The sequence below is a fragment of the Methylobacterium sp. NFXW15 genome, from assembly GCF_049887755.1.
Classification (GTDB): domain Bacteria; phylum Pseudomonadota; class Alphaproteobacteria; order Rhizobiales; family Beijerinckiaceae; genus Methylobacterium.
The window spans coordinates 170,145-226,272 of the sequence record NZ_JAGEKG010000002.1 but is presented as its reverse complement, the minus strand read 5'-3'; the positions used below and the strand labels follow the sequence as shown (position 1 = coordinate 226,272).

Below are 56,128 nucleotides of genomic sequence, written 5' to 3'. Positions count from 1 at the left end.
CGGCCGCATGGCGGGACGAAGAGAGCGGCGGGCTCGCGCTCGCGGGCGCCGACCTTACCCGTGCGCGAATGGACGATGCGAACCTCAGCGGAGCGAATCTGCGCCGGGCTCGGCTCGCCGGATCGGTCGGGCGCTCGGTGCGCCTCGCGGGGGCGATCCTCGAGGAAGCCGACTTCTCGGACAGCGACCTTTCCGGCGCTGATTTCAGCGATGTCGTGGCCGGTCAGGTCAGCCTGTCGAGGGCCATGCTGGAGGATGCCCGGTTCTGCGGCGCCGCGATGCGCTTCGCGAACCTGTCGGAAGGCCTTCTCGACGGGGCCGACTTCAGCCGCGCCGACCTGTGGGGCACCGATTTCACCGGAGCGGATGCCGACGACACGACATTCCGTGACGCCCGGCTCGACGAAGCGAAGCTCGGCGACGCCAACCTGACCCAGGCGGATTTCGAGGGCGCGAGCCTGACGAAAGCCGTTCTGGCGGGCTCGCGCCTGCGCGGGGCGAGCTTCACGGGGGCGAAGCTCGACGGCGCCGATTTCTCCGGTGCCGACCTCTCCGACACGAACCTCGTGCGGCTCAACCTCGCGACGTGCCGCCTGCGCCATGCGCGCTTCTCCGGCGCATGGCTCAACGGTACGCGGATGCATGTCGAGCAATTGGGCGGGGCCGTCGGCGAAGAGGCAGCAGGCGATTTCGCCGCCGCTCAGTCGAGCTACCTCGCCCTCGAGCAGAACTGGAAAAGCATCGGCGATCAGGACGGGGCGAGCTGGGCCTACAAGCGCGGGCGGCGGATGGGCCGCCATCATGCCGGCGCCCAGGCGCGGGCCGCTTGGCGCGCACGCGACGCACGGGGCCTCACCCGGCATGGCTACCGCTGGGTCGCGGATCGCTTCGTGGAATGGCTGTGCGATTACGGTGAGAGCCTGTCGCGCATCGCCCGCGCCTTCACGCTGCTGATCGGCGTCTTCGCCGTGCTCTACGGCCTGACGGGCGGCCTGATCATCCTCGAAGGGCCCGAAGCGGGGCCGACCTACAACCCCCTCGATCTGCTGAGCTACAGCGCGCTCAACATGATGACCGCCAACCCGCCGGAGATCGGCCTGAAGCCCACGGGCCGGGTCACCAACCTTCTAGTCGGCATCGAGGGCGCCGTGGGCATCATCCTGATGGGGCTGTTCGGCTTCGTCCTCGGCAACCGCCTGAGACGGTGAGGCTCACTCGGCCGCGCCGAGCCGGTCGATCACGAGGCTGAGGTCCCGGCGCAGGCTGCGGATCTCCGGCTCGGTCATTTCGAGCTGGCACATCACCGTCTCGCGCACCGCGACGGCCTCGTTCTTCAGTTCGCGTCCCTGCGCCGTGAGGCCGATCTCGACCTCCCGCTCGTCGCTGGCGCGCCGGGTGCGGCGAAGGAAGCCCGCCGCCTCCAGACGCTTCAGAACGGGGGTCAGCGTCCCGGAATCGAGCCGCAGGCGACGGCCGATCTCGGACACTGTGACCCCGTCCTGCTCCCAAAGGACGAGCAGCACGAGATATTGCGGATAGGTGAGGCCTAAGCGCTCCAGCAGCGGCCGGTAGGACTTGGTCATGCGGTGGGCCGCAGCATAAAGCGCGTAGCAGAGCTGGTTATCGAGACGCAGCGGATCCGAGACAGGCGAAAGGTCGATCGTCTTTGCCGCGTCCGCCATCGTGACCGCTCGTCCAATACTCTACGTCGCCTCGCCCGCCCGGCTCCGAGGCGGCCCGCGCAACAGCCTTAGCATATTGCCAGAAAATCACATGCGGGATGTCATCGCATGCGAGTTCTCGCAACGCGTCAACCTCTCGAAAGCCGATGCTATAAGGCTACAAAACCGAGAGGCTGTCGAGGAAGCCCTGCTCATCCTCCAGGGTGCGCAGGTCGAGCAGGATCGCGTCATCCTTGATTCGGCCTATGACCGGCATCGGAAGCCCCCGAAGGCTCTCGGCGAGACGGCGACAACGCCCGCCCGCGCTGCGGGAGCGGCCCTCGGCCATCGGCCTCAGGACGAGGGCGGCGCTCGGCAGGGTCTCCACGGGCAGGGCCCCCGAGCCGATCTGGCTCATCGTCTCCATGACGGAAACCTCGGCCCGGCCCTTCAACCGTTCCGCGACGGCGGGCGCGAGGCGGCTCGCCTGTGCGGCGATGTCCGACCGTTCGCGGGTGAGCAGACGGAGCGTTGGCAGTTCGTCCCGGAGCCGCTCGGGGTGGAGATAAAGACGAAGCACCGCTTCGAGCGCGGCGTAGGTCATCTTGTCGACGCGCAGCGCACGCTTGAGCGGGCTCTTCCGGATCCTCGCGAGGAGATCCTTACGCCCCGCGACGATACCGCACTGAACCCCGCCGAGGAGCTTATCGCCGCTGAAGGTCACGACATCGGCCCGCGACAGGGCCGCGGTCACGGTCGGCTCGGGCGGCAGGCCGTAGGCTGCGAGGTCGATCAGGCTTCCGCTGCCGAGATCCTCGGCCAAGGGCACGCCGCGCTCGCGGCAAAGCGCGTACAACGCATCCGGGTCGGGCTGGGCCGTAAAGCCGGTGATGGCGTAATTGCTCGGATGGACCTTCATCGCGAGGCCGGTGGCCGGGCCGAAGGCCTCCGCGAAGTCGCGCAGGTGGGTGCGGTTGGTGGTGCCGACCTCGCGCAGGCGGCATCCGGCCCGCACCATCACGTCCGGCACCCGGAACGAGCCGCCGATCTCCACGAGTTCACCGCGCGAGACCACCACCTCCTTGCGCATGGCGAGCGCGTTCAAAACAAGCAGTACGGCGGCGGCGTTGTTGTTGACGACGATGGCCGCCTCCGCGCCGGTCAGGCGGCAGATCAGCCTCTCGACATGATCGTCGCGCTCGCCGCGGTTGCCGGTGGCGAGGTCGAATTCGAGGTTCGTTGCCTGCACCATCACGGCTTCGACGGCCCGCGCCGCCGAGCGCGGCAGCAAGGCCCGGCCGAGATTCGTATGCAGCACCGTGCCGGTCAGGTTGAAGACCGGCCGCAGCGACGGCTGGCGATCGGTTGCAAGGGCTTCGCCGCACCGGGCCAGGATTTCGGCCTCGTCACCCGCCGGAGCATCGCCGGCGCGAATCCGGGCGAGATCGTCGCGGATCGCGCCGGTCAGGGCACTGCGCCCGAACTGCTCGGCGAGGGAGAGGCCCATGGCATGGGCGAGCAGCCGCTCGACCGAGGGAATCCGGCGCATGGCGGGCGGGGCGTCGAGGCGGACTTGCGTCATGGCGGCATGACATAACAATCCTGTCCGGCATCGCCAGTGAGGCGCGCCCATCGGCCACCTTTTCCCCGATCCGATTTCCGACCAGATCGCCCGGCAAAGACGCGGCCGACTGAACCCGGAGGAACCGTCCCTTGAAGAAGACCGCCCTCGCGCTCGCCCTCGCCGGTATCGGCTGGGGCTCCATGGCTCAGGCCGACACGATCACCAAGAGCCGTTTCGGCTGCCACGCGAAGGCGGTGACCGAGCGCCTGTTCCAGCTCGTCCAGGCTGGCGACGAGGCCGGTTTTGGCCAGCTTCTGCAAGCGAACCTCGCCTCCGGCGAGTGCAAGAGCTGGAAGCCGGGGGACGAGGTCGTTCCCCAGTCCAAGACGCTCGGCTACATCTGCCTGACGCCCAAGGATGGCGGCACGTGCTACTGGACGCCCATCAGCGCCGTCGAAGCGGACAAGTGAGCCGTCCCATCGCCTGACATCTCGTTGAGGTGACAGGCCGCCTCGTGCCCGCGCCCCACGGACAAGAGCTTCGGCACCTCCGTGCGGCAACGGTCGAAGGCATGCGGGCAGCGGGTGTGGAAGCGGCATCCGGGCGGCGGGGCGATCGGACTCGGCACGTCGCCCTTCAGCACGATGCGGGTGCGCGCCGCACCCGGCTCCGGCACGGGAACCGCCGACAGCAGCGCCTGCGTATAGGGGTGCTTCGGAGCGGTGAAGAGTTCCCGGCGCGGGCCGATCTCCACGATCCTGCCGAGATACATCACGGCGACCCGGTGGGTCATGTGCTCCACGATAGCGAGATCGTGTGAGATGAACAGCATGGCGAGGTGCAGCTCGCGCTGAAGGTCGCAGAGCAGATTGACGATCTGCGCCTTCACCGAGACGTCGAGCGCGGAGACCGCCTCGTCACAGATGATCAGATCCGGCTCGGCGGCGAGCGCGCGGGCAATGCCGATGCGCTGCCGCTGCCCGCCCGAGAATTCGTGCGGAAACCGCCCCAGCGCATCGCGCGGCAGCCCGACCCGCTCCATCAGGGCGCCGAGACGCGCCTCCATGTCGGCTCTGCCCTTGGCGAGGCCGAAATTGCGGATCGGCTCGGCCAGGATCGCCCGCACCCGCATACGCGGGTTGAGGGACGAGAACGGATCCTGGAATACCATCTGGATCCGGCGGCGCATCGGGCGGAGCGCCCCGTCCGACAATTCGTCGATGCGCGTGCCGCCGAGGACGACCTGACCGGCCGTCGGACGGTAAAGGCGCATCAACGCCTTGGCGACGGTGGACTTTCCGCAACCGGACTCACCGACGAGGGACAGGGTCTCGCCCCGCGCCACGGTGAAGGACAGGCCGTCCACCGCCTTGAGCACCTTGGCGTCGCGGCCGAGCAGGCCGCCGCCGAGGGCGAAGTGCTTCTTGAGATCGTTGACTTCGAGGAGGGTCTGATCGGGGCCGCTCATGCCGCGAGGGCGTCCTTCGGCGCGAAATGGCAGGCCGCGAGGTGCGACGGCCCCTTCTCCTCAAGGGCGGGAGCCGCCTTGCGGCAGATCTCCGCGACCTGCGGGCAACGGCCGGCGAAGACACAGCCCTCGATCCGCTGCTTCAGGCTCGGCACCATGCCGGGGATCTCGGCGAGCCGCCCTGTCTCGCCGTGCTCGGCGGCGCCGAGGCGGGGCACCGCCCCCATCAGGCCGCGCGTATAGGGATGGCGCGGGTTGCGGAACAGGTCGACGACCGACGCCTCCTCCACCTTCCGGCCCGCATACATGACGACCACGCGGTCCGCGACTTCGGCCACTACGCCGAGATCGTGGGTGATGAGCATAATCGCCGCGCCGACGCGCCGTTTCAGATCGCGCATCAGGTCGAGGATCTGCGCCTGGATCGTCACGTCGAGGGCCGTGGTCGGCTCGTCGGCGATGAGCAGCTTCGGCGAGCAGGCGAGCGCGATGGCGATCATCACCCGCTGTCGCATGCCACCCGAGAGTTGGTGAGGATATTCGCGCACCCGCCGTTTCGGCTCGGGAATGCCGACGAGTGTCAGCATCTCGACCGCGCGCTCTTCGGCCTGTGCCCGGCTGAGGCCCTGATGCAGACGCAGCGTCTCGCCGATCTGGCGGCCCACGGTCAGCACCGGGTTCAGGCTGGTCATCGGCTCCTGAAAGATCACGCTGATGTCGTTGCCGCGGATCTTGCGCATCTCCCGGTCGGAGAGATCGAGCAGGTTGGTCCCCTGAAAACGAATCTTCCCCGCGATCGCCGCCGGGGGCTCCGGCAGGAGCCGCAGGATCGACATCGACGTCACCGACTTCCCGCAGCCGGATTCGCCCACGATGGCCAGCGTCTCGCCCGCGCCGATGGCGAAGGATACGCCGTCCACCGCACGGTTGACCCCCTCGGGGGTGCGGAAATGGACCTGAAGACTCTCGATGGAGAGGAGCGGTGCCTCGTTCATGCGCTGCACCTCACACTTCCTTGGCCATGCGGGGGTCGAGGGCATCGCGCAGCCCGTCGCCGACGAGGTTCACCGCGAGCACGGTGAGGGAGAGGGCGATGGCCGGGAACAGGATGATGTAGAACTTCACCTGCCAGAGGGCCCTTCCCTCGGCCATGATGTTCCCCCAGGTCGGCACCGAGGGCGGCACGCCCGCGCCGATGAAGGACAGGATCGCCTCGGTGATCATGGCGGAGGCGCAGATATAGGTCGCCTGCACCGTCATCGGCGCGAGGGTATTGGGCAGGATGTGCCGCCAGATGATCGCGGGCATCCGCGTGCCGGTCGTCACCGCCGCCTCGACATAGGGCTGCTCGCGCAGGGACAGCACCACCCCGCGCACGAGGCGGGCGACGCGCGGGATCTCCGCGATGGTGATGGCGATGATGACGTTCTGCACCGACCCCCGCGTCAGGGCCATCAGAGCGATGGCGAGCAGGATCGGCGGGATCGACATCATGCCGTCAACGACGCGCATGACGATGCCGTCGAGCCAGCGCACCATGCCCGAGACGAGGCCGATGGCGAGCCCGCCGATGGAGGCCAGCACCGCCACCGAGAAGCCGACGAGCAGCGAAACCTGCGCCCCGTAGATCACGCGGCTGTAGATGTCGCGACCGAGCATGTCGGTGCCGAACCAGTATTGCGCCGAGGGCGGACGCGTGCGCTTGGCCGGAGCCAGGGCGGTGGGATCGACGGTCCAGAGCCACGGGGCCAGCAGGGCCGCGAGCAGGATCAGGGTGAGGATGACGCCGCCCGCCACAACGGTCGGATAGCGCCGGATGAAGCGCCAGACCGGCCCGCGCGCCTTGCGCGGGGGAATGACGTCGGGGAGCGGGGCCGCCACCGCCGGAGCGGCGGCGTCCATCTGTGGAACGGTCGTCGCGCTCAATAGCGAATCCTCGGATCAAGTATCGTGTAGAAGAGGTCGATGGCGAGATTGACCAGCACGTAGGTGAAGCTGAACAGCAGCACGACGCCCTGAATGACCGGGTAGTCCCGGCGCAGGATCGCATCCACCGTCAGCCGCCCGAGACCGGGGATGGCGAACACCGTCTCCGTCACCACCGCGCCGCCGATCAGCAGCGCGATGCCGATGCCGATGACCGTGACGATGGGCACCGCCGCGTTCTTCAGGGCATGGACGAACAGGATGTTACGCTGGGCGAGACCCTTGGCGCGGGCGGTGCGCACGTAATCCTGGCTCAGCACGTCGAGCATGGTGGCACGCGTCACCCGCGCGATCAGCGCGATGTAGACGAGGCCGAGGGTCACGGAGGGCAGGATCAGGTTCGACAGCCAGGGCCAGAGTCCCTGGGACAGGGGGGTGTAGCCCTGCACCGGCAGCCAATTGAGCTGCAACGCGAAGATGTAGGCCAGCACGTAGCCCACCACGAAGACGGGCACGGAGAAGCCCGTCACCGCGACGCCCATCACCAACCGGTCGATCAGGCTGCCCGCCTTCCACGCCGCCACGACGCCCAGCGGCACCGCGACGACGATGGCGAAGACGAGCGTGACGAGCATGAGCGACACGGTCGGCTCGACCCGCTGCGAGATCAGGGTCGTCACCGGCAGGTTGGTGAAGATCGAGATGCCGAGATCGCCGTGCAGGATCCGCCACGCCCATTCGCCGAAGCGGACGAGGAAGGGGCGGTCCAGGCCGAGCGAGGCGCGAATGCGCTCGATATCGGCCGGGGTCGCCTGATCGCCCGCGATGATCGCGGCGGGGTCGCCGGGCGAGAGGTAGAGGAGGCTGAAGACGAACAGCCCCACCACCGCCATCACCGGAATCGTGGCGAGGATCCGCCGCGCGATATAGCCGAGCATCGGAGCCTCAGGTCTTGGACACGCCCCAGGCGAAGGGAAGCGGTCCCTTCACGATGCCCGTCACGTTCGAGCGCCACGCCTGATAGCCGAGGAAGAAGCCGGTCGGCGCGAAGACCACGCCGTCCAGGGCGGCGGCATTGGTCTTGTCGATCGCCGCCTTCTCGGTCTTGTCGTCCGACGCGTCGAACCATTCCGCGATCCCGGACTCGACCGCAGGCACGTTCGGCCAGCCGAACCACGCCTTGTCGCCGTTCGCGCGCACCGCCGGATAGCCCGCCGGATTGATGGCGTCCGCCCCTGCGTGCCACGTGTGGAACATGTTCCACCCGCCCTGCGCGACCGGCGCCTTGGAGGCCCGGCGGGTGCCGACCGTGCCCCAATCGGTGGCGACGAAATCGACGTTGAAGCCCATCTGCTTCAGCAGGTCGGCGGTGATGTCGCCCTGGGCCTTGGTGATCGGCTGATCCTGCGCGACGAGGCAGACGACCTTCTCGCCCTTGTAGCCCGCCTCCTTGAGCATCTTCTTGGCGGTCTCGATGTCGCCTTTGCCGACCTTGGCGCCACCCGCCTCGCTGTAGAGCGCGGTGCCGGGGGTGAAGAAGCCGGGCAGCGGCTTCCAGAGAGCATCGTCGTCACCGACGATGGCACGCATGTAATCCTCTTGGTTCATGCCCACGAGGACGGCTTGCCGGATCTTCGGGTTGTCGAAGGGCGGGTGAAGGTGGTTCATCCGGAACGAGCCGACATTGCCCAGCGGGTCGGCGATATCGACCTTGATATCCTTGTTCTTGCGCAGGAGCGGGACGAGGTCGGGGATCGGGTTCTCCCACCAATCGACCTCGCCGTTCTGCAGCGCCGCCGAGGCAGTGGCGGCGTCGGGCATGATCACCCACTCGACCCGGTCGACCAGCATCCGCTTTCCGCCCGCGAGCCAGGAGGCGGGCTCGTCGCGGGGCACGTAATCCTTGAAGGTCTCGAAGGCGGCGCGCGCGCCGGGTACCCATTCGTTTTTCAAAAACTTCATCGGCCCGGAGCCGACATATTCGGTGATCTGCGTGAACGGGTCCGTCTTGGCGATCCGCTCCGGCATGATGAACGCGCCGGGGACGTTGGTCTTGCCCAGGGCGAACAGCAGCTTCGGGAAGGGCTTGCGCAAACGCCAGCGGAAGGTGGTGTCATCGACGGCCGCCAGCTCGTCCTGGATGCCCTTGATCATGCCGCCGATCGGGTCGCGGCCCATCCATCGGTTGAGGCTCGCCACCACGTCCTTGGCGAGGACCGGCTCGCCATCGTGGAATTTCAGGCCGGGGCGGAGCTTGAACGTCCAGGTGAGGCCATCCGCGCTCACCTCTTCGGATCCGACCATCTGCCGCTGCGGCTTCAGGTTGGTATCGACCCCGTAGAGCATGTCCCACACGAGAACGCCCGCATTACGGACCACGTACTGAGTGCCCCACACAGGATCGAAGTTCGCGAGGTTCGCCTGCGGCACGAAGCGAAGGACCTTGGCCCCCTGCGCAAGGGCCGGTGTCGCGAGGCGCGGCACCGCGAGACCGGCGGCGCCCAACGCGGCGGAGCTTTTCAGGAAGGTCCTGCGGTCCATCTTCGTCTCCTGGCCGGACTGTTCAGGCCGTTGTCGTCAAGCAAGGTCAGGCCACATGCCGGGGCGGCCGTCTCAGTGGTTCGGTCGGTCGTTGAAGCCCGCGCGACACCCTTTGAGGGTGAGGCGTGCCCGCAGCGAGGGGGCACGCATCCGCGCGACGGCCGGTGAGATCCCGGCATTGCCGAGCTCGGTTGCGGTCTTGCAAGCACCGGGCCACCGTAGCCGTATTCTCCGTCGTTCGGGCGAAGGCGACGCTAACCTACGAGCTTGGCGCCCGTCGTCCAGGGGATCGGCGAACGAGTGACATTCTTCCCCCAGGAAACAACTCTGGGGAACATCCTTCCAGGGGTTCGCGCAATCCCGGCGGATCGTTCGGGATGATGCATGGCGCCTCACACGTTCCCCAGCCAACATGCGGGTGACGCGAGCCGGGCTCGCGATCTCGCTCCGGGAGCATCGATGAACGAGTTGGGAGGAGACAGCCCGGCGCCAGGGCAAGCGCGTCTCGATGTGGTCGAGGTCAGCCGACGCTTCGGCGGCAACCTCGCCCTCGACCGGGTGTCGCTCACGCTCGCGGCCGGTGAGATCCTGGCGGTTCTGGGCGATTCCGGCTGCGGGAAGAGCACGCTGCTGCGCCTCGTCGCCGGCCTCGATACGCCCGATGGCGGGACGATCCGTATCGACGGGCGCGTGGTGGCCGGGCGAGACGCCTTCGTCCCCCCGGAGGCGCGGGGCATCGGCCTGATGTTCCAAGACTATGCGCTGTTTCCTCACCTCACCGTGCTGGCCAACGTCCGGTTCGGATTGAACCGTCTGCCTAATTCGGAGGCAGAGTCGGTCGCGATGGAGCGCCTCCGCGAGGTCGGGCTGGCCGACCGTGCAGCCAGCTACCCGGCGGACCTCTCGGGCGGCGAAGCGCAGCGGGTCGCCCTGGCGCGCGCCCTGGCCCCGCGCCCGCGCGTGCTTCTTCTCGATGAGCCCTTCTCGAACCTGGATTCCGGCACGCGGGAGCGGGTCCGCGCCGACACCCTCGCCGTCCTTCGGCAGACGGGAATGAGCGCGATCCTCGTGACCCACGATGCCGCGGAGGCGGTGGAGATCGCCGATCGCATCGCGCTGATGCGCGCGGGGCGCCTCGTCCAATCCGGTACGGCCGAGGCGCTTTATCGCGCACCTGCCAGTCCTTTCGCCGCCCGTGCCCTCGGCGACATCATCGAGATCCCCGGCCAAGCCGTCGGCGGACGGATCGAGACGCCGCTCGGCCCCCTCGCCGCCCCCTCGACCATTGCCACGGGCGCGGTGCGGGTCTGCTTGCGTCCGCACGCGATCCGCCTCCTGCCCGAGGGCGAGGGCGTACCCGGCCGCGTCCTGCGGCGGGCCTTCGCGGGATCGCTTGCCCGCCTTGACCTCGCCGTCGCGGGGCTCGACGCGCCCCTGCGGCTGACCGTGCCCCAGGAGTACGACACCGCCGAGCGCGTCGGCCTCACCGTCGCGTCCGACTTCGCTCATGTCTTCGCCACCACGGAGGATGGACGCCGAGACGGAGCCTAAATCGCAAGTATAATTAGAATACTTACAAACAAAGCGCGCTTGATTAAGCTCGCGACGCTGTGTACCGCTCGGTTCCTATAATTGAACCGGGAGTTTTTAGCGTGTCTCGTCTCGGCATGATTGCCCTGCTCGCAGGGCTTGGCTCGGCTGGTGTCGCCCAGGCGGCGGAGGTCAACCTCTACACCACCCGCGAGCCGGGACTGATCAAGCCGCTGATCGAGGCCTACACGGCCAAGAGCAGCGTGAAGGTCAACACGGTCTTCGTGGACAAGGGATTGACCGAGCGCGTCGCGGCCGAGGGCGCTCGCTCCGGCGCGGATGTCGTGATGACCGTCGATATCGGCAATCTGATCGAATTGGTGGATCGCGACCTCGCGCAGCCCGTGCGTTCGCAAGCGCTCGAATCGGCGGTGCCTGCCGCCCTTCGCGATCCTGAGGGGCGCTGGTTCGGCCTCTCCATGCGCGCCCGTGTCCTCTACGCGGACAAGGATCTGAAAGATCTGACGAGCGCGACCTACGAGTCGCTCGCCGATCCGCAATGGAAGGGGAAGGTGTGCATCCGCTCGGGTCAGCACCCCTACAACACGGCTCTGGTTTCGGCCTTCCTCGTCCGGCACGGGGCGGAGAAGACCGAGGCGTGGCTGAAGGGCGTGAAGGCGAATCTCGCACGCAAGGCCGCAGGCGGTGATAGGGACGTAGCCCGCGACATCGCCGCCGACCTGTGCGAGGTCGGGCTCGGGAATTCATACTATGTCGGCCTGATGCGTTCGGGGCGCGGTGGACCGGACCAGCAGAAGTGGGGCGAGGCGATCAAGGTGATCCTGCCGACCTTCGAGGGCGGCGGTACCCACGTGAACGTGTCGGGGGCGATCGTCGCCAAGAACGCGCCGAACCGCGACGAGGCGGTCAAGTTCCTAGAGTATCTCGTTTCCGATGAGGCCCAGGCGCTCTATGCCCGCACCGATTACGAGTATCCCGTGAAGCCCGGCGCGGCGGTCGATCCGCTGCTGTCGTCCTTCGGCTCGCTCACCATCGACTCGACGCCGCTGATCGAGATCGCCCGCAACCGGAAGGCTGCGAGCCTCCTCATCGACAAGGTCGGGTTCGACAACTGACGGAACGTCTCCTTCCGTGATGCCCGCGATTCCCGTCGCCCGGCTGCTTGGCTGGGCGGCGTTCGGTGTCCTCGTCATGGCGCTTCTGGCGCCGGTTCTCTCCCTCGCCGTCGCGGCGTCGGAAGGCACGGGGGAGCTGTGGCCGCATCTCGTCGCCTACGTGCTGCCACAGGCCCTTCGCGACACCGCTCTGCTGCTCGCGGGCGTCGGGCTCATGGTGATCGGGCTCGGGGCCGGGGCGGCGTGGCTCGTCGCGGCCTTCGACTTTCCCGGCCGCCGCTTCGTCGAGGCGGCTCTCCTCCTGCCGCTGGCTGTCCCGACCTATGTGGTCGCCTATGCCTATCTCGACCTGATGCATCCACTCGGGCCAGTGCAGAGCGGCTTGCGCGCCCTGTTCGGTCTGACGAGCCCGCGCGACCTTCCCTTCCCCGATCTGCGGTCACTGCCCGGCTGCATCCTTTTGCTGGGCTTCGTTCTCTATCCTTATGTCTACCTGCCGACGCGGGCGCTGTTCCTGATGCGCGCAGGGTCGCTGCTCGAGGCTGCACGGATGCTCGGCGCCGGGCCCGCCCGCAGCTTTCTGCGTGTCGCGCTGCCCCTGGCCCGCCCGGCGGTCGCGCTCGGCACCGGACTCGCGCTGATGGAAGCGGTCAACGATGTCGGCGCGGCCGAATTCCTCGGGGTTCGCACCCTCACCGTGCAGGTCTATGCGACCTGGGTGAACCGCTCGGACTTGCCCGGCGCGGCGCAGATCGCCCTCGTCATCCTGGGCAGCATCCTGCTCTTCGTCGGGCTGGAACGCCTCGCCCGTGGCGGACGCGGCTATGCGGGAAGCGGCCGCCGCGAGCAGGCCATGGCGCGTCGGCTTCTCACCGGTTGGCGCGGCGGGCTCGCCCTCGGCCTCGGTCTCGTCCCTGTCGTCATCGGCTTCGCGGCCCCGGCGGCTTACCTTTCGGCCTCGGCCCTTCGCCGTGCGCTCAGCGTCGGGCTGCCCGCGAGCCTCGTCGCGGAGGCGGCCAACACCATCCTCTACGCCGGGCTCGCGACCGCACTGGTCGTCGGCGTCGGGCTCCTCATCGCGGCTGCGCCGACCCTCCTGAATCCCCGGGCGGGCAAGGCGCTCATCAGGATGGCGGGGCTCGGCTATGCCATGCCGGGCACCGTGCTCGCGGTCGGCCTGCTCGGGCCCCTCGCCCTGCTCGATGCCACCCTGGCGGATGGGCTGGGCCTCCGCAGCACCGGGCCGGCCCTGGTCGGGCTCGGCACGGGGGCGGCCCTGGTGATCGGCTACGGCCTGCGGTTCCTGACGATCTCCGTTGGTGCGACGGAAGCGGGCCTCGCCCGCATTCCCCGCAGCATTCCGGACGCGGCGCGGATGCTGGGGCGCGGACGGCTCGCGACGCTGATCGGCGTGCAACTCCCCCTCGTCAGGCCCGCGCTGTTGAGTGGCGCCCTTCTGGTCTTCGTGGATATCGCCAAGGAATTGCCGCTGACGCTGCTGCTGCGGCCCCTCAATGTGGAAACCTTGAGCACGCATCTCTACGGCGAAGCCGCACGCGGAACCTACGAGGATGGCGCGGCAGCCGCGCTGTTGATCGTGGCGATCGGTCTGATCCCGGTCGCGACGCTCATCGGGATCGACCGGGCCGGTGCGGACCGGAAGCCCGGAAAGGCCCCCGTCGCGCGACGGGACAGGATGGTGCGCGCCTTGGAGATTTCAGCGGAGCGGGGTGGCCGGAGCGTCGGCTGAAGGACTGACATAGAAATGCGGCCGCACCGGAGTGCGACCGCATTCTGACTGGCTGGCCAGCGCCCCGTATTAACGGAGGAGCTGGAGGATACCCTGCTGAGCCTGGTTGGCGAGCGACAGGGCGGAGATGCCCAGCGACTGACGGGTCGAGAGGGCCTGGGAGTTCGCCGCCTCGGCGTTGAGGTCGGCGTTCGTCAGGTTCGCGGAGCCCGTGTCGAGCACGTTGATCAGGTTCTTGGTGAAGTCCTGACGGTTCTGCACGACCGACAGGGCCGAGCCGAAGGTCGAGGAGCTCGACCGCAGCGAGTTCGACGCCGTGGTCAGGCTGTTCAGGGTTGTGTTGATGTCCTTGTTGAGCAGGAAGTTGCCCTGACCCACCGTGCCGGCGGCAGAGCTGCCGGTGATCGCCTTTAGGCTCAGGCCGTTCGAAGTCGCGTCGGTCGCGGTGACCGTGAGGTTCGAGTTGCCCTTGGCGTTGAAGTTGATCGTCAGGTTGTTGTTGGTGCCCTTACCGCCGATCAGGTTCGTGCCGTTGAAGCTCGCGTCACTAGCCAACTGATCGATCTGGGTCAGCAGGCTGTTGTACTGTGACGCAAGGGAGGAGCGGGCGGACACGCCCGAGACCGTGAGATCCGCGCTCTGCGCCACGGCGGTGGTGGCACCGTAGGCCGTGGTCGAGCCCGAACCGGCGGCGAAGCCGAGGTTCGTCTGGTCGGTGGTGGTGTTGAACTCGACGTCCGAGCTCGCGTTCATCACGATCTTGGTGCCGGTCGAGTCCTTCGAGAAGCTGCCCGCGCCGACCGCCGTGTTGAGGGCCGTGATGGCCTGATCGATCGTGGCGCTGGTCGGGATGGTGGCCGAGGTCGAGGTGCCGTTCACGAACAGGTTGATGGTCGTGGCGGCCGTCGTGTTGGCGCTGAACGCCGTCGAGGCCGTCCCGTTGGTGGTGATCTGGGTCGAGATCGCCTGGTTGGCGACGGACTTGGCCTGATCCACCAGCTTCTGGATGGAGGTGATGCCCTGGTTGGCCGCCTGGATCGCCTGCACGCCGTTGGAGATGCCGTCGAGGAGGCTCGACAGATCGCCCGACCGCTGGTCGAGAGCCTGCGAGGTGAAGAAGGTGACCGGGTTGTCGAGGGCCGAGGAGACCTTCTTGCCGGTGGCAAGGCGGTTCTGGGTGGTGGCCGTCAGAGACGCCGTATCCTGCAGCGACAGCAGGTTCTGACGGGTAGCAGCGGTGAGAGTAACGCCGTTCGACACTTTATCTGATCCTTACTAGATCCTAAACCCGTCGTTTTTGATGGGTGAGTGTTTCTAAACGTGTCTCTACTGCGATGAAATGAATAGATCGGATTTCGCTCAAGCATCCGTCGGCGTAGTTAATCAATCATTGTTACAGCCGAATCCAATGCGGTTATATGCTCGCCTTAATGTCAAATAGTCGCCAGTCCATCACAGGGGGCAAACGGGCCGAAGTCTTAATTCTGGTTGCGGCCGACCCGTCGGAGCGGAGCCGATGTGAGCCGGCCCCGCCGACAGCCTTTCGTTGCAGACGCGTCTCGCCGCGAGGGCTTTCGCTCCCCTCGACACATTGTGACAAGCCGGACGTGTGTCAGGCGGCGGACTACTACCGTCACGTCGCGTGAGGGGACTGACCGTTAGCGTTCGATGCGGTAACACCCGCCCTCCGAAGGGGCCGGAGACTCATGCGCCTAGAGATTGAGCGGAAGTTTTTGGTGGCGCATGACGGCTGGCGGTCTGCGGTCGCGTCGGTGCGGCACCTCAAGGACGGGCTCGTCGGCCATTTCGCACGCGGCAAGGTCCGCGTCCGCCTGGATGGCGAACGTGCCTGGCTCACGGTCAAAGGGGCCCGCGATGGCATCGCTCGCCCGGAATTCGAATATGAGATTCCGTACGACGACGGACGCTCGATGCTGGATCAGGTCTGCACCGGCCGGGTCATCGAGAAGGTACGCCACTGCGTGCCCTACGAGGGGCTGATGTGGGAGGTGGACGTCTTTCAGGGCGCTTTGTCCGGCATGGTGTTCGCCGAGGTGGAGCTCGACGACCCCGCCCAATACTACGTGCGGCCGGACTGGCTCGGGGAAGAGGTGACGGGCGACATCCGGTTTCGCCAATCCACCCTCCTGCACCTTTGCAACGCGGCTGACAGGCGCGTCACGATGGCAGACGTGCTCAACCTGTCCGCAACAGCCTGACCGCGGATCCAGAGCCGCCTTCGACCAAGTCGGCCCAAGTGCCTCCGCCTTTGCGAGCGTCAGCGAAGCAATCCACGGAGGCGCACCGTTCTGAAGCGTCCCGCTGCCCTGGATTACCTCGCTGTGCTCGCAAAGACGGCCGGGAATCCAGAAACGGCTCTAGCTGGCTTTACCATCCAACCGGAGCCCTGCGAAGGTCAGCGTCGCGGTGTAGACGATCGAACCCGTCGCGTTGCGCACCAGAACCGTGAATGCCTGCTGGTCGCCGTCCCGTGGGATTTCCCAGCGCCCGATTTCGGGCAGGGTCGCCATCGCCTGAACGCGAGCGGCTTCGAAATCGGAGCAATCGGTGCCCTCTTCGTCACGCTCGAAGCCATGGTGACGACTGCCGTTGTGCACGTCGAAGAAGTAGCGCGGCAACCTCGCCTCCGTGTCCCGGCTCCCTTGGGGTAACCCGGAACGGTGATCACAGTTCGCCGCGCATGTCAGAGACTTAACCCCTGTCCGCTCTATTCGGCTTTGTGCGGCCGAGCAGGCTTTCGAGGGCAGGGCCGAGATGGATGCTCTCCATCGGCGCGGGACGCGGGCGAGCGTAAGGCTCCCTCACGGCCGCAAGCGAAGCGCGGATGCCCGCCTCCACCGAACAGATGACGGGCACGGACACTTGCGGCTGCAACCGGGAAGCGAGACCAGCTAATGCCGCGCCACCGAGGATCACCGCCTCGGCCCGGTCCTTCTCCACACACTCACGGCAGGCCGAAGCGAGCATGGATAGGGCGCCCTCCGGGTCCTTGGCGATTTCACCGCCGGTGCGCTCCACCGTGCGGATTCCGGCAAGGCCGTCGCCGAGTCCGAACCCGGCGACGATCTCTTCCAGCATCGATTTCCACAGGGCGCCACCCGTCACGATGGCGTAGCGCCCCGCTGTCCGCTGCGCTTCGAGGCACGAGGCTTCGAGCATCCCCACGACCGGGACGGGCGAGACCTCGCGCAGGGCCAGGAGCCCCGGATCACCGAAGCAGGCGATGAAGACCGCATCGCAGCCATCCCCATGCTCGGCGAAGGCATCGAGGGCCGCGTGCCCGGCAATGGCCAGGGCCGCGCGGCTCGCGATGTAGGTCGCGCCGAACCGGGCCGTCACCGGCACGAAGGTCGCCGCGTCGCCCGCCACCGCCGCGACCCGGTCCGCCACGAGGGCCGTGACCGAAGCGCTGGTGTTCGGATTGAGCAGAAGGATGCGCATGGGGTCTCTCTCGGCTCAGGCGGGCTGCGCCGCGAGGCTGGGCCGCCGCCGCATGATGGCGGTATAGATCACGAAGCCCAGGCCGCAGCCGATGAACCACGTGAAGTTCGCCACGCTCTCGAAACCGGGCAACACCACACAGGCGACCGGAATAAGCGCCGAGGGGATGATCGCGGTGACGGCGGCGCGGTTATAGCCGTTCGTGTACCAGTAAGTCCCGGCCGGGCTCATCGTGTAGAGGTCGTCCAGGACGATCTTCTGCTTCCGCACGAGGTAGAAATCGGCGATCAGGATGCCGAAGAGCGGGCCGATGAACGCGCCGAGGACATCGAGCGTGTAGTGGATCACGGCGGGGTTGTTGTACAAATTCCACGGCGTGATGAAGATCGAGCCGACCGCCGCGATCATTCCGCCCATCCGCCAGGAAATCCGCTTCGGGGAGACGTTCGAGAAGTCGAAGGCGGGCGAGACGAAGTTCGCGACGATGTTGATGCCGATTGTCGCCGTCATGAAGGTCAACGCGCCGAGCACCACCGCGAAGGTGCTGTCGATGCGGCTCACCGTTTCCACGGGATCCGTGATGAGGTGACCGAAGACCGGGACCGTCGCCGAGGCCGTGATGACGGTGAGCAGCGAGAAGCCGAGGAAGTTCACCGGCAGGCCCCAGAAATTACCTTTCTTCACCGCCTCGAAGCTCGCCCCGTAGCGCGAGAAATCACCGAAGTTCAGCATCGGACCGGAGAAGTACGAGACCACCAGGGCGATGGCGTTGATCATGACCGGAAGAGCGTCCCAGCCCGTGTACTTCACCGCGCCGAGATTCAGGCCGATCTGATCAATGCCGGCCTTGGCGACGAGATAGACGGCGAGCGCGATCATCACGACGTAGACCGCCGGTCCTGCCCAGTCGATGAAGACGCGGATGGCTTCCATGCCCCGCCAGAAGACCAGCGCCTGTAGCACCCAGAGGGTCATGAAGGCGGACCAACCGAGGGTCGAGAGGCCTGCGAAGCCATGTTGCTTCACGTCGGCATAGGGCATCAACTCGGGGTAGAAACGGAGTGCAACGACGGTGAGCGCCGCAGAAGCGAGGTAGGTCTGGATGCCGTACCAGGCCACCGCGATGAGGCCGCGGATGATGGCCGGGATGTTCGCCCCCTTCACGCCGAACGAGGCGCGGCAAATGACCGGGTAAGGCGTGCCGGTGACTTGGCTCGGCTTGGCGACGAGATTGCAGAAGATCTGCACGATCACGATGCCGATGAGCAGGGCGATCAGGACCTGCCAGCTCACGAGGCCCAGGGAGAACAGGCTACCTGCCGTCACATAACCGCCGACGCTGTGCACGTCGGACATCCAGAAAGCGAAAATGTTGTAGGTGCCCCAGGTCTGCTTGCGCAGCGGGGCGAGGTCCTCGTTGACGAGGTTCGGGTCGTAACTTGGTTTGATGACGACGGTTTCCCGCTCATCCGACACGGCTGCGCTGGCTCCTGCCGCTTCGATGTTTGCGTACATCGCGTTTCTCCCTGTGAGATGAGGGGCCCTGTTGCCGGGCCTTGTCGTCAGCGCGGCGCCGGTACGCGGCGTCCTGCGCAAAAGCTATGCCTGACGGTTCCGTGATTGATCGCCGCCGATGAGCCTGTCGAATTTTTCGCGGAAGGCATTGCTGTCGGCTTCCGCCAAGCCGCTCGCGGCGAAGAGCCCTGCAAGCCCGGCAGCGGTATCCGCTTCCGGACCCAGGCCCTTGGCATGGACCATCTCGGCGAGCGCCCTGCCCTCTCCGGGGACAACCGCACCGAAGACCTGCGCGAAGAGCGCCCGCCCCATTTGGCTTGGGCGATAGCCACCCTCGGGCGGGTGCTCAGCGACCCAGTGGCGAGCGATGTCGAGGCGGGTGGCCACCCAGGCGTCGGGATGTCCCGCCACGTAATCGAGGAAGCGCTCCAGGGCCGCCATACGCCCTGGCCGCCCGACGAGGCGGCAATGAAGCCCCACCGACATCATGCCCGCCCGGCCCTCGCCCCCCTCGCGATAGAGGAGGTCGAAGGAATCCTTGAGGTAGGCGAAGAACTGGTCGCCGCTGTTGAAGCCTTGCGGCGTGGCGAACCGCATGTCGTTGGCATCGAGGGTGTAGGGGACGATGAGCTGCTGTCGCCCGCCGATCGTCACCCAGTAGGGCAGCTCGTCGGCATAGGAATCGGCGAGGTACAGAAAACCGCCCTCGGCCGCGCCGATGGCCAGGGTGTTGGTGGATGTCCGCCCCTGGTAGAGACCCTGCGGTCGCGTTCCCGTCTGGGCCGTCTGCATCGCGACGGCGGCATCGATGTCGGCGCGCTCATCGTCCGGTGTGTGATCGCGATAGTCGATCCACCGCAGACCGTGGGTTGCGATCTCCCAATCGGCCTCGACCATCGCCGCAACCGCCTCAGGGTTGCGCTGCATGGCGGCGGCCACACCGAAGACTGTCACCGGCATGCTGCGTCGGGTGAAGGCGCGCCAGAGACGCCAGAAGCCCGTGCGGGCGCCGTACTCGTAGATCGATTCCATGTTCGCGTGGCGCTGGCCGAGCCACGGCTGAGCGCCGACGATCTCGGACAGAAACGCCTCGGACGCCGCGTCCCCGTGCAGGATGCAGTTCTCGGCGCCTTCCTCGTAGTTCACGACGAACTGGACGGCGACGCGCTTGCCCCGGGGCCAGCGCGGATCGGGCCTGCAGCGCCCGTAACCCACCATATCGCGGGGATATTCTCGATCGAGGTCGAACATGGCGTGATCCCCCCGTTGAGACGATTGATAGACGCCTTCAGGATCCGTCGTCCAATATGTTGTTCGGCTCGATTGATAGGTTTTTCGGTTTGATCAAGCCTCGGATCGGCCCTGGAAACTCCTGGCCATGCCGGTGGCTTCTGCGCGCAACAGCGTGAGAAAGTTATCGACCACCGGTCCCTTCCGCTTGTGGTGCAGGGCATAGACATCCGCCGACAGAAAGGGCGGATCGAAGGGCAGGACGACGACGCCCGGATGGTGCAGGCGGCCGACAAATTCGGGGATGATTGCGAGGCCGAACCCGGCGGCGACGAGGCTGACGAGGGAGGAGGCTTCCCGCACCTGTTGCGAGACATCCGGCGTGAAGCCCTTGGCGACACAGGCCCGAAAGATTTCCTCCGCGAAGCGGGAGCTTTCCAGCCGAAGCGAGATCAACCGCTCATCGCGGAAGACATCGACCGAGACGCTACTGGCGGTGGCACGGGGATGACCGGCGGGAAGCGCGATGCACAGCCGCTCACGCCATGCGATCTCCCGCACGAGATCTGGATCGTCGGGGGGGCTGCGCAGGAAGCTGAGATCGGTGCGATGCGACTTGAGGGCGATGATCTGATCCCCCGGCGACATCTCGTGGATGCGCACGTCCACGCCGCGATATTGCTGTTCGAAGGAGCGGATCAGGGAGCCGAGGGGTCCGACCAGGACCGAACTCGTCATCCCGATGTTGAGGATACCCGCCGTACCGGTCCCAATGGTCCGCGCCCGATCGACGGCATCGGCGGCTTGAACCAGGATCGCGCGGGCACTCCGCAGGAAATCCTCTCCCGCTGCGGTCAAAGTCACGCGTCGGCTCGTCCGCTCGAACAGGTTCACACCGATCTCGAGTTCGAGATCACGGATCTGCTGGCTGAGGGGCGGCTGGGACACGCCCAAACTGTTCGCCGCTGCCGTGAAGCTGAGGTGCTCCGCCACGGCGGCGAAATACCGAAGATGCCGAAGCTCCATGACCCGAGCCATATGAAATTCGAATGGATCTGATCACGGCGAGTGTTTGACGTCTAGAGCCGTCTTGGACAACGTTGGCTCACGTATCTCCGTCTTTGCGAGCGTAAGCGAAGCAATCTAGGGCAGCGGGACGCTTCAGAACAATGCGCCTCCCTGGATTGCTTCGCTAACGCTCGCAATGACGGCTGAAACAATCGACGGGGGCGGCTCAACTCGCTCGATACGGCTCAAGACGAGCGTTCGAACGCGTAGTGACGACGCCTCTCGTGGACTCGGACAGAGGCCATCGCCAAAGGATACGTTGGGCTTTCAGCTTTGTCGGCGCGTCATGCGTCATGCGTCTGGCGCCGCGATCGGGTTGCGCGCACTGCGCGACAACATCTTCTTTCGCCGGAAATGTCGGATCATTGGCCTGAGGCCGCTGAATGGCCGGGGGACGTGCCGCGTCCGGGTGCTGTGAATTCGGAGGCCGCTGAGATGGGCGCTTCCTCCGATCTCAGCCGAACCGACCGAGACGCGCTGGTAACCTGCACGTCTCGCCCTGGCGCACCTGTTCAGCCGATCGAGACGCTCATCAATACGTCGGCCGCGCGCTTCACCTCGGCGGCGATCAGCTCTTCGCTCGGTCCATCGATCGGCAGGTCACCCAGGATCACGGCGACATCTCGCCTCACGTCTTCCCGTATCTCCGGGTTTTCCTCGGACAAGCGTCCGATCAAAGCGCCGAGAACGATCTCCAAGGCCGACATCTTCGCGTGCAGTCGTGTGAAGTCGTCCACCTCGCCAGGGTCGTTCTCGTTCATCAGCTGCTCCATCTTTTCCCGCACTTCCGAGGGTAGTGGGCCGGACGGGGCTGTCGAGCGCGAGCTGCGACGCCTCGTCCGAGCTTGCCCATTTCCGGCTGGCATCTCCGGTACAAGCAGTCCCATCCCCCGGATGAAGATGGCAACGAGGTCGTGACGGCGACTCTTAAGCTCGTCGTGCGAAGTCGCCAGAACGCCTAGCCTTTCGGCTGCGGCGCAGTCTGCCCAAGCCGCTTCAACGCATTATCGAACACAGCTTCAACTCCGCTCGCCCCAGCCTCGCGTGCTGCTCTGTTGGACGTCAACGCCGCTCCCCCGAGCCAATTTTTTGCACCCGGCTGATCGAGCTTGAGGTTAAGCCTTAAGCCGATATTATTCAGGACGTCATTCCCTCTGTTGCGAGGGTTTTTCATGACTGGACGCCGCGAATCTCCGATATGTTTTCGCCGCTTGTTGAACTGATGCTGCGCAGTTGCATTTTAAAATTTACTCAATCGATCGGTGGAGCGCGTCGTAGCGATCCACAACACATGACGAGGTCCGCCATCCTCGCTCGCAGGTATCCGAAACTCCGCAACAGAAAAGTCGAAGCGCTTGAGTCTCGCCTTGAAGCGGCGATCTGGAACGTCAGCCCAAACCCCAAGCACTCCTCCCGGGCGAAGGGCCATGCGGGCTTGTTCCAATCCTCGTCCATCGTAGAGGCGATCGTTTTCGCGACGTACGAACCCCTCGGGGCCATTATCGACATCGAGAAGGATGGCGTCCCAAGCCTGCGGCTCTGATCGGATCAGCTGATTGACGTCGGCCTCGTGGACTTCAACCCTCGGATCGTCGAGGCAACCATCGAAGACGTCTGCCAGAGGCCCGCGAGCCCACGCCAGGACGGAGGGGACCAGCTCGGCGACGACGACCCGTGCTTCCCTGTCGAGGGCCGAGAGCGCCGCGCGGAGGGTGAACCCCATGCCGAGGCCTCCGATCAGGACGCGCGGAGCGGGTGTGCTTGCCAGCCGCTTGCACGCCAGAGTCGCCAGAGCCTCCTCCGACCTGCCCCGCGTATTGTTCATGAGTTCAATCGTGTCGACGACGATCGAGAACTCACGCCCTCTCTGCATCAGACGAAGAGGCGTGCCGCCGCCAGGGATACTGGCGGTGTCGAGCTGGATCCAGGATATCGCCGGCTTCCTTCAAGGGGCGCCCATGCGCCTGAGGGCTGGAGCTTAGAGGGAACCAATCTACCGGTGATAAGCCTGCTTTGCAGAGGAGGCAGATGGGCTAAGCGCCGCAGAGGATGTCCTTGCAGCAACGGAGTCGATATGAGCGCACATGGCCAAGCGCAGCAAATCCACTCCGAAGCTTCAGGGCTTCGTCCTCTTCGACGTCGTTTACGAGGATGGCAGCCGGGCTTCGAACCGGCGGGTGCCTGTCGAACTCCTTGCTGGACTGGATGGTGATGCACCTGCCCGCGACCTCATCGCCGATCAAGACAAAGAGGTAGCCCAAAGATCAGGGCGGCCTGCTCGCGAGATCGCAACGCTGACACGATCGCCGATTTCGAGCACAAAGACGTTTGCCTGAGAGCAAGGCAGAGCGCCGTCGGAGAGCCCTGATGGCGCTCGATGTCCTGCCAAGCGCAACATCCTGACCGATTGAGCTCTCGAATGGCGTTTGAGGGAAGTATGCTCTGGGTCAAGGCGAGACATCGTGTAAGCTCGGCTTATGACCGAACCCAATCAAACCGCTTTCATCGTGAAGGTCGCGCTGCCGGATGAAGCCGCGCCCGAAGGCCGGATCACCTTGTTTTATGCGGTGATTGCCGACACCCCCGATCAGGGGGTCGAGATCGTCAGGCAAGCCGTCAAGGAAGGTGCCGAGGTGACGTTGACCGAGGTGCGACTGTCTCAGGCGACCGCGCAGGCCATCGAACTGCTGCCGGGATACGCGCGAGCACTATAGCGGGTGGGAGTAGTATTCTGCTCGGAAGTTGGCGGAAGATCACGGCATCGAGACTTGCCGTCTTCCCGTCTGTGGCAGAGCGACTGCTCAAGTCGCCCATCCCCTCGGCGAGGCCTGAGGCACCGCTGATCCGAGGTGCTTTGGTTCGGCTTCGAGCAATACAGGACGGTGTCCGTCAGGCCGCCGCAGGCCCTCGACCCACAGCGTCGCCAATGCACCGGCGCAGCGCTTCGCCAACGCGCAAGGCCCAACGCGACAGCGGGGATCGCCATAAACCGAAGGCGTCGTCGCAGAGCGGATCGTTGACCACGGGGCAGCCATCTCTTCCGATCAACACGTTTCCGATGTTCGGATCCAGCGCGCGCGGTGACGCCGCGCGAAGGGTCGCGACGAAGGCTTCATATTGTGGCCACGCGGCACGGAATTCCTCTCGGATGCCATCGAAGCTCGGATGGTCGATCCGGGGTTCGTACCCTGGCCACTCCGCCTTGAACCGGTCCCGCACTCCCTCATCGATCGACACGCTTGGATGGTCGGCGATGACGGCATGAGCGTATGCTAACCACCAAGTGCCGGGCGGCGGGGTAGTGAGTCGTGCGCCTACGGTCATGAGCGCACCGCAGCGGCTGACCGAAAGATCGTAGATGCATGGTGCGTGCGGCCCGTCGGAACCGGCAAAGCCTTTCAGAAGCAGCGCCGCATAATCGCCGAAGCCGTCGGCTTTGCGGGCAAGGCGCACAACGACCTCTGGATGGTGGGGATGAGCGTGCACCGAACCGTGGTAGCCATAACCGATCTCTGCCCAGCCGGTCGCGACGAGAGAGGCATGTGCCTTCTCAGCGGAGCGCTCGACGATACCTAGGGTCGTGAGGGAAGGCCGGGTGAGCGTCGTCCGCATCGTGAATCCCAGCATCGCGCTCACTCCTTCCTGCCGTCTGGTGTTTCGACGCGCAGCACCGTCCCGAGCCACGTAGAGGCGGCTTCGGGCAGACAGGCCGGACGGGCGGGTCCGGCAGATGTCGAGGTGAGCGTGTCGATGTCGGGAGCAGCCTGACGCAACCGTCACACCGCTGTCATGGAATGACCGGCGACGCCGAAAAGTTCAAGTCCTACGGGAGGATAAAACGGGGAACGATCGGCATGCGCCGTTCGGACGCATGATCGTTCAGGCCGCTCTGGCGCACGAGAGAAGCTGTCGCGCCAAAACCCCATCCGCCTCACGGAATCCGCACGTCGCGTCCGGCTGGACGTGGCGGCCCGCGTGGGCAGGGCCTACCTCGACGTCATCAAGGATGAGGTATTTGGTGATTCCGTTCCGACGCGCGTGCTCGGCGATCTCGTCACCGCGTCGCGCGCGCTCGGCGGGAAGCATCTCGCCGGTCTCCGCATTCCGGCTTGCTGGAAGAATAGCCGTACGCCAATCGGCATGGAAGCAATCGGCGGGAAGGCCGGCTTCTACGAGGGTCGGGCGGCAATCGGCGACGCGCCATGTCGATGAAACGACGACTTGCGCTCCGAACTCTCGAACCAAGGCGGCGACCCGAGCGATCTGAGCTGGGTTCAGCCTGTCTCGCCCCGCATGACGCTGATAATCCACCGTCGTCACGACCCCATCTACATCGAGGTAGATCGTGGGTCGTTCCGCACTGCCGTGTCCGTCCACGAACCCGTCTCCAAGTGAGGGCGGCCGCCCGGCACCCGTGGCCGCACGGCTACTCCGTAGGCCTGGAGGCGTCCAGCCCATACTTCGCCGCTCATCACCGGGTGAACGCGACGCGGTGGATGCCGCACGCGCTGGCATCCCTTACGTCGGAAGGCGCTATTGCTGAGCGGAGCCCGGATCGAGGAAGCCGGTCAGGAAACCAGGATCAGCTCGCCTTCGCGGGCGGCCCGTTCGACGCCCAAGGATCTGATACGATAGGTCGGCTCACCCGAGCGATCATCCGGCGTCAGCCGAACGATCTCGAAAAGCCCATCGACGATACTCTTGCTCCCGACATAGCTGGTTCCGAGCTGTCGGACGCTCTGGCCGATCTTGAATTTGTGAGACACTGATCATTCTCCATCGTCGAGCGCATCACGCCACATGGCTGACCTGCCGGATGCGAACGCCAGTCTTGTTAGACATGAATAAAGCCGCTCTTGGTGGGAGCGGCTTCGCAGATCGTCTACGGCAGACGAGCGTGGTTCAGGCGGCCTGGAGGCTGCCCGCCGACTGCTTACCGCTGCGACGGTCGGTCTCCATCTCGTAGGAGACCTTCTGGCCTTCAACCAAGTTGGGCATGCCAGCGCGCTCGACGGCCGAGATATGAACGAACACGTCCTTGCCGCCATCATCCGGCTGGATGAAGCCGAAGCCCTTGGTGTCGTTAAACCACTTAACGGTTCCGATGCTCATCGATAATCCATAATACATTAATAGGAAGAAATGCCAGCGCATGCGTGCATGCGCTCGACAATCGTTTTTCGAAATTGGGAAAGATGCAGAGCGCTCGCCGTGCTCAGGCGATACAGCCAAATATCTGGCCAAAAGTCGATTTTTCAGGTCTATGCCATCGAGAAAATAAAAGCAAGTACGGGCCGAAAACGACAGCCGCGCAAACGGAGGCCTGTAAAATTCAGCCTGTGCAAAGCCCGGAGCGCATTTTTTCGACAGACATCACCTCTTCGTCGGCCGCCTTTACTTCGTCGAGAAGCGCAGCTCTCATGCGTCGTAGCGATCGATCGGCCAGCAAGGCCTTCGGCGCTGCCGAAAAGGGGGGGGACGATGCGGGATTTCGGTCCGTCCGAACGCCGATGGGGCAATGACCCTACGAGCGAGCCCCGTCCACGCACGGAAGACCGGCGCCTCTACATACGTAAGCGGGCCGCCGAGGCCTCCCGTGAGCGCTGCCGGGTCCTGGGGCGAGTCGTTCAAGGCGAGATCGTTCCCAAGCTGATCCTCCGCCATCGCCGTTCGACGGCCGGGAAGATGGAAGTCACGTCTGCGCCTATCGAAGCAGAGGTCGCCGACTTCGCCCATCTCGCCCTGGCTTCGGACGATGGACCCGTGATCGCAGCCTTCGAGGCCCTGATGGCGGCGGGTCACTCAGCCGACCGCCTATTCCTCGAACTTCTAGCGCCCTCCGCCGCCCTCTTGGGCCGACTTTGGGACGAGGATCTATGCGACTTCATCGAAGTCACAACGGGAGTGGCCCGGCTCCAACGCCTCGTCGCTCGTTTTCGCGCCGAAGAGGAGACGGTCTCGCTCGATCATCGACGGCGCTTGCTGCTGATGGGGGCGCCGGGCGAGCAACACACGTTCGGCGTCTAGGTCGTCGAACAATTCCTGCGCAGGGCGGGCTGGGCCGTCTCGATCGGCCTGTCGTCCACCCCCCATGAAATCGCCGCGCTGGTCTCATCCGAATGGTTCGGCGTCGTTGGACTGACACTCAGCAGCGAAACGCGAGTCGATCAATTGACGGCGGCAATCCGCTCCGTGCGCAATGCGTCGCGGAATTCGGCGATCGGCATCATGGTCGGAGGTCCGATGTTCCTGCAACGCCCCGAACTCGTCCAACAGGTTGGAGCGGACGCATCAGCTGTCGACGCGCCCACTGCGGTCCTGCTGGCGCAAAGGCTGCTCGATCTGACGATCGAATAGCAGGCCGTGACGTAGGTCTGCTTTTAGGCGAAGCGAAAGCGGACAGACAGAAAACAACCCTAAGCGGCCTTTGAGAGCGTGATGAAGAACCCAGTCACGATAGGCTGACGCTTTCGATATTCACGCTTGCATGTGTCCAAAACCGTGCAGAGCTTCGGGTGTCGCGGCCCGGCGAAAGACCGAGGCGCCTTAAGGGGGCATCACCGTGACCTCCAGGAAGAAGGTCTCCGCCTCCCTCGCCGGCTCGCCGGCCACCCGCCCCGCGACGTCCGAGCGGCGCCGGGATCCGCGCGGCGATCGGTACGATCACTCCCAAGCCTTTGACGCCCGCACCAGCATCTCGCTGGCCACACGGCGCCGCGGACCGGTACAGGTCTCGGCCGTCGCAGTCGCCGATCCATTCTCCCCCGCCACCCGTGTGCTCGCCTCGGCGAACCGCAACGTCGACGTGCGGGGCTCGAAGGACCTCTCGATCGCCCACGAGCGGGCGATCATCTACGCCATCGAGGACGCCCGCCTCGTCGCGATGCTCAAGGACAAGATCATGCGGGCAATCGGCGTGACAGGCGCGCGCTTCCATGCTGAGGTTCTCACTGGCCGTCAGACCTTCGCGCAGTACGCCGAGGCGCGGGGCAAGGGGGGCGAGCGCGGCACCGCCTACATCGCCGAGGACTTTCGAATCCTGCTAGACGACCTCGACACCGAGTTCGCCGCCGTTAGCGTGCTTCAAGCGATCCGGGCCTTCCAGGGTGAGCCGACCGGTGAAGAGACGGACAGCCGGGGGCGCACGGTACCGGCTGGCCAGGGCGTCTATTTCGGCGAGCTGCAGGCGAGGTATGCGCCGCAGGCCAAAGCGGAGGTTCGGCGGGCGGTGGCCGGGCGCGGCCGAGTGAGGGATCTGGTGACGGCGAGATACCGAGTTGGCGGCTTGGAGCGCAGTCTAAGGTGTCCTTACAAAACCCCTGCTTGGTTGCGGCGGGTACGCATGGCATTGTGAGGAATGACTGACCTTACTTACACGGGCTTCCTTTTCACATGGGATCGGCCTGTCGCGAGTGCGCCAAAGGGAATGGCGCAAGTGCAATGCCTTGTGATCGCCAAGGCTCTTTCAGATGCACGTCGCATTTTGGAGGAAACAGTCACCGGCAGCGCGCGAGGCCTCCAACTTGTGAAAAGTGGTCCCGACGTTCTCCAAGCAGCCAAAACTGCCGGATTGAACGAGGGCGAGGGAAAGGTGAGCCAAAATTTTTGACGCCCAGTGCACTCGCGCACAGCGCAATGCGCATTAAATAAAAAGCAAACTCTAATGGCATGGATCGAACTTACGAACAGCACGAACCACAAAGTTCTAGTAAATACAGATTGTATAATTAGAATTGTCCATCGGTTCCCCGGCGGGAGCGTTCTTCACACTATGGCGACCAAAGAGAAGGATGGTCGGCTTATCAGCCAATTCGAAGTTCAAGAAGACCAGACGAAAATTGAGATGATCATGACCAAGGCGAACGTTGCGGTTTACCGCTGACGCCTTGACCCGACGGGCCAAATCCGGCAATTCAGCTAGGTCGCGAGACGCGCGCCCGGGATCGAGAGATCGCCGGGCGTTTGCATGTCCGCCTTGAAATCCATCATGCCGCCTGCGGCTGTTCCTCGACGGGCTGGATACTGAGGCGAAGGCCCATCGCGCTCAGCACGCTCATCAGCGTATCCAGTTGGGGGTTCCCCCTGTCGGAGAGCGTCCGATAGAGCTGCTCACGGGATCGACCCGTACGCTCTGCGATATCCGCCATGCCTTGCGCCCGGGCGATGACCCCGAGGGCATGGGCCAGCAGAGCGGGGTCATTCTCCTCGAGCGCGGCTTCTAAATAGAACGCGATGTCCTCAGGGGTCTTGAGATAGTCGGCCGAATCATAGGGCGCGGTCTTCAAGGGCATCACGTTGTCTCCTACATCCACTCGCGAGCCAGAGCCTTTGCGGTTTCAATATCCTGGACTTGTGTCGTCTTATCCCCGCCGCACAACAACAGCACGATTTCTGTACCGCGCTGCGAATAGTGGGCCCAGTAGCCGGGGCCGTATGTATCCGCATCTCGCTGACGCCCTCGCCCACGGGAGCGACATCGCCGGGATTGCCCATGGCCAACCGATCGATCCGGATCGACACTTTCTGAGCGGCGCGGCGATCTCGAAGGCGTGCCAGCCACCCGTCGAATTGATCGGTGCGGGTGATCGTCGCCATAGTAGCTTGTAGTTTTTAGACTACAAGCCGTCAAGGAATGGCGAGAGATGCGTCGCGGCCCGCCCCGGGAACGGGAAGGTTCGCATGAGGCATCGCACACGCTTCGATTATCCCACCGAACTGCGAGCCTATGCCCGTGAGGTCGAGGCTCTCGTGCTCGCCGCCCGGCGCGACCCAGAGGCGCCCATCGTCGGCAAGGCCGACCTCGCCCAACGGATGCAACGGCGTGCCTCGGAAGTAATGCGGCATGAGGATCCGGCCGAGCGTGAGGCGTTCCGGACCGGGACGGTTTTCGGCAAGCGCAGCACCCGGCCAGTTCGGGCTATGATCCGGGGTTCGCGTCGGGTCCAGGCGGCCTGAGGCAGCGGGCCGACCCGCGGCGATTGCGACTTTCGTCCCGCGCTCAGAGATCGAGAAGGACAACAAGGCGCTGTCCGAGCGGATTGATGCCGCCGAGAAGCGCCTCGACACCATGGAGAAGCGTGTCTGGGAAGCGGTAGCCGGCGCGGTCTCGGCCTTTGGCTCGGTGGTGCTGTCGAAGATCGGCCTGATGCACGGACCTTCCGCTTCACACCCTACTTCACACCCACACGGGCGCCCCTGGCTTCGGCCGGAGCGCTCTTTTCGCGTTTCAGGAGTTCCGCCACGCTTCCGAGCAATGGAATCCGCGGCAACCCAGTCCACGCGCTTCAGGCCATCGCGGCCTTCGCCTTCGCATACATGTCCTCGCAATCTGCGGTCCAAGGCTCGCCCGACTTGATGACTGAAACGAAGAAGGCCAAGCATTCAGATACAGCCGCCGGAACTTGAGTAGGCACGCAGTTTTCGAGGGTGTCTCCATTGCTAGACAGATAGCTAACTTTCTTCTGAGCCGCCAAAAACTCCTTCTCAGCCAAGAACGTCTCCACCGAAGACTTATTAGGAGATCTCCCCATCTTCAGGTCGTGCTTAGCGTGATCCATAGACGTCACGCCTTCCGGGTATGATTCATCGGCCATCGTTCGAGCTCTTGCTAACACAGGTTGGTCAAGTTACACATGTTGCGACTAGAAGCAAGCGAGGGTAGGGCCGTGGAAGTCAAAATCAGTCTGGCGGCGAACGACGTGACACGAAGGGTCGAACCTGACGGCGAGAAGGCCGAGGTCCGAAAGCAGATCGTTTGCACGAAGCGTTGGGCTGACCGGATTGAGGATTGGCGGCGCCGCCAGCCGGGACGCATCCCGACGTGGTCTGAGGCTGTCCGCATCCTCGTAGAGCGGGCCATGGACGCGGATGAGAAACGCCGATGATGCGCCGAGTTCGCTTTCAACCGTGCGGCGATGTGATTGCGGCGCACTGACAGCGGCGGGCGTCGTCTTCATGGAGCCGGGCGACATGCGAACCGGCGACAAGTGCGTCAGGCTCAAGGACTGATCGCGCGAACCTCACTTATCCCGAGAATCACCCCAACCCTCCACCCGGCTTACACGAAGGATAGGGGTGAGAGCGTCGGCGGCGTCTTGCGCGACGAGTATGGCGGGGATCGCGGCTTCGTCTATGCGAACGAGATAGGACAGCCGATTCGGATTTCACGCGCGGTGCTTACTATGTGCTTACTAAGCCGATGCTCTGGTAAGCAGGCAATGAGCTAAGTCATTGCAGAACATGGTGGGCGGTGACGGGCTCGAACCGCCGACCCTCTCCGTGTAAAGGAGACGCTCTACCAACTGAGCTAACCGCCCGACGCGGCGGATCGATACGGCATTGATGCGTTGCGACGCAAGAGGCTAGCGTGACAGCGAGCCTCGGCGTGAAAAAGCCCGGAGCCGTTTCCGGCTCCGGGCTCTATCCTCGATCAAACCCTCGCCACTCAGTGGGCGATGAAGGTGGCGCCGTCCTCTTCCGTGCGGGCGGGCTTCACCGGCGGCAGCGGCTCATCCCACTCGATCGGCTCGGGCTGGCGCACCAGAGCCCGCTGGAGAACCTGATCCATCCGCGAGACAGGAACGATCTCAAGACCGTTCTTCACGCTGTCGGGCACCTCTGCGATGTCCTTGGCGTTCTCCTCGGGGATCAGCACCGTCTTGATGCCGCCGCGCAGGGCGGCGAGCAGCTTCTCCTTCAGGCCACCGATCGGCAGCACGCGACCGCGAAGGGTCACCTCACCCGTCATCGCCACGTCCCGACGGATCGGGATGCCCGTGAGGGTCGAGATGATGGCCGTGGCCATCGCGATACCGGCAGACGGGCCATCCTTCGGGGTCGCCCCCTCCGGCACGTGGACGTGAATGTCCCGCCGGTCGAAGAAGGGCGGCTCAATGCCGAAGTCGAGGGCACGGGAGCGGACGTAGCTCGCCGCCGCCGAAATCGACTCCTTCATCACGTCCTTCAGGTTGCCCGTCACCGTCATCTTGCCCTTGCCGGGCATCATGACGCCTTCGATCGTCAGCAACTCGCCACCGACCTCGGTCCAGGCCAGACCCGTCACTACGCCGACCTGATCCTCCGCATCGATCTCGCCGTAGCGGAACTTCGGCGGGCCGAGGAAGACCGGCAGGTTCTCCTCATTGGCGACGACCGACTTCGCCTTGGTGATCAGGATCTCCTTCACCGCCTTGCGGGCGAGGTTGGAGATCTCGCGCTCCAGGTTACGGACACCGGCTTCCCGCGTGTAGCGGCGCACCAGCATCATCAGCCCGTCATCGGTGATCGACCACTCCTTCTTGTCGAGGCCATGCTTCTTCATGGCGCTCGGAATCAGGTGCTTGCGGGCGATCTCGACCTTCTCTTCCTCGGTGTATCCGGCGATGCGGATGATCTCCATCCGGTCCATCAGCGGCGCCGGAATGTTGAGCGTGTTCGCCGTCGTCACGAACATCACGTTCGACAGGTCGTAATCGACCTCGAGGTAATGGTCGTTGAAGGTCGAATTCTGCTCGGGATCCAGCACCTCCAGCAGAGCCGCCGACGGGTCGCCGCGGAAGTCCATGCCCATCTTGTCGATCTCGTCGAGCAGGATGAGCGGGTTGGACGTCTTCGCCTTCCGCATCGACTGGACGATCTTGCCCGGCATCGACCCGATATAGGTCCGGCGGTGACCGCGGATCTCGGCCTCGTCACGCACACCGCCGAGCGACATGCGCACGAATTCACGACCCGTCGCCTTGGCGATCGACTTGCCGAGAGAGGTCTTGCCGACGCCGGGAGGACCGACGAGGCACAGGATCGGGCCAGTGAGCTTGTTCGCCCGCTGCTGCACGGCGAGGTACTCGACGATCCGCTCCTTGACCTTGTCGAGGCCGAAATGATCCTCATCCAGCAGCGCCTGGGCGCCGAGCAGATCCTTCTTGATCTTCGAGCGCTTGCCCCACGGAATGCCGAGCATCCAGTCGAGGTAGTTGCGAACGACGGTCGCCTCGGCGGACATCGGCGACATCTGGCGCAGCTTCTTCAGCTCAGCCGTCGCCTTCTCGCGGGCTTCCTTCGAGAGCTTGGTCTTCTCGATCTTCTCCTCGAGCTCAGCCAGCTCGTCGCGGCCATCCTCGGAGTCGCCCAACTCCTTCTGGATCGCCTTCATCTGCTCGTTGAGGTAGTACTCGCGCTGCGTCTTCTCCATCTGCCGCTTGACGCGGGTGCGGATGCGCTTCTCCACCTGCAGCACGGAGATCTCGCTCTCCATCAGCGACAGCACCTTCTCAAGGCGCTGGGCAACGGTGGGCGTCTCCAGGATGCCCTGCTTGTCGGCGATCTTGACGAGCAGATGCGAGCCGATCGTGTCGGCGAGCTTGGACGGCTCGTCGATCTGCGTCACGGCGGAGACGACCTCGGGGGAGATCTTCTTGTTGAGCTTGACGTAATTCTCGAACTCAGAGAGCACCGAACGCGCGAGCGCCTCGGCCTCGACCTGATCGCCGAGCTCGTCGTGGAGCGCCAGCGCGGTCGCCTCGTAATACTCGTCGGAACGGGTGAAGCTCGCGATCTTGGCACGGCCGACACCCTCGACCAGCACCTTCACGGTGCCGTCGGGCAGCTTCAGAAGCTGAAGGACGCTGGCCAGCGTGCCGATCTTATAGATCGCGTCGGTGGCCGGATCATCGTCACCGGCATTGATCTGAGTCGCGAGCAGGATGTGGCGGTCGGAGCGGACAGCCTCTTCCAGCGCACGAATGGACTTCTCGCGCCCCACGAAGAGCGGCACGATCATGTGCGGGAACACGACGATGTCGCGCAGGGGAAGGACGGCGTAAGAGCCCGTCGAGCCCGGGATGACCGGCTGGCGCGATTTCGACTGGGTCATAACGGAAACCTCATCGTGAATGCCGGGCTCGCTGCTCCTCCGCAAACGGGAGCAAGCATGCTGCCACGGCCGACCGGGCCGCGAGGGTCTTGGATCAGGGAAACTGTGCGGCTGGTGACGCGGTACCGTGCCTCGAAGGAGCGTACGGCCACCGCGCTGAGCCTGAAATGGACACGCCCCGAGCCCCTTTCAAGGAGAACGGAACAGCGCAGCTCGGCGCACAACGCCGAGCTGCAATTGTCCTCACGCGCTGACGCTGGCAGGCGCTTCCTTGCCGCGCTCGCCATGGATGTAGAGCGGACGCGACTTCCCCTCGACCACCTCGGGGCCGATGACCACCTGCTCGACGGACTCGAGACCCGGCAGGTCGTACATCGTGTCGAGAAGAATGGTCTCCAGGATCGAGCGCAGGCCGCGGGCGCCGGTCTTCCGCTCGATCGCCTTGCGGGCGACGAGGGACAGAGCCTCGTCCTGGAACGTGAGATCCACGTTCTCCATCTCGAACAGGCGCTGGTACTGCTTCACCAGGGCGTTCTTCGGCTCCTGAAGGATCTTCTTCAGGGCGGCCTCGTCCAGATCCTCAAGGGTCGCCAGAACCGGCAGACGGCCGACGAACTCGGGGATGAGGCCGAACTTCAGCAGATCCTCCGGCTCAACCGAGCGGAAGATCTCGCCGGTGCGACGGTCATCGGGGGCCTGCACGGTCGCACCGAAGCCGATCGAGGTACCCTTGCCGCGCTGAGAGATGATCCGCTCCAGCCCCGCGAAGGCGCCGCCGCAGATGAACAGGATGTTCGTGGTGTCGACCTGCAGGAACTCCTGCTGCGGATGCTTACGGCCGCCCTGCGGAGGCACGGAGGCAACGGTGCCTTCCATGATCTTCAGAAGCGCCTGCTGCACGCCCTCGCCCGACACGTCGCGGGTGATCGAGGGGTTGTCCGACTTGCGGGAGATCTTGTCGATCTCGTCGATGTAGACGATGCCGCGCTGTGCCCGCTCGACATTGTAGTCCGATGCCTGAAGCAGCTTGAGGATGATGTTCTCGACATCCTCACCGACGTAACCGGCCTCGGTCAGGGTCGTGGCGTCCGCCATGGTGAACGGCACGTCGAGGATGCGGGCCAGCGTCTGCGCGAGCAGGGTCTTACCCGAGCCCGTCGGCCCGATCAGCATGATGTTGGACTTGGCCAGCTCGACGTCGTTGTGCTTCGTCGCGTGGGCGAGCCGCTTGTAGTGGTTGTGCACCGCGACCGAGAGGACCTTCTTCGCGAAATCCTGGCCGATGACATAGTCATCCAGGACGCGGCGGATCTCCTTCGGCGTCGGCACCCCGTCGCGGCTCTTCACCAGAGAGGACTTCGACTCCTCCCGGATGATGTCCATGCACAGTTCGACACACTCGTCGCAGATGAACACCGTCGGGCCGGCGATGAGCTTACGGACCTCGTGCTGGCTCTTGCCGCAGAACGAGCAATACAGCGTGCTCTTGGAGTCGTTGCCGCCAGACTTGCTCATATCGGTCTCCGATTCCCCACGTGCGCTGCCGGCAAAGGGGCACACGTCAATGTCGTGAAACGTAAGGGGGTTCGCTTAAAGAAACAGTGTGCTGCGCGCCTTTGACCGCGTGGTCACATCCCCCGATGCAAACACGCTGCCGCGGCGGGATCAAGGCCGCGGCAGCGTACCATGCCGATCAGGCGGTGGCGGCGGGCTCGGGCCGCTTTTGGATGACCTCGTCGATCAGGCCGAACTCCTTGGCCGCATCGGCGGTCATGAAGTTGTCCCGCTCGAGCGCGGTATGGATCGCCTCGTACTCGCGGCCCGTGTGCTTCACGTAGATCTCGTTGAGGCGCCGCTTCAGAGCCTCGATCTCGCGGGCATGAATCAGGATGTCGGTCGCCTGGCCCTGGAAGCCGCCGGAGGGCTGGTGAACCATGATCCGGGCGTTCGGCAGGGCGAACCGGTGGCCGGGCTCGCCGGCCGTCAACAGGAGCGAGCCCATCGAGGCGGCCTGGCCGACGCAGAGCGTCGTCACCGGGCAGCGGATGAACTGCATCGTGTCGTAGATCGAGAGGCCCGAGGTCACCACGCCGCCGGGCGAATTGATGTAGAAGGAAATTTCCTTCTTCGGGTTCTCGGCCTCGAGAAACAGAAGCTGCGCGACGATGAGCGAGGCGCCGTAATCCTCGACCGGGCCGGTCAGGAAGATGATCCGCTCACGCAGCAGGCGCGAGTAGATGTCGAAGGCGCGCTCGCCACGGCTCGATTGCTCGACCACCATCGGCACGAGGGCATTGTTGTAGACGTCGATCGGGTCTCTCATCTCATCCTGCCCTGGGGGTGAGGCCCGGGGCCCGCCGAATCACGGGCCCCCAGGCATTTCAGCGAACAACGGCGATGCTTAACCATCGCCTAATCTCATTGCCCGCTGCCCAAGGAAGGAGCGGGCTCAGTCGGCCGAATCGGCCTTCGCAGCCGGCTTATCACCGGTCGTGTCGTCTTCCTCGTCGTCGGCGAACAGGGCGTCCTTCGCGACGGGCTCTTCCGTGACTTTGACCTGACCGAGGACGTGGTCAACCACCTTTTCCTCGAACAGGGGGGCCCGCAGCTCCGCGAGCGCCTGCGCGTTCTTACGGTAGAAGTCCCAAACCTGCTGCTCCTGGCCCGGGAACTGCCGCACCCGAGCGATGAGGGCCTGATTGACCTCTTCGTCCGAGACCTTGATATCGGCGCTCTCGCCGACCTGCGCAAGCACAAGACCCAGACGCACGCGGCGCTCGGCGATGGTGCGGTACTCGGCCTTCGCCTTTTCCTCGTCCGTGCCCTCGTCCTCGAAGGTCTTGCCACGGGTCTTCAGGTCCTGCTCGACCTGGGCCCACACTGCAGCGAATTCCTGCGCGACCAGCGACGGGGGCAGTTCGAATGCGTACTTGCCGTCCAGGGCGTCGAGGAGCTCCTTCTTCAGACGGCGACGCGAAGCGGCCTCGTAGTCGCTGCCGATCGCCTTGGAGATGGCGTCCTTCAGATCGGCCAGGGAGTCCATGCCCATGGTCTTGGCGAACTCGTCGTCGATCTTGGCCTCACCGGGCTGCTGGATCTTCGTGACGGTCACGTCGAACTCGGCATCCTTGCCGGCGAGCTGCTCGGCGCCGTACTCGGCCGGGAAGGTCACCTTGACGAGGCGCTGCTCGCCGACCTTGGCGCTGACGATCTGATCCTCGAAGCCGGGGATGAAGGTGTTCGAGCCGAGTTCGAGGTCGATGCCCTCGCCCTTGCCGCCCTGGAACTCCTCGCCGTCGATACGGCCGACGAAATCGATGGTGACGCGGTCGCCCTTCTCGGCGGCGGCGCCTTCCTCACGCTCGGTGAAGGGACGGCTCTGGCCCGCCATCCGATCGAGCGCCTCGTTGACCTCCTCGTCGGAGGGGGTGGCGACGAGCTTGGTCAGGCTCACATCCGAGAGGTCGGCGAGCTCGAAGCTCGGCATCACCTCGAGGGCGACCTTGAAGGCGAGGTCGGCCTTGGCATCCAGGGCCTTCTCGACCTCCTGCTGGTCGGACGGGAACTCGATCTGCGGCTCGAGGGCGAGCTTCAGGTTGTTGTCCGTGACGATCTTGCGATTCGCCTCGTTCACGGCGTTCTGAACGACATCGGCCATCACCGAGCGGCCATAGACCTTGCGCAGGTGGGCGACCGGCACCTTGCCGGGGCGGAAGCCCTTCAGCTGCACCTTGTCCTTCATGCCGGCGAGTTCGCTGGTCAGGCGCTCCTCGAGTTCCTGGGCGGCCAGCAGGACCTGATATTCCCGCTTGAGCCCCTGGGTGTTGATCTCGGTGACCTGCATCGTCGTCGCTCTTCCAGAATCGTTTGCGGCCTCGCCCCATCGAAACCGGGTCGAGGTTCTGCGGCGGCAGGGGATCGGGCGTCGGCAGGCAGGGGCGAACCCCGCCGTCCCGGGCGGGGCTGGTGCGGGCGGAGGGGCTCGAACCCCCACGTCTTGCGACACTGGAACCTAAATCCAGCGCGTCTACCAGTTCCGCCACGCCCGCGCGCGCCGACAACCCGGCCCGTTCGCCGGCCGCCGGAAGCGCGCCCTATAGCACGGGCAACGGCGCCCGCAGCAAAAAACTTGAGCCTGAGCGGCGCGAGTTTCACCATAACGGCTCCGGTGGCGCTGCACGCCCTGCGCGGCTATGGAGCGGCGCTCCGATGCCGCCCCCGAGGGTCCATGGCCGACACGTCCACGCCGCATCCCGCCGCCGATTCTCCGCAGGAAGAGCGGACGTCCCCGTCGCGGCGCGCCCTGGTCGGGGGACTCGCGGCCATGGGCCTTGCCGGTCCCGCCTTCGCGCAGGGTCGGAAGGCGGGACCGGCCCCCACACCGGCTCCCGCGCCGACGACGCAGACCTCGGCTCCGCTGCCTGAGCCGACCCCGCTTCAGGCGGGACCGGGCCAACTGCGCTTGAAGCCGGAGCCGGCGCAGGAGACGGCCGTGTGGTGCTTCGATGGGCGAAGCGCACCGCCGCTCGTGCGGGTGAAACTCGGCCAGCCCGTACGGCTGCGCCTGAAGAACGGCACGGACAAGCCGCTCTCCCTGCACTGGCACGGCGTGCGGAACGTTAACGCCATGGACGGGGTCGGTGGGGTTACGCAGGAGTCCGTGCCGCCGGGTGGCGAGTTCCTATACGATTTCACGCCTCCCGATGCCGGCACGTTCCTCATCCGGCCATTGGTGGTCGGTGGATCGAGCGAACCGTCTGGCCGGGGGCTGGCAGGGCTTCTCGTCGTCGAGGAGACGAACCCGCCGTCCGTGGATGCCGATCTCGGCCTGCTGCTGCAGGATTGGCGCCTCGAGGCCGATGGTAGCCTGATGCCGTTCGGACAGGAGGCCTTCGCCGCCGCCAGCGGGCGGCTCGGCAACGTGGTGACGGTGAATGGCGGCCCCGCCCCGCAGAATGTCGAGGCCCGGCCCGGCGCCCGGCTGCGCCTGCGTGTCGCCAACGGCTGCAACGCGCGAGGCACGCGCCTGCGATTCGAGGGGGTGAAGGTTTATGTCGCGGCCGTCGATGGCCAGCCGACCGACACGTTCGAGCCTCTGCGCGCGACTCTCCCCTTTCCGCCGGGCACTCGCTACGACCTGATGATCGATCTGCCGGAGGAAGAGGGAGCCACGGCCAGCGTCATCGCGCTGATCGGCCAGGGGATGACGCTAGCGAGCGTGACGACCAAGGGCGAGAAACTGCCGCAGACGCGCGGGCGCATCGGCCCCATCGGCGAGAACAAGAAGCTCCCCGCCGAGGTGAAGCTGCAGAACGCAATGCGGCGAGACGTGGTGATCACCGGCGGCGCCTTCATGCCGAAGGAGAATGCCGACACCAAGGACAAGCCGAGCCCCGAACCGGTCTATACCGGCGATGCGAAGAAGGTCTGGGCAATCAACGGCATCAGCGGCGCTTCGGGCCAAGCCCCGGCCTTCTCGGTGAAGCGCGGTCAGGTCGTGGTGCTGACACTGCGGAACGACACCGCATTCCCGCAGGGCCTGCATCTCCACGGCCATTGCTTCCGGCTGCTCCACCCCTTGGACGACGGGTGGGAGCCCTATTGGCTCGACACGTTCCAGTTGCTCGAAGGCCGTACCGCGCGGATCGCCTTCCTGGCAGACAACCCAGGGCGCTGGCTCATCAGCGCCACCGTGCTGGAGCGGTTCGACACCGGACTCTGGACCTCTTTCGAGGTTACGTGAGGCTCCGGAGGACGGTCGGCATCAATTCCGGAATGTCCTCCGCGATCAGACCCGGTCCATGGCGCAGGCCCGCATCGCCATGGAGCCAGACAGCGGCGCAGGCGGCCTCGAACGCGGGCATCCCCTGCGCCAGCAAACCGGCGATCAAGCCGCCGAGCACGTCACCGGAACCGGCGGTGCCGAGATAGGGCGTGCCGTGATCGTTGATGGCGGCTCGCCCATCGGGATGCGCCACCACCGTGTCGGAGCCCTTGAACACCATGACCGCGCCGGTTACCGCGGCGGCGGCCCTGGCGCGTTCGACCTTGCTGCCCGCCTGCATGACCTTCGTGTCGTCGAACAGCCGGGCGAACTCGCCCGCATGGGGCGTCAGCACCGCTTCACCGCCCCCGTCCGCGATCAGTCCGGCCAGATGCCTCGCTCCGCCCGCGAAGCTCGTGAGCGCGTCGGCATCGAGGACAAGGCGGCGCCCGGCCGAGGCCGCTACCGCCACGCGGTCCCGCGTCGGTTCTCCGACCCCGAGGCCCGGCCCGAGCAGAACCACGTTCAGCCGCTCGTCCGTCAGAAGATCGTCGAGGTCGTCGGGCTCCTCGCAGCGGCGCAGCATGATCGCCGTGACATGCGCCGCGTTCTCGGCGAGCGCCGCAGCGGGCGAGGCTAGAGTCACCAGCCCCGCGCCGATGCGCAGGGCCGCGCGAGCGGCAAGGCGTGCTGCGCCGGTCTTCGTTGCGGGACCGGACACGATCACCGCATGGCCGCGCGTATATTTATGGCTCGCCCGCGTGAGGCGGGGGAAGTCCTCGCGCCAGAGATCCGGGCCGTTGTGATGGAGCGGCGGCAATGAGGCCGCGAGTCCGGCAGCGATCGCCGCCTCCCCCGCGCCGATCTGCGCCACATGAACCTGCCCGCAAAGCGACCGTCCGGGTTCGAGCAAATGGGCAGGTTTCAGCGCGACGAACGTGACGGTCTCGACCGCCTCGAACGCCGCGCCCCGCACCGCCCCGCTCTCGCCATCGACCCCGCTCGGAACGTCGACGGCCAGGACCGGCAGGCGCGCCGAACGCACGGCCGCGACCATGGCAAGTGCGGCCCCATCGAGGTCCCGCGAGAGCCCCGCGCCGAACAGTGCGTCGATCACGAGACTGACGTCGGCGAGATCGCCGGGCAGCGCCGCGAGCACCGGGCCAGCCCATTGGGCGGCGGCAAGAGCCGCATCGCCTTTCAGGGCCCCTCGCTCCCCGAGCAGCACCAACGAGACGGAATACCCCTCCTCTTCGAGGAGGCGAGCCGCGACGAAGCCGTCGCCGCCATTGTTGCCCGGCCCGCAAAGCACGAGAACGTGTCCGCCCTTCGGTGCCAGGGCCTGGGCACGTGCCGCGACAGCCGCTCCGGCCGCCTCCATCAGCGCAATGCCGGGAACGCCGCCCGCAATGGCCGCCGCATCGAGTCTGCCCACCGCCGAAACGCTGAGCACCCGCGTGCCGATGCCGAACTCTGCCCTTGCCTCGACCATTGGATGCTCACCTAATGGACAAATTCGCGCCGATCGCCTCAATGATGCGCAGCAAATGCACAAGAAATAGGCTGATTGAAGGGCCACAACGGCAAAACGCCGTGGCGGCTGGATCGCGGCGATGTTACTGTCCGGCAACGTGCATAGACAGGCCCGAGCGGCATGAAGAAGATCGAAGCGATCATCAAGCCCTTCAAGTTGGATGAAGTGAAGGAGGCCCTCCAGGAGGTCGGCCTCCAGGGCATCACCGTGATCGAGGCCAAGGGCTTCGGTCGGCAGAAGGGCCATACGGAGCTGTATCGCGGCGCCGAATACGTGGTCGACTTCCTGCCGAAGGTGAAGCTCGAGATCGTGCTTTCCGACGCGCTCGTGGAAGGGGCGGTGGACGCAATCCGCAAGTCCGCCCAGACCGGCCGCATTGGCGACGGCAAGATCTTCGTCTCGACCATCGAAGAGGCAATCCGCATTCGTACCGGTGAGACCGGCCCGGACGCGATTTGACCGGATCGGGCAGTTTAGGACCACTATTTCCGACTGCCTGATTTTCGGCCTTGCACGAATATCCGGCAAACACTTTTTCGGCATGGGCGCCGTCGTGTCGTGACCTTACATTCCTCCTGACGAGGCGGCCCACGGGGCCGCCAAAACAGCCGGGAGGACTGAGCGATGGACGCACACGACCTACGCGGACCCGCCAAAGTCGTCGATCTCGCAGCATTCCGCCGCGCGCAGGCCGCCAGACGGCCGCAGGAGACGGCGAAGCCGACCCCTGTCGTCACGGGCGGTGCCTGGTATCACGAAGCCGCCATCCGCGACGACGACCGCACCCGCGGGCGGTGAGGCCTTGCCCTATCTCACTCCGTAATCGCGAGCGAAGCGTTGCGATCCAGAGCGGTGGCTGACGGAGTTGAGCCACCCCCATACTGGATCCCCGGTCGTCTTTGCGAGCGCAGCGAAGCAATCCACGGAGGCGTATCGTTCCGAGGCGTCCTACTGCTCAGGATTGCCTCGCTGACGCTCGCAAAAACTGAGGCAGGGGAGCCAACTCGGTTAGATACAGATCTAACGCCATACAGCTCCGGGTAAGTCGCTTTGCGGAATGGCTTTGCCGCGATGGCGTGACGTCGACAAAGAAAAGGCCGGGCTCGCAAGCCCGGCCTTTTCGTTTGACGTTAGGTCGGATCCTCAGGCCGCGGCAGAGCCGGCGGTCGGCACCGAAGAGATCGTCTTCAGCACCTGCGAGGCGATTTGGTAGGGGTCGCCCTGGGAGTTCGGGCGGCGATCCTCAAGGTAACCCTTGTAGCCGTTGTTCACGAAGGAGTGGGGCACGCGGATCGAAGCACCGCGGTCGGCCACGCCGTAGCTGAACTTGTTCCACGGCGCGGTCTCATGCTTGCCGGTGAGGCGCATGTGGTTGTCCGGCCCGTAGACGGCGATGTGATCCTCGATGTTGACCTCGAAGGCCTTCATCAGGCTCTCGAAATACTCCTTGCCGCCGATTTCGCGCATGTAGGCGGTCGAGAAGTTGCAGTGCATGCCCGACCCGTTCCAATCGGTGTCGCCGAGCGGCTTGCAATGGTACTCGATGTCGATCTCGTACTTCTCGCAGAGGCGCTGCAGAAGGTAGCGGGCCATCCACATCTCGTCGGCGGCTTTCTTGGAGCCCTTGCCGAAGATCTGGAATTCCCACTGGCCCTTCGCCACTTCGGCGTTGATGCCCTCGTGGTTGATGCCGGCCGCGAGGCAGAGATCGAGGTGCTCCTCGACGATCTGGCGAGCGATGCTGCCGACGTTCGAGTAGCCGACGCCGGTGTAGTACGGGCCCTGCGGGGCGGGGTAACCCTGCTCCGGGAAGCCGAGCGGACGGCCGTTCTTGTAGAAGAAGTATTCCTGCTCGAAGCCGAACCACGCGCCCGCATCGTCGAGGATGGTCGCGCGCTTGTTCGACTCGTGCGGGGTCTTGCCGTCCGGCATCATCACTTCACACAGCACCAGCACGCCGTTGGTGCGGGCCGGATCGGGGAAGTGGCGCACGGGCTTGAGCATGCAGTCGGAGCTGCCACCCTCGGCCTGCTTCGTCGACGACCCGTCGAAGCCCCACATCGGAAGCTGCTCAAGGGTCGGGAAGCTATCGAATTCCTTGATCTGCGTTTTGCCGCGCAGGTTTGGCACCGGCGTGTAGCCGTCGAGCCATATATACTCGAGCTTGTATTTCGTCATTCCGGTCTCTCGCCGATCCCTCGATCTCTCGTCGACGCGGAGCCTGGCAGATCAGGAGGCTCCGGCGAACGGCTTGCCGCCTTCCGGCAGCTGCGAACCCCTAAGCATGCATCGTGCCATTGGTGCGGCGGAAGCTGCGAAGTTCCGTTTCGATCAATCACAGAATCGTGAGATGTCGGCGGATCATGATTGGATTGCGGGGCGCAATATTTTTGTGATGTTCTGCCTATTATCCTATTGTAGGTCATGCCCGTCAGGGGAGCGTCGGGATGAAATCGTCGCCGTTCAAAATTCAACGGCGGTGGTGCCGCCTTTCAGTCTTGATGATGCATGCGGCCATTCTCCTTGCCGCATCGCCCCTCAAAGCCTTCAACCTCAATCAGCCGCGCGATCCGATATCCTATCAGTGGATTAGCGAAAGCAGTGACGCCGAATTTCTTTCGCAAAATGCTAGCACGATTATCTTTGCCGCAGATCACCAAGATCGCCGTCCAGGCATTACTATTTGCCAGGAAGAAAGTAGCGGTCATCTTGTCCAAAATTATATTGTAAAAATTGAACAGGATATGCCGCAATCCGTTCAGAGCGAGCAATATCGAACGTGCTTCGTCGTGAACGAGCGCAGGCAGGCCGGATTTTTTGTTCTCTCGAGTTTACAAATGACGTTTAGCAAAATGCAGCCGTCGAAAGAATTCAAATAATACGGCAGAATGTTCATTCAGGACTTAGAACTTTTCGGAAACTCGATGGAAGAAATAATTGACTACATAATACGAAACTACGATGAAGAACGAAGAAGAAAATTGCGCAATTTCATCGACAAAATACTGGAATTAGATCTGAATAATCACGAATTGCAACGACTTTGGTCAGCGACACACAGTGATATTTAATTGAAGACCGCAGAAGGATTTAAGACCTTTCTGAGGATGACGCGAGATCGGCTCTGACGCGCAGGTCGAACCGCAGCGAGCCAAGGCGTGATGCGAGTTGATCGAATTCGCGCCTCAAGGGCGATTCAGCATCATCCGGGTGGTGCCGAGCCGAGGCGGACTGTATGGGTCGGCCCGGCTGAACGAAAGCCAGGAGAGACGCCACGATGACCACCGCAGCCGAAGTGCTCAAGACGATCCGGGACAACGATGTCCGCTACGTCGACCTCCGCTTCACCGACCCGCGCGGCAAGTGGCAGCACGTGACCTTCGACGTTTCGATGGTCGATGACGCCTTCTTCAGCGAGGGCCAGATGTTCGACGGCTCGTCGATTGCCGGCTGGAAGGCGATCAACGAGTCGGACATGCTGCTGATGCCCGATCCGTCCACGGCCGTGATGGATCCGTTCTTCTCGGCCTCGACGCTGTCCGTCGTCTGCGACGTGCTCGAGCCCGAGAGCGGCGAGCCCTACGGCCGCGACCCGCGCTGCACCGCCAAGCGCGCCGAGGCCTACCTTCAGGAAATCGGCATCGCCGACACGGTCTATGTCGGCCCCGAGGCCGAGTTCTTCGTGTTCGATGACGTGAAGTTCTCCGCCGACCCGTACCGCACCGGCTTCGAGCTCGATTCGACCGAGCTGCCGACCAACGGCTTCACCGATTACGAGGGCGGCAACCTCGGCCACCGGATCCAGATGAAGGGCGGCTATTTCCCGGTGCCGCCGCAGGACTCGGCGCAGGACATGCGCGGCGAGATGCTGGCGGCGATGGCGGCCATGGGCGCCACGGTCGAGAAGCACCACCACGAAGTGGCCAGCGCCCAGCACGAGCTCGGCTTGAAGTACGACAGCCTGACGACGATCGCCGACCACCTGCAGATCTATAAGTACTGCATTCACAACGTGGCGCAGAGCTACGGCAAGACGGCGACCTTCATGCCGAAGCCGGTCTACGGCGATAACGGCTCGGGCATGCACGTGCACCTGTCGCTCTGGAAGGACGGCAAGCCGCTCTTCGCGGGCGATAAGTATGCCGGCCTCAGCCAGGAATGCCTGTACTTCATCGGCGGCATCATCAAGCACGCCAAGGCACTCAACGCCTTCACCAACCCCTCGACCAACTCGTACAAGCGGCTGGTGCCGGGCTACGAGGCCCCCGTGCTGCTGGCCTACTCGGCCCGCAACCGCTCGGCCTCCTGCCGTATCCCGTGGACGAAGAGCCCGAACGCCAAGCGTGTCGAGGTTCGTTTCCCCGATCCGACCGCCAACCCGTACCTCGCCTTCTCGGCGCTGCTGATGGCCGGCCTCGACGGCATCCGCAACAAGATCGATCCCGGCTCCGCGATGGACAAGGACCTCTACGATCTGCCGCCGAAGGAGCTTCGCCGCATCCCGACCGTGTGCGGCTCCCTGCGCGAAGCCCTCACCAGCCTCGACAAGGACCACGCCTTCCTGACGGCGGGCAACGTCTTCACCGAGGATCAGATCGAGTCGTTCATCGAGCTGAAGATGGCCGAGGTCCTGCGCTACGAGATGACCCCGCACCCGATCGAGTTCGTGCAGTACTACTCGCTGTAATCAGGCTATTCTTGAGCGCTTGATGCACGCCGGGGCCTTCGGGCTCCGGCGTTTTTATTGCGGGAGGCATCTTAGCCTCAACCACACACGTCAGGAATCGACGGATCCTCCCCGCCGGCCTGATCGGGAAGTGGCCGGCGAGGAGGATCTGGCCCAGTTGCTAAGCTCGGGCTTGGACAAGCTAGCAGTATCCGGACCTGATACCGTCACCGCAAAGCATCACCCATCCCGCGACGGCGCAACTTTAGGCAATCATCGTACGCCGTATGGTCGCAGTGATGCGCGGCTGCACTCACGTATGCGCGAAAATGTCGGCCTCGGGCCATCCGATCAGGTCGAGCTTGGCGCGGGATGGCAGGAACCGGAAGCACGCGTCGGCGAGATCGGTGCGCCCTTCGCGCGCGAGCATCGAATCGAGTCGGGTCTTGGCGGCATGCAGGTGGAGCACGTCCGAGGCGGCGTAATCGAGCTGCGCCTGGGTGAGCGTGTCGGCGCCCCAATCCGAGGATTGCTGCTGCTTCGAGAGATCGACCCCCACCGTCTCGCGAACCACGTCCTTCAGGCCGTGCCGGTCGGTGTAGGTCCGGGCGAGCTTGGACGCGATCTTGGTGCAATAGACCGGCGAGGGCATGACCCCGAGACGATGGAACAGCACCGCGAGATCGAAGCGGGCGAAGTGGAAGATCTTCAGCACCGATTCGTCACCGAGCACGCGGATCAGATTTGCGGGCGCGGGACCGCCGGGGACGATCTGCACCACGTCGGCCGTGCCGTCTCCGGTCGAGAGTTGCACCACGCAGAGACGATCCCGGTGTGGGTTCAGCCCCAGCGTCTCCGTGTCGATGGCCACCGACGAACCGGGATCGTAGGAGGCGGGCAGGTCGCCGCGATGCAGGCGGACGTTGGGGTTCTGGCTCACGGACAGGCTCGGGCTGGGAAAAGACCGGCCGGTATCATCGCGGCTGGAACCGGACAAGGCGATCCCCTGCAGGGCTGGGAGCGGAGCTGCCTGCGCCCTAAGGGTAAGGCACGCAAGTACGGCTGAGGGATACGCCACCCATGAACGATATCGCCTCCATGAGCGCCGCCGAGGTGATCAAGGTGCTGGAACTCCAGCCGCATCCGGAAGGCGGACATTACCGCGAGACGTTCCGGGACCCCGCCGCGACGGCGGAGCGCTCGGTCGGCACGGCGATCTACTTCCTCTTGGATGTTGGTGAGGTCTCCGCGTGGCATCGGATCGATGCGGCGGAGATCTGGCATTGGTATGCGGGCGCGCCCCTCGTCATCAGCATCAGCCCCAATGGGCATGATGCCTCGGCGCATCATCTCGGGCCGGAGATCGCGCGCGGTCAGCGGCCGCAATTCGTGGTGCCGGGCGGCTACTGGCAGACAGCCACCAGCCTGGGGGCCTGGACACTCGTGGGCTGCACGGTGGCGCCGGGCTTCGACTTCTCCAAATTCGAGATGGCCCCGCCGGACTGGCGCCCCCTCCCCCGCGCCTGATCAAGCTTTCCGCGAGGCGCGCACGGCACAAAGCGCACCCGCGACGATCAGCAGGCAGGACAGGGCCAGCGACGGCCTCGCCGGGGCATACCCGGCAAGGACGAGGATCAAGGTGGAGAGGACCGGGGCCGCATAGGCCGCGACGCCCAGTAGGCGGACATCACCGCGCTTGCAGCCGATATCCCAGAGATAGAAGGCGGCGCCGACCGGCCCCAACCCGAGCAGCACGATGGCCGCCCAGGATGTCGCATCCGTCGGCCACACCGTCGTCTCGAAGAGCAGATGACAGACGACACTGAGAAGCCCCGTGGCGAGGCAGAAACCCGCCACGGCGTCTGTCGGCACGGCACCAGCCCTGGCTGAGAGAAGAGAATAGCCCGCCCAGACGAAGGCCGCCGCCAGGGCCGCCCCATAACCCGGCAGCGACTGCGCGTCGAAGCCGAGATCGCGCCCCGCAAACAGCATCGCGACGCCTGCAAGGCCCATGAGCGCGCCGATCACATGGCCGCGCTTCAGCCCGGTCGAGCCGGGGAGCCAGGCGGAGAACAGCACGATCAGCAACGGCCATAGATAGTTGATGAGACCCGCCTCGGCAGGCGGCGCAAGGCGAAGGGCCGAGAAATACAAGGCGTGGTAGCCGAACAGCCCGCCGACCCCGATCAGCCAGACAGGCAATGGCTGACGCAGCGCCCGGGCTCGCTCCGGGCGCTGGACGAAGCGCAGGCAGCCGAGGGCTCCGCCGATCGTGAAGGTGAGCGCGGCAAGTTCGAAAGGCGGTACACCACCGGAGGCCGCGGTAAACAGGGCGAGCAATGCCCATAGAAGAATGGCCCCGAACCCGACCAGCGTCGCGCGGCTCGCCCGCGAATCTGTCTTCATTATCCACACATCCGCATTCGCGAACCGACTCGTCCCCTCCTCGGAAGGGGCGAGCGAGGGTCCACTCCCCCCATAAACTGCACGGGAAACGGGCAAACCCGGCCTCAAAGCCGGGCTCCATGCACAGCACGCAAACCTTTGCCGGCATTCGACTTCCGAAGTTGTTGCGGGTCGGCAACAGCAGATCGCAACGAGTTAATCCACCGCAAATCCAAGTTGCTCCGGCTTGGCCGTTCGCACATGGTGACGGTGCACGGGGGCATCGCAGAGCGACGGCCCGCTGGAGCCCGCCACTTAAGACGCGGGCCAGATCGAAAAAAGAACGCGGTCAGACCCGGCAACAGGGCAGCCGCATCTTGGGTCTCGAAGCTTTGGAGATGATGATGAAGCTCTTGAAGAGCTCGCTACTCGGCTCGGCCGCGGCTCTCGCCGCCGTCACCGCCGCAAGTGCTGCCGACCTCCCGGTCAAGAAGGCCATTCCGGTCGAATTCGTCCGTGTCTGCTCCGCCTACGGCGCGGGCTTCTTCTACATCCCCGGCACCGACACCTGCCTGCGCCTGTCCGGCCGCGCCCGCTTCGAGGGTGGCTACCAGACCAGCTACGCTCGCACGAACGGCAACGGTGACACCGCCGGCTACCGTGGTCTCGCCCGCATCAACCTCGATGCCCGCACCCAGACCGGCTACGGCACCCTGCGCGCCTTCCTGCGCGTCGAAGTCGCCTCCCGCACCGGCGGTCCGTACGCTGGTGGCACCTCCGGTACCCAGCAGCGCATCGGCAACGCCTTCGCCGCCCTCGGCCCGGATCAGTTCGGCCGCGCCCAGACCTACGTGAACGCCGATAAGGCCTTCGTGCAGTTCGCCGGTCTCACCGCCGGTCGCGCCTCCTCGTTCTTCGACTTCTACGCCCACGACTTCGAGTTCGCCGCCGCCACCGGTGGTTCGGACATCGCGTCGACCAACCTGTTCGCCTACACCGCGACCCTCGGCAACGGCTTCTCCGCCACGCTGTCGGTCGAAGACCCGACCGCTCGCCGCTCGGCCATCTACTCGCCGGTCGCCCCGACCGCGACCGTCACCAACGGCGCGATCACCTCGTTCGGCGTGACCAACATCCAGGCCCCGATCATCACGACGGTGAACGGTGTCGTCGGCAGCACGTCGGTCGACGTCATCCAGCGCAACCGTATGCCCGACTTCGTCGGCGTGCTTCGCTACGATGCCGCCTGGGGTTCGGCGCAGGTCTCCGCCGCGTCGCACGAGCTGAACGTCGGCAACCTGGCGCTCACCACGCCGCTGAATGCCGTCGCTCCGGCCCGTCCGTCCAACGAGTACGGCTACGCCGTCCAGGGTGGCATCAAGGTCAACCTGCCGATGATCGCCGCCGGCGATGCCCTCTACCTGCAGGGCGCGTACGGTTCCGGCGCCCAGATGTACACCGGCTACTGTGCCTACTCGGGCTGCTACAACCAGACCGCCGCGACCATCCAGGGCCAGAAGTTCAGCCAGTTCTTCAACGACGCGACGGTCAACCCCTTCACGGGCCGTCTCGAGAAGTCGGAGAGCTTCACGGTCGCCGCCGCCTACCTGCACTACTGGGCGCCTGAGTGGCGTTCGGCCGTGTTCGGCAGCTACGGTGAGATGAGCTACAGCGCCACTGCCCGCAACGCGCAGGGCGTGGCTTCCGGCATCCTCGGTGTCCCGGGCGGCTCAAACGCCGTCGGTGTCCCGGGCACCCGCTTCTTCCAGCTGAGCCAGGCTCTCCGTGACACCTACCAGTTCACGGCTGGCGCCAACATCATCTGGTCGCCGGTGAAGGATCTCGATATCGGTGTCGAGGGCTTCTACACCCAGATCGGCGTGAAGAACGGCCGCGTCATCGACATCGACAAGGATCCGACCGCCTACTCGCGCGTCGGCGCCATCAACGCCGGTGGCTTCGTGCGGACGACGACTGCGGACTCCGTCCAGCAGATCCGTCTCCGCGTCCAGCGCGACTTCTAAGACAAGACCGGAGCCAGGGAGTTCTCTCCCTGGCCCCACCGATGATCCCCGTGTCATGCGGTCTTCGAGGCTCGGCGCTTGCGCCGGGCCTCTTTTCTTTTTCGCGGGATTGCTATCGTCCGGCCCAGTGCATAAATCCCGGTACGCAAAATTGATATGACGGGGATGAACTACAGGGTTCGATCGTTGTCTCCGCCATTGCGTTGCGGGGTATAGGCCGCGCTGCTACGCCCGAGCGAGATTGATTGCAGCGCACCCGCCGAATCCGTCCGGGCCGCAACGCGACACCATCCGGCCCTTCAAGAGGCTGGATCTCGGAGGAATTCGATGGGACCCGCAGCCTCGACCCCGAGCACGGCCGCCACGCCACCCGTGGCCGCCGACGCCTCGCGCCGCTTCTGGCCGGAGGGCTGGTGGCGCCTCATCGACATCAAGATCGGCATCATCCCTCTCCCGGTCTATCTCATCCTGGCTGCCCTCATCGCGATCCTGGTGCAGGAAGGCGAGATCAAGCCGGACGGGCCGACGATGATCGCCGTTCTCGTGATGGGTGGCTTCACCTGCGCCGAGATCGGCAAGCGGATCCCGATCCTCAAGAACATCGGTGCGGGCGCGATCTTCGCGACCTTCATCCCCTCGGCGCTCGTCTACTATAAGTTCGTGCCGCCGCAGATGGAGAAGGCGATCATCGACTTCACCAAGTTCACGAACTTCCTCTACATCTACATCGCGACGATCATCGTCGGGTCCATCCTCGGCATGGACCGCGAAGTGCTGATCAAGGGCTTCCTCAAGATCTTCGCGCCGCTGGCCATCGGCTCGGTGGCGGCGGGCCTCGTCGGCACATTGGTCGGCACGATGCTCGGTATCGGCGCCTACAAGACCTTCTTCTTCATCGTCGTGCCGATCATGGCCGGTGGCGTCGGCGAAGGCGCAATTCCGCTCTCCATCGGCTACGCGGCGATCCTCGGCACGCAGCAGGGCGTGATGTTCGCGCAGGTGTTGCCGCCGGTCATGCTCGGCTCGCTCACCGCCATCGTCCTGTCCGGCACGCTCAACTACGTCGGCAAGAAGAAGCCGCACCTCACCGGCAACGGGAAGCTCCAGCCCGACGCGGAGGAGATGAAGTCGAGCGACGCGCAGGCCAAGGCCGAGGCGGCCCAGAAGGGCATCGATCCCGCCACGATCGGCGCGGCCGGGCTCACCGCCATCACGCTGTATCTGCTCGGCGTCATGGCCCACCATCTCACCGGCCTGCCCGCCCCCGTGGCGATGCTGTTCCTGGCGGTCTTCGCCAAGCTCGCCAGCGCGGTCTCGCCCCGGCTCCAGGCGGGCGGCTTCGTGGTCTACAAGTTCGTGCAGGTCAGCATGACCTACCCGTTGCTCTTCGCCATCGGCGTGGCGCTGACGCCGTGGAAGGACCTGATGGCGGCGTTTACTGTCGTGAACCTCATCACCATCATCGCGACCGTGGGCACGCTAATGACGGTGGGCTTCTTCGTCGGCCGCGCCCTGAACATGTATCCGATCGAGACCGCCATCGTGAACGCCTGTCACAGCGGCCAGGGCGGCACGGGCGATGTCGCGATCCTGACCGCCGCCGACCGGATGGCGCTGATGCCCTTCGCCCAGATCGCCACCCGCATCGGCGGCGCCCTGACGGTGACGGGCACGCTCATCGTGATGAAGTGGATCGGCGCCTGAGCCGAGAGGTCTCGAACGCCGCCCCGATCCGTGACGGGGCGGCGCGATGCGGCGTGTAACGTTCAAGAGTGACGTCGAAGGCAGCGCCGAGCGGAAAAGCCTGATCCAGGGTGAAGCCCTTCACGCCACGCTGCGCTCGATTTCCTCCTCGTCGCAGATCACGCCCGCATTGCCCTCGAACTCGGCGGCGAGGTCGACCGTCGCCTGCAACGGGGCCGCCGAGACCCTGTCCTTGGCGAAGGTGGCGAGGAAGAGCCGCATCACGTGGCGCACGCCCGCATCGTTGATGGTGCGCTGGTCGTCATTGTAGTAGCGCCCGGCATTCACATTGCTGGTGACGATGTCGTAGGCGGGGAAATACACCGCACGCGGATCGTTTCGCGCGACGACCTCTCCCGCCGCCACGCGCAGGACCGACTTGGAGTAGCTGTTGGACTCCATGACGTGCCGGTGCATGTAGGTCGCGATCATCGGCACGGGCGACACCGTGAAGATCACCCGTGCCGTCGGGTTGACGCTCCACAATCGCTCGAGGAACCCGTTCAGGTCGGCCAGCACCTCGGCGGCGCCCGCATTCACGCACTCGTACAGGGTTGGATCGAAGGTGCCTCCGGCCACGCCCGGCGCGAGCGGCAGAGCCGCCCCATCCGCACGCCAGCGCCAGCCTTCGGTGAGGCCGAGGGTCAGGACGAAGACATCGAGGGTCTCGAACAGGTGGCGCACGGCGGCGAGATGCGCGTCGCGGGCGGCCACGACCTCAGCCTCGCTCGCGTAGCCCTGCGGCTCGACGGTGGGACGGAACGGATCGACGTAACGTCCGTCGTCGCGCAGCCACGCCTTCAGTTCCGGATCGAATTGGCCGTAGGCGCGGTCGAACAGCTGCACGAACTGGCGCGTATAGTAGAGGTTTCCGTAGCGAGCCGAGAACGTGCCGAACTGCCGGGCAGTGGCTTCGGCCTCACCCATGCCGGGCGGGGGCGGCTCGGTCAGGTAGTAGTTGAAGCCCGCGCCGCGCACGGCTTCCGCGACCCTCTGCGCGAAGCAGGAGCCGCCCGTGGCGACCTTGTCGGTCGGAGCGATGACGAAGGCGCCCTTCGGGTGCGGATTGACGGCGAAGGGCGGGACGTTCGTCACAACCTTGCGCCAGAATCTCTCGGCCGGTAGACCCGTGTAGGGATTGCTCGACATCCTCGAACCCTTCTCGCCGCTGAGGCGGGTTACGCTCCAGCCGCCCTCCGCTCAAGACAAGCGCGCCACGTGGCCCTGACCGATCTGCCCCGGCGGGCGCGCCATGCCCTCTCCCTCTCCGCCCCTTCCTGGGCGACAGCGTGGCGGAACAGGTCGCGTGAGGAGCAGGCGCGGAGCGGCCCTTCCATCGCCATCATCGGGAATTGCCAAGCGAGGGCACTGGCCCAGGCCCTCCGCCTGCTCGCGCCGCAGAGCCCCGTCCGGTACTTCTCCATGGGAACGCTGAAGCGCGATCATGGGTCTCTCGAGGCCCTCGCCCGCCTTCTGCATGGGCATGACCACGTCTATTCGCAGGCCTTCCCGGACGGCCTCATCCCCGGCGGTGGCAGCACGCAGTTGGCGCAGGCCGAGCCGCGCCTGAAACTCGTTCCGGCCCTCGTCTTCTCCGCCTTCCACCCGGACATGGTCTACGCGGGGGCGGCCTCGGACCTCGCCGCCCTGAAGCTCGCGCCCTCCCCGCTCGGGCAATATCACTCGGCCATCGTCCTCACGGCCCATCGGCTCGGGCTCGATGCCGCGCGCGCGGTGTCCCTGTTCCGGGAGGACGTCTTCGCCCGGCTCGGCTATCTCGATCGCTGGGAGCCGGCGGTGCGGGAATTGTCGGCCGCCGCCGAGCAGGCTGGTTTCTCCCTCGACCGCGAGCTGACGCGCTGGGCACGACGCGGCGCCTTCATGCACCTGATGAACCACCCGAAGGCGTTCGTGGTGGGCGACATCGCCAAGCGGATGCTACGCGAGGCAGGCATCGAACCGGCGCCGGTCGAGATCGAGGACTATCTCGCCGACGAACTCATCCACGATGTGGTCTGGCCGATCTATCCGCCGGTCGCCGCGCAATTCGGGCTGACGGGATCCTACCTGTTCAAGGCCAAGGCGCGGGCCGGGTCTTTTCCCGTGCTCTACGACCTGCCGAGTTTCGTTGCGGCGAGCTATGCGCTGTACGACGGGTCGAGCGCGGCGAGCCGGCATTGCCCCCGCGTCGAGGCGTGGCTCGCAGCACCCGAAATCGTAGCGATGTTCCGAGGCTGATTCAGACCGCCGCCTGAAGATGCGGAGGCTCGAAGCCCGCCGCCATGGCCCGCACCGCTGCATCGACCTCGCGGATCTGGAACGGCTTGCGCAGGAACAAGCTGCCCGGCACCCCGCGGCGGAGGCTCATCGTATCGGCCGAGGTATAGACCACCGGCCCTTCGGGCTTGATCGTGCGGAACGCGCCCGCCACCGTCCAGCCGTCGATGAGACCGGGGAGGTGGATGTCGGTGAGCAGAGAATCGATCTCGCCGCCGCGCCTGCGCAGCAGGGTGAGAGCGGCCTCGCCGGTGGAGGCTTCCAGAACGCGGATGCCGCGAGCCTCGCAGAGGCTCGCGACGATCTCCAGAAGGAGATAGCTATCCTCGACGATGAGGACGCTTTGAGCGCGGGGCATGGCGGGCGCACCGGTGAACGGGACGATTCATGTTTGGCTCGTCGGATTAAGATGCGCTTAATCATGTGCGAAGCTTGTCGCGTCCGCTGGGCTTGTGTCATTCCGGCCACGTAACGCCCGGAAAGAGAGCTGCACGCCCTCCGGTGCCGCTCCCCGGCCGTATTCACGGCGCTTCAGCAGGGGGCGGGTGCGTCCCCGCACGCCGCATCTCAGCAGATCGGCCGATGCAGCCATCCCGGCGCCCCGCTGAACCCTGGCTTAACCATCGTAGCCTTAATGGGACGCAGGCAATCGGCCGCGGCCCCGCCTCGAAGACCCAAGCCGGCCTTCGGCACCGCGCGAGGAGTTCTTGAATACGATGTCCGCGATCATGACCCGGCGCCTGCGCGCCGCCGCCCTCGGTTTCTCCGTCATCGCCGCCCTCGGCCTCGGCGCGTGCAGCAAGGATAGCGACCTCGCCGACGCCTCGGCCTACGGCGCCGGGGGCGCCAATGGCGGCGCTTCGACTCCCGGCAGCGCCCAGGACTTCGTGGTGAATGTCGGTGACCGGGTGTTCTTCGAGTCCGACTCGACCGACCTGTCCCCCACGGCCACCGCCACCCTCGACAAGCAGGCCGCCTGGCTCCAGCGCTATCCGCGCTACACCTTCATCATCGAAGGCCATGCCGACGAGCGCGGTACCCGCGAGTACAATTTCTCCCTCGGCGCCCGCCGCGCCCAGTCGGTGTTCGACTACCTGACCACCCGCGGCATCGCCGCCGGCCGGATGCGGACCGTCTCCTACGGCAAGGAGCGCCCGGTGGCCGTGTGCAACGATATCTCTTGCTGGTCGCAGAATCGTCGCGCCGTCATCGTGCTCGACAGGGGTGCGGGCGCCTAATCGCGCGCACGGCCGTCTTTTTGCCGCGGACGGGGGGTTCTGATACGGGGCTCCCCGCCGTATGTCGCCGCCGATGCGGCTCCGGGAGCCGCGTTGTCCCAGACCGCAAGCCCGAGCCCCATGATCGCCCGTCTTCGCCCCCGCCTCCTCGCCGCGACATTCCTCCTCCCGGCGCTCATCGCCCCGGCAGCGGCGCAGGACGTCGATGTCTCGGAACTCGTCGTCCGGCTCGGACGACTCGAGAGCCAGTCCCGCACCATGTCGGGGCAGATCGAGAACCTTCAATACGAGAACCGCCAGCTCAAGGAGCAGCTGCGCAAGTTCCAGGAAGACGTGGAATACCGCCTGAACGAGTCGAAGGGCGGCAAGCCCTCGTCCGGTGGCGGCGCGTCCGCCCCTGCGCAGGGTCCCGTCAATGGCGGCAATCCCGGTGCCAACCCGCCGCGCTCGCAGAAGCGCAGCGACGCGTTCGATCCGTCCCAGAACCCCGCCGCGCCGGGCGCGCCGATGCAGCTCGGCACCACCGAGCCGTCTGCGCCGCTGCCTCAGCGTCAGACCGCCGAAGCGGCTCCCCTCCCCCGTGGTGCCATTGACGACGAGGGCGAGGCGGGCGGCTACGACGAGCCCGTCGACCTGAACCCGCCTCGCCGGACCGGGGCCATCCCCTCCGTTGCGCCGCGCCCCAGCGAGAGCGTCGCCGCCACCGGCACGCCGGATGCGGGGGCCGATTATGATGCCGCCGTGGAGCTGTTCCGCGCTCGCCAGTACGAGCAGG

The 56,128-nt window shown here is 65.3% G+C and carries 53 protein-coding genes, 2 tRNA genes and 4 pseudogenes (2 of these 59 only partly in view); 24 read left to right on the top strand and 35 right to left on the bottom strand.

What is annotated here, in order from left to right; all coding sequences use genetic code 11:
- Positions 1-1,208, top strand: partial view of a pentapeptide repeat-containing protein gene (locus tag J4O73_RS05360; protein WP_426215301.1) — the 3' portion only. Its footprint begins 166 nt before the window's first position; the window shows 1,208 of its 1,374 coding nt (coding positions 167-1,374); its start codon lies off the left edge, out of view; its stop codon occupies positions 1,206-1,208.
- Between the two features lie 3 nt (positions 1,209-1,211).
- Here J4O73_RS05360 and J4O73_RS05355 read toward each other — a convergent pair whose 3' ends face one another.
- Both J4O73_RS05355 and selA read right to left on the bottom strand, forming a co-directional pair.
- A complete protein-coding gene (locus tag J4O73_RS05355; protein WP_426215299.1) occupies positions 1,212-1,682 on the bottom strand; it encodes a MarR family winged helix-turn-helix transcriptional regulator in 471 nt (156 codons plus the stop codon).
- Positions 1,683-1,839: 157 nt separating this feature from the next.
- Positions 1,840-3,243, bottom strand: coding sequence for an L-seryl-tRNA(Sec) selenium transferase (selA, locus tag J4O73_RS05350; protein WP_426215297.1), 1,404 nt, complete (start codon positions 3,241-3,243; stop codon positions 1,840-1,842).
- Positions 3,244-3,374: 131 nt separating this feature from the next.
- Here selA and J4O73_RS05345 point away from each other — a divergent pair, with 131 nt between their 5' ends.
- Positions 3,375-3,695, top strand: a complete 321-nt coding sequence (locus J4O73_RS05345) for a hypothetical protein (RefSeq protein WP_426215295.1) — start codon at positions 3,375-3,377, stop codon at positions 3,693-3,695.
- Here the strand turns inward: J4O73_RS05345 and J4O73_RS05340 are convergent.
- The 5 genes and pseudogenes from J4O73_RS05340 to J4O73_RS05320 form a co-directional block, all read right to left on the bottom strand.
- Positions 3,656-4,693 (bottom strand): ABC transporter ATP-binding protein, encoded by a 1,038-nt coding sequence (locus tag J4O73_RS05340; RefSeq protein ID WP_426215293.1) that lies wholly within the window; start codon positions 4,691-4,693, stop codon positions 3,656-3,658. The two genes, J4O73_RS05345 and J4O73_RS05340, sit on opposite strands and share 40 nt — an antisense overlap.
- Entirely contained in the window at positions 4,690-5,688 is a 999-nt protein-coding gene (locus tag J4O73_RS05335) for an ABC transporter ATP-binding protein (protein WP_426215291.1), read from the bottom strand. The genes J4O73_RS05340 and J4O73_RS05335 overlap by 4 nt, the downstream gene beginning before the upstream one ends.
- 10 nt (positions 5,689-5,698) lie before the next feature.
- Complete coding sequence (locus tag J4O73_RS05330; protein WP_426215986.1) at positions 5,699-6,595, bottom strand: ABC transporter permease; 897 nt, start codon at positions 6,593-6,595, stop codon at positions 5,699-5,701.
- 20 nt (positions 6,596-6,615) lie between these two features.
- Entirely contained in the window at positions 6,616-7,557 is a 942-nt protein-coding gene (locus J4O73_RS05325; protein WP_426215289.1) for an ABC transporter permease, read from the bottom strand.
- A gap of 7 nt (positions 7,558-7,564) precedes the next feature.
- A pseudogene (locus J4O73_RS05320) lies at positions 7,565-9,169 on the bottom strand (ABC transporter substrate-binding protein); the annotation flags it as partial.
- 450 nt (positions 9,170-9,619) lie between these two features.
- Between J4O73_RS05320 and J4O73_RS05315 the strand changes: the two are divergent.
- From J4O73_RS05315 to J4O73_RS05305, 3 genes are all read left to right on the top strand, one after another.
- On the top strand, positions 9,620-10,711 hold the full coding sequence (locus J4O73_RS05315) for an ABC transporter ATP-binding protein (protein ID WP_426215287.1): 1,092 nt from the start codon (positions 9,620-9,622) through the stop codon (positions 10,709-10,711).
- Between the two features lie 101 nt (positions 10,712-10,812).
- Positions 10,813-11,826 (top strand): extracellular solute-binding protein, encoded by a 1,014-nt coding sequence (locus tag J4O73_RS05310; protein WP_426215285.1) that lies wholly within the window; start codon positions 10,813-10,815, stop codon positions 11,824-11,826.
- Between the two features lie 19 nt (positions 11,827-11,845).
- Positions 11,846-13,576: an ABC transporter permease gene (locus tag J4O73_RS05305; RefSeq protein WP_426215283.1), complete on the top strand. Its 1,731-nt coding sequence runs from the start codon at positions 11,846-11,848 to the stop codon at positions 13,574-13,576.
- A gap of 69 nt (positions 13,577-13,645) precedes the next feature.
- Here J4O73_RS05305 and J4O73_RS05300 read toward each other — a convergent pair whose 3' ends face one another.
- Complete coding sequence (locus J4O73_RS05300) at positions 13,646-14,836, bottom strand: flagellin (RefSeq protein WP_426215281.1); 1,191 nt, start codon at positions 14,834-14,836, stop codon at positions 13,646-13,648.
- Positions 14,837-15,282: 446 nt separating this feature from the next.
- Here J4O73_RS05300 and J4O73_RS05295 point away from each other — a divergent pair, with 446 nt between their 5' ends.
- Positions 15,283-15,795: a CYTH domain-containing protein gene (locus J4O73_RS05295; RefSeq protein WP_426215279.1), complete on the top strand. Its 513-nt coding sequence runs from the start codon at positions 15,283-15,285 to the stop codon at positions 15,793-15,795.
- Positions 15,796-15,954: 159 nt separating this feature from the next.
- On the opposite strand, the gene J4O73_RS05290 is transcribed toward J4O73_RS05295, so the two are convergent.
- The 7 genes and pseudogenes from J4O73_RS05290 to J4O73_RS05260 all read right to left on the bottom strand — a co-directional run bounded on the left by J4O73_RS05290 (position 15,955) and on the right by J4O73_RS05260 (position 22,724).
- Entirely contained in the window at positions 15,955-16,215 is a 261-nt protein-coding gene (locus tag J4O73_RS05290; RefSeq protein WP_426215278.1) for a DUF6894 family protein, read from the bottom strand.
- 73 nt (positions 16,216-16,288) lie between these two features.
- Positions 16,289-17,038, bottom strand: a complete 750-nt coding sequence (locus J4O73_RS05285; RefSeq protein WP_426215276.1) for an aspartate/glutamate racemase family protein — start codon at positions 17,036-17,038, stop codon at positions 16,289-16,291.
- A 15-nt stretch (positions 17,039-17,053) separates the two neighbouring features.
- The gene (locus J4O73_RS05280) at positions 17,054-18,553 is read right to left on the bottom strand and encodes an NCS1 family nucleobase:cation symporter-1 (protein WP_426215274.1); all 1,500 of its coding nucleotides are present in this window, start codon (positions 18,551-18,553) and stop codon (positions 17,054-17,056) included.
- A 293-nt stretch (positions 18,554-18,846) separates the two neighbouring features.
- Positions 18,847-19,804 (bottom strand): annotated as a pseudogene (gene puuE, locus J4O73_RS05275) (allantoinase PuuE); the annotation flags it as partial.
- Between the two features lie 93 nt (positions 19,805-19,897).
- Positions 19,898-20,821, bottom strand: coding sequence for a LysR family transcriptional regulator (locus tag J4O73_RS05270; RefSeq protein WP_426215272.1), 924 nt, complete (start codon positions 20,819-20,821; stop codon positions 19,898-19,900).
- 542 nt (positions 20,822-21,363) lie between these two features.
- Positions 21,364-21,612 carry a hypothetical protein gene (locus tag J4O73_RS05265; protein WP_426215270.1) on the bottom strand — a complete coding sequence of 83 codons (249 nt, stop codon included), beginning with the start codon at positions 21,610-21,612 and terminating at the stop codon, positions 21,364-21,366.
- Between the two features lie 479 nt (positions 21,613-22,091).
- A complete protein-coding gene (locus J4O73_RS05260; protein WP_426215268.1) occupies positions 22,092-22,724 on the bottom strand; it encodes a spermidine synthase in 633 nt (210 codons plus the stop codon).
- Positions 22,725-22,935: 211 nt separating this feature from the next.
- Between J4O73_RS05260 and J4O73_RS05255 the strand changes: the two genes are divergently transcribed.
- Together J4O73_RS05255 and J4O73_RS05250 are read left to right on the top strand one after the other, a co-directional pair.
- Positions 22,936-23,187, top strand: a complete 252-nt coding sequence (locus tag J4O73_RS05255; RefSeq protein WP_426215266.1) for a hypothetical protein — start codon at positions 22,936-22,938, stop codon at positions 23,185-23,187.
- Positions 23,188-23,328: 141 nt separating this feature from the next.
- Entirely contained in the window at positions 23,329-23,565 is a 237-nt protein-coding gene (locus J4O73_RS05250; protein WP_426215265.1) for a hypothetical protein, read from the top strand.
- Between the two features lie 175 nt (positions 23,566-23,740).
- Here the strand turns inward: J4O73_RS05250 and J4O73_RS05245 are convergent, their stop codons facing one another.
- The 4 genes from J4O73_RS05245 to J4O73_RS05230 all read right to left on the bottom strand — a co-directional run bounded on the left by J4O73_RS05245 (position 23,741) and on the right by J4O73_RS05230 (position 25,963).
- Entirely contained in the window at positions 23,741-24,478 is a 738-nt protein-coding gene (locus J4O73_RS05245) for a hypothetical protein (protein WP_426215263.1), read from the bottom strand.
- A gap of 252 nt (positions 24,479-24,730) precedes the next feature.
- Entirely contained in the window at positions 24,731-25,309 is a 579-nt protein-coding gene (locus J4O73_RS05240; RefSeq protein ID WP_426215261.1) for an HAD domain-containing protein, read from the bottom strand.
- 110 nt (positions 25,310-25,419) lie between these two features.
- The gene (locus J4O73_RS05235) at positions 25,420-25,617 is read right to left on the bottom strand and encodes a hypothetical protein (protein WP_426215259.1); all 198 of its coding nucleotides are present in this window, start codon (positions 25,615-25,617) and stop codon (positions 25,420-25,422) included.
- A gap of 136 nt (positions 25,618-25,753) precedes the next feature.
- Entirely contained in the window at positions 25,754-25,963 is a 210-nt protein-coding gene (locus J4O73_RS05230) for a cold-shock protein (protein ID WP_426215257.1), read from the bottom strand.
- 573 nt (positions 25,964-26,536) lie between these two features.
- On the opposite strand from J4O73_RS05230, the gene J4O73_RS05225 reads away from it, so the two are divergent.
- From J4O73_RS05225 to J4O73_RS05215, 3 genes and pseudogenes are all read left to right on the top strand, one after another.
- On the top strand, positions 26,537-26,878 hold the full coding sequence (locus J4O73_RS05225) for a hypothetical protein (protein WP_426215255.1): 342 nt from the start codon (positions 26,537-26,539) through the stop codon (positions 26,876-26,878).
- Positions 26,879-26,890: 12 nt separating this feature from the next.
- Positions 26,891-27,208: pseudogene (locus tag J4O73_RS05220) on the top strand (cobalamin-dependent protein); the annotation flags it as partial.
- A 205-nt stretch (positions 27,209-27,413) separates the two neighbouring features.
- Positions 27,414-28,205 carry a hypothetical protein gene (locus J4O73_RS05215; RefSeq protein ID WP_426215253.1) on the top strand — a complete coding sequence of 264 codons (792 nt, stop codon included), beginning with the start codon at positions 27,414-27,416 and terminating at the stop codon, positions 28,203-28,205.
- 631 nt (positions 28,206-28,836) lie between these two features.
- On the opposite strand, the gene J4O73_RS05210 is transcribed toward J4O73_RS05215, so the two are convergent.
- Together J4O73_RS05210 and J4O73_RS05205 are read right to left on the bottom strand one after the other, a co-directional pair.
- Positions 28,837-29,142, bottom strand: a complete 306-nt coding sequence (locus J4O73_RS05210) for an addiction module antidote protein (RefSeq protein ID WP_426215251.1) — start codon at positions 29,140-29,142, stop codon at positions 28,837-28,839.
- Positions 29,143-29,153: 11 nt separating this feature from the next.
- Positions 29,154-29,446, bottom strand: a pseudogene (locus J4O73_RS05205) (type II toxin-antitoxin system RelE/ParE family toxin).
- Between the two features lie 84 nt (positions 29,447-29,530).
- On the opposite strand from J4O73_RS05205, the gene J4O73_RS05200 reads away from it, so the two are divergent.
- Entirely contained in the window at positions 29,531-29,806 is a 276-nt protein-coding gene (locus J4O73_RS05200; protein WP_426215249.1) for a hypothetical protein, read from the top strand.
- A 22-nt stretch (positions 29,807-29,828) separates the two neighbouring features.
- Positions 29,829-30,206 carry a hypothetical protein gene (locus tag J4O73_RS05195; RefSeq protein ID WP_426215985.1) on the top strand — a complete coding sequence of 126 codons (378 nt, stop codon included), beginning with the start codon at positions 29,829-29,831 and terminating at the stop codon, positions 30,204-30,206.
- Here J4O73_RS05195 and J4O73_RS05190 read toward each other — a convergent pair.
- From J4O73_RS05190 to J4O73_RS05155, 8 genes are all read right to left on the bottom strand, one after another.
- Entirely contained in the window at positions 30,136-30,444 is a 309-nt protein-coding gene (locus J4O73_RS05190) for a hypothetical protein (RefSeq protein ID WP_426215247.1), read from the bottom strand. The two genes, J4O73_RS05195 and J4O73_RS05190, sit on opposite strands and share 71 nt — an antisense overlap.
- A 48-nt stretch (positions 30,445-30,492) precedes the next feature.
- Positions 30,493-30,852 (bottom strand): hypothetical protein, encoded by a 360-nt coding sequence (locus tag J4O73_RS05185; protein WP_426215245.1) that lies wholly within the window; start codon positions 30,850-30,852, stop codon positions 30,493-30,495.
- Positions 30,853-31,091: 239 nt separating this feature from the next.
- Positions 31,092-31,167 (bottom strand) — tRNA-Val (locus J4O73_RS05180).
- 128 nt (positions 31,168-31,295) lie between these two features.
- On the bottom strand, positions 31,296-33,722 hold the full coding sequence (gene lon, locus J4O73_RS05175; protein WP_426215243.1) for an endopeptidase La: 2,427 nt from the start codon (positions 33,720-33,722) through the stop codon (positions 31,296-31,298).
- A gap of 243 nt (positions 33,723-33,965) precedes the next feature.
- Complete coding sequence (gene clpX, locus J4O73_RS05170) at positions 33,966-35,237, bottom strand: ATP-dependent Clp protease ATP-binding subunit ClpX (protein ID WP_378966501.1); 1,272 nt, start codon at positions 35,235-35,237, stop codon at positions 33,966-33,968.
- Between the two features lie 178 nt (positions 35,238-35,415).
- Entirely contained in the window at positions 35,416-36,045 is a 630-nt protein-coding gene (locus J4O73_RS05165; protein ID WP_378966503.1) for an ATP-dependent Clp protease proteolytic subunit, read from the bottom strand.
- Positions 36,046-36,171: 126 nt separating this feature from the next.
- Positions 36,172-37,566: a trigger factor gene (tig, locus tag J4O73_RS05160; protein WP_426215240.1), complete on the bottom strand. Its 1,395-nt coding sequence runs from the start codon at positions 37,564-37,566 to the stop codon at positions 36,172-36,174.
- Between the two features lie 120 nt (positions 37,567-37,686).
- A tRNA-Leu gene (locus tag J4O73_RS05155) sits at positions 37,687-37,771 on the bottom strand.
- Positions 37,772-37,950: 179 nt separating this feature from the next.
- On the opposite strand from J4O73_RS05155, the gene J4O73_RS05150 reads away from it, so the two are divergent.
- Complete coding sequence (locus J4O73_RS05150) at positions 37,951-39,465, top strand: multicopper oxidase family protein (protein WP_426215238.1); 1,515 nt, start codon at positions 37,951-37,953, stop codon at positions 39,463-39,465.
- Here the strand turns inward: J4O73_RS05150 and J4O73_RS05145 are convergent.
- Positions 39,458-40,978 (bottom strand): NAD(P)H-hydrate dehydratase, encoded by a 1,521-nt coding sequence (locus J4O73_RS05145; RefSeq protein ID WP_426215236.1) that lies wholly within the window; start codon positions 40,976-40,978, stop codon positions 39,458-39,460. The genes J4O73_RS05150 and J4O73_RS05145 overlap by 8 nt on opposite strands.
- A gap of 162 nt (positions 40,979-41,140) precedes the next feature.
- Between J4O73_RS05145 and J4O73_RS05140 the strand changes: the two genes are divergently transcribed.
- A complete protein-coding gene (locus J4O73_RS05140; RefSeq protein ID WP_238248076.1) occupies positions 41,141-41,479 on the top strand; it encodes a P-II family nitrogen regulator in 339 nt (112 codons plus the stop codon).
- Between the two features lie 165 nt (positions 41,480-41,644).
- The gene (locus J4O73_RS05135; protein ID WP_426215233.1) at positions 41,645-41,818 is read left to right on the top strand and encodes a DUF2735 domain-containing protein; all 174 of its coding nucleotides are present in this window, start codon (positions 41,645-41,647) and stop codon (positions 41,816-41,818) included.
- Positions 41,819-42,163: 345 nt separating this feature from the next.
- On the opposite strand, the gene J4O73_RS05130 is transcribed toward J4O73_RS05135, so the two are convergent.
- The gene (locus tag J4O73_RS05130) at positions 42,164-43,198 is read right to left on the bottom strand and encodes a glutamine synthetase beta-grasp domain-containing protein (RefSeq protein WP_426215231.1); all 1,035 of its coding nucleotides are present in this window, start codon (positions 43,196-43,198) and stop codon (positions 42,164-42,166) included.
- A 269-nt stretch (positions 43,199-43,467) separates the two neighbouring features.
- On the opposite strand from J4O73_RS05130, the gene J4O73_RS05125 reads away from it, so the two are divergent.
- Together J4O73_RS05125 and glnA are read left to right on the top strand one after the other, a co-directional pair.
- Positions 43,468-43,899: a hypothetical protein gene (locus J4O73_RS05125; RefSeq protein ID WP_426215229.1), complete on the top strand. Its 432-nt coding sequence runs from the start codon at positions 43,468-43,470 to the stop codon at positions 43,897-43,899.
- Between the two features lie 398 nt (positions 43,900-44,297).
- Positions 44,298-45,707: a type I glutamate--ammonia ligase gene (gene glnA, locus J4O73_RS05120; RefSeq protein WP_426215227.1), complete on the top strand. Its 1,410-nt coding sequence runs from the start codon at positions 44,298-44,300 to the stop codon at positions 45,705-45,707.
- 292 nt (positions 45,708-45,999) lie between these two features.
- Here glnA and J4O73_RS05115 read toward each other — a convergent pair whose 3' ends face one another.
- Positions 46,000-46,626, bottom strand: a complete 627-nt coding sequence (locus tag J4O73_RS05115; protein WP_426215225.1) for a ribonuclease D — start codon at positions 46,624-46,626, stop codon at positions 46,000-46,002.
- Between the two features lie 158 nt (positions 46,627-46,784).
- Between J4O73_RS05115 and J4O73_RS05110 the strand changes: the two genes are divergently transcribed.
- Positions 46,785-47,213 carry a cupin domain-containing protein gene (locus J4O73_RS05110; protein ID WP_426215983.1) on the top strand — a complete coding sequence of 143 codons (429 nt, stop codon included), beginning with the start codon at positions 46,785-46,787 and terminating at the stop codon, positions 47,211-47,213.
- Here the strand turns inward: J4O73_RS05110 and J4O73_RS05105 are convergent, their stop codons facing one another.
- Complete coding sequence (locus tag J4O73_RS05105; RefSeq protein WP_426215223.1) at positions 47,214-48,092, bottom strand: DMT family transporter; 879 nt, start codon at positions 48,090-48,092, stop codon at positions 47,214-47,216. It abuts the gene before it with no gap.
- Between the two features lie 383 nt (positions 48,093-48,475).
- Here J4O73_RS05105 and J4O73_RS05100 point away from each other — a divergent pair, with 383 nt between their 5' ends.
- Positions 48,476-50,095 (top strand): porin, encoded by a 1,620-nt coding sequence (locus J4O73_RS05100; RefSeq protein WP_426215221.1) that lies wholly within the window; start codon positions 48,476-48,478, stop codon positions 50,093-50,095.
- Between the two features lie 327 nt (positions 50,096-50,422).
- On the top strand, positions 50,423-51,799 hold the full coding sequence (locus tag J4O73_RS05095) for a 2-hydroxycarboxylate transporter family protein (RefSeq protein WP_426215219.1): 1,377 nt from the start codon (positions 50,423-50,425) through the stop codon (positions 51,797-51,799).
- A gap of 120 nt (positions 51,800-51,919) precedes the next feature.
- Here J4O73_RS05095 and J4O73_RS05090 read toward each other — a convergent pair whose 3' ends face one another.
- Entirely contained in the window at positions 51,920-52,987 is a 1,068-nt protein-coding gene (locus J4O73_RS05090) for a GSCFA domain-containing protein (protein WP_426215217.1), read from the bottom strand.
- A gap of 69 nt (positions 52,988-53,056) precedes the next feature.
- Between J4O73_RS05090 and J4O73_RS05085 the strand changes: the two genes are divergently transcribed.
- Positions 53,057-54,076: a WcbI family polysaccharide biosynthesis putative acetyltransferase gene (locus J4O73_RS05085; RefSeq protein WP_426215215.1), complete on the top strand. Its 1,020-nt coding sequence runs from the start codon at positions 53,057-53,059 to the stop codon at positions 54,074-54,076.
- A 1-nt stretch (position 54,077) separates the two neighbouring features.
- Here J4O73_RS05085 and J4O73_RS05080 read toward each other — a convergent pair whose 3' ends face one another.
- Positions 54,078-54,473, bottom strand: a complete 396-nt coding sequence (locus J4O73_RS05080; RefSeq protein WP_426215213.1) for a response regulator — start codon at positions 54,471-54,473, stop codon at positions 54,078-54,080.
- Positions 54,474-54,843: 370 nt separating this feature from the next.
- Here J4O73_RS05080 and pal point away from each other — a divergent pair, with 370 nt between their 5' ends.
- The gene (gene pal, locus J4O73_RS05075; RefSeq protein ID WP_426215982.1) at positions 54,844-55,353 is read left to right on the top strand and encodes a peptidoglycan-associated lipoprotein Pal; all 510 of its coding nucleotides are present in this window, start codon (positions 54,844-54,846) and stop codon (positions 55,351-55,353) included.
- Positions 55,354-55,473: 120 nt separating this feature from the next.
- On the top strand, positions 55,474-56,128 hold the 5' portion of the coding sequence (gene ybgF / locus J4O73_RS05070; protein ID WP_426215211.1) for a tol-pal system protein YbgF. 326 nt of this gene lie beyond the right edge of the window; 655 of the gene's 981 nt are visible here — the first part of the coding sequence; its start codon is at positions 55,474-55,476; the stop codon falls past the right edge of the window.

Excerpts from the sequence above, each read along its gene's own strand:
- J4O73_RS05355 (WP_426215299.1), bottom strand. The coding sequence starts at position 1,682 with ATGGCGGACGCGGCAAAGACGATCGACCTTTCGCCTGTCTCGGATCCG.
- selA (WP_426215297.1), bottom strand. The coding sequence starts at position 3,243 with ATGACGCAAGTCCGCCTCGACGCCCCGCCCGCCATGCGCCGGATTCCC.
- J4O73_RS05340 (WP_426215293.1), bottom strand. The coding sequence starts at position 4,693 with ATGAGCGGCCCCGATCAGACCCTCCTCGAAGTCAACGATCTCAAGAAG.
- J4O73_RS05335 (WP_426215291.1), bottom strand. The coding sequence starts at position 5,688 with ATGAACGAGGCACCGCTCCTCTCCATCGAGAGTCTTCAGGTCCATTTC.
- J4O73_RS05330 (WP_426215986.1), bottom strand. The coding sequence starts at position 6,595 with ATGGACGCCGCCGCTCCGGCGGTGGCGGCCCCGCTCCCCGACGTCATT.
- J4O73_RS05325 (WP_426215289.1), bottom strand. The coding sequence starts at position 7,557 with ATGCTCGGCTATATCGCGCGGCGGATCCTCGCCACGATTCCGGTGATG.
- J4O73_RS05315 (WP_426215287.1), top strand. The coding sequence starts at position 9,620 with ATGAACGAGTTGGGAGGAGACAGCCCGGCGCCAGGGCAAGCGCGTCTC.
- J4O73_RS05305 (WP_426215283.1), top strand. The coding sequence starts at position 11,846 with ATGCCCGCGATTCCCGTCGCCCGGCTGCTTGGCTGGGCGGCGTTCGGT.
- J4O73_RS05295 (WP_426215279.1), top strand. The coding sequence starts at position 15,283 with ATGCGCCTAGAGATTGAGCGGAAGTTTTTGGTGGCGCATGACGGCTGG.
- J4O73_RS05285 (WP_426215276.1), bottom strand. The coding sequence starts at position 17,038 with ATGCGCATCCTTCTGCTCAATCCGAACACCAGCGCTTCGGTCACGGCC.
- J4O73_RS05280 (WP_426215274.1), bottom strand. The coding sequence starts at position 18,553 with ATGTACGCAAACATCGAAGCGGCAGGAGCCAGCGCAGCCGTGTCGGAT.
- J4O73_RS05270 (WP_426215272.1), bottom strand. The coding sequence starts at position 20,821 with ATGGCTCGGGTCATGGAGCTTCGGCATCTTCGGTATTTCGCCGCCGTG.
- J4O73_RS05265 (WP_426215270.1), bottom strand. The coding sequence starts at position 21,612 with ATGAACGAGAACGACCCTGGCGAGGTGGACGACTTCACACGACTGCAC.
- J4O73_RS05260 (WP_426215268.1), bottom strand. The coding sequence starts at position 22,724 with ATGCAGAGAGGGCGTGAGTTCTCGATCGTCGTCGACACGATTGAACTC.
- J4O73_RS05255 (WP_426215266.1), top strand. The coding sequence starts at position 22,936 with ATGGCCAAGCGCAGCAAATCCACTCCGAAGCTTCAGGGCTTCGTCCTC.
- J4O73_RS05250 (WP_426215265.1), top strand. The coding sequence starts at position 23,329 with ATGACCGAACCCAATCAAACCGCTTTCATCGTGAAGGTCGCGCTGCCG.
- J4O73_RS05245 (WP_426215263.1), bottom strand. The coding sequence starts at position 24,478 with ATGCTGGGATTCACGATGCGGACGACGCTCACCCGGCCTTCCCTCACG.
- J4O73_RS05240 (WP_426215261.1), bottom strand. The coding sequence starts at position 25,309 with ATGGGCTGGACGCCTCCAGGCCTACGGAGTAGCCGTGCGGCCACGGGT.
- J4O73_RS05230 (WP_426215257.1), bottom strand. The coding sequence starts at position 25,963 with ATGAGCATCGGAACCGTTAAGTGGTTTAACGACACCAAGGGCTTCGGC.
- J4O73_RS05225 (WP_426215255.1), top strand. The coding sequence starts at position 26,537 with ATGGAAGTCACGTCTGCGCCTATCGAAGCAGAGGTCGCCGACTTCGCC.
- J4O73_RS05210 (WP_426215251.1), bottom strand. The coding sequence starts at position 29,142 with ATGCCCTTGAAGACCGCGCCCTATGATTCGGCCGACTATCTCAAGACC.
- J4O73_RS05200 (WP_426215249.1), top strand. The coding sequence starts at position 29,531 with ATGAGGCATCGCACACGCTTCGATTATCCCACCGAACTGCGAGCCTAT.
- J4O73_RS05190 (WP_426215247.1), bottom strand. The coding sequence starts at position 30,444 with ATGGCCGATGAATCATACCCGGAAGGCGTGACGTCTATGGATCACGCT.
- lon (WP_426215243.1), bottom strand. The coding sequence starts at position 33,722 with ATGACCCAGTCGAAATCGCGCCAGCCGGTCATCCCGGGCTCGACGGGC.
- clpX (WP_378966501.1), bottom strand. The coding sequence starts at position 35,237 with ATGAGCAAGTCTGGCGGCAACGACTCCAAGAGCACGCTGTATTGCTCG.
- J4O73_RS05165 (WP_378966503.1), bottom strand. The coding sequence starts at position 36,045 with ATGAGAGACCCGATCGACGTCTACAACAATGCCCTCGTGCCGATGGTG.
- tig (WP_426215240.1), bottom strand. The coding sequence starts at position 37,566 with ATGCAGGTCACCGAGATCAACACCCAGGGGCTCAAGCGGGAATATCAG.
- J4O73_RS05150 (WP_426215238.1), top strand. The coding sequence starts at position 37,951 with ATGGCCGACACGTCCACGCCGCATCCCGCCGCCGATTCTCCGCAGGAA.
- J4O73_RS05145 (WP_426215236.1), bottom strand. The coding sequence starts at position 40,978 with ATGGTCGAGGCAAGGGCAGAGTTCGGCATCGGCACGCGGGTGCTCAGC.
- J4O73_RS05140 (WP_238248076.1), top strand. The coding sequence starts at position 41,141 with ATGAAGAAGATCGAAGCGATCATCAAGCCCTTCAAGTTGGATGAAGTG.
- J4O73_RS05135 (WP_426215233.1), top strand. The coding sequence starts at position 41,645 with ATGGACGCACACGACCTACGCGGACCCGCCAAAGTCGTCGATCTCGCA.
- J4O73_RS05130 (WP_426215231.1), bottom strand. The coding sequence starts at position 43,198 with ATGACGAAATACAAGCTCGAGTATATATGGCTCGACGGCTACACGCCG.
- J4O73_RS05125 (WP_426215229.1), top strand. The coding sequence starts at position 43,468 with ATGAAATCGTCGCCGTTCAAAATTCAACGGCGGTGGTGCCGCCTTTCA.
- glnA (WP_426215227.1), top strand. The coding sequence starts at position 44,298 with ATGACCACCGCAGCCGAAGTGCTCAAGACGATCCGGGACAACGATGTC.
- J4O73_RS05110 (WP_426215983.1), top strand. The coding sequence starts at position 46,785 with ATGAGCGCCGCCGAGGTGATCAAGGTGCTGGAACTCCAGCCGCATCCG.
- J4O73_RS05105 (WP_426215223.1), bottom strand. The coding sequence starts at position 48,092 with ATGAAGACAGATTCGCGGGCGAGCCGCGCGACGCTGGTCGGGTTCGGG.
- J4O73_RS05100 (WP_426215221.1), top strand. The coding sequence starts at position 48,476 with ATGAAGCTCTTGAAGAGCTCGCTACTCGGCTCGGCCGCGGCTCTCGCC.
- J4O73_RS05095 (WP_426215219.1), top strand. The coding sequence starts at position 50,423 with ATGGGACCCGCAGCCTCGACCCCGAGCACGGCCGCCACGCCACCCGTG.
- J4O73_RS05090 (WP_426215217.1), bottom strand. The coding sequence starts at position 52,987 with ATGTCGAGCAATCCCTACACGGGTCTACCGGCCGAGAGATTCTGGCGC.
- J4O73_RS05080 (WP_426215213.1), bottom strand. The coding sequence starts at position 54,473 with ATGCCCCGCGCTCAAAGCGTCCTCATCGTCGAGGATAGCTATCTCCTT.
- pal (WP_426215982.1), top strand. The coding sequence starts at position 54,844 with ATGACCCGGCGCCTGCGCGCCGCCGCCCTCGGTTTCTCCGTCATCGCC.